The organism is Selenomonas sp. oral taxon 149 str. 67H29BP (genome assembly GCF_000146365.1).
Taxonomy (GTDB): domain Bacteria; phylum Bacillota; class Negativicutes; order Selenomonadales; family Selenomonadaceae; genus Centipeda; species Centipeda felix.
On sequence record NZ_GL397087.1, the window covers coordinates 1,397,645 to 1,438,464 of the forward strand.

At 60.1% G+C, this 40,820-nt stretch carries 41 protein-coding genes and 2 tRNA genes; 7 read left to right on the forward strand and 36 right to left on the reverse strand.

Features of this window, described 5'->3' with window-relative positions; all coding sequences use genetic code 11:
- Positions 1-518: 518 nt before the first annotated feature.
- From nirJ2 to mtaB, 5 genes are all read right to left on the reverse strand, one after another.
- On the reverse strand, positions 519-1,655 hold the full coding sequence (nirJ2, locus tag HMPREF9166_RS06655) for a putative heme d1 biosynthesis radical SAM protein NirJ2 (protein ID WP_009753225.1): 1,137 nt from the start codon (positions 1,653-1,655) through the stop codon (positions 519-521).
- 8 nt (positions 1,656-1,663) lie between these two features.
- Positions 1,664-2,854 (reverse strand): putative heme d1 biosynthesis radical SAM protein NirJ1, encoded by a 1,191-nt coding sequence (nirJ1, locus tag HMPREF9166_RS06660; RefSeq protein ID WP_009753226.1) that lies wholly within the window; start codon positions 2,852-2,854, stop codon positions 1,664-1,666.
- A 64-nt stretch (positions 2,855-2,918) separates the two neighbouring features.
- Positions 2,919-3,545 (reverse strand): TetR/AcrR family transcriptional regulator, encoded by a 627-nt coding sequence (locus HMPREF9166_RS06665; RefSeq protein WP_009753227.1) that lies wholly within the window; start codon positions 3,543-3,545, stop codon positions 2,919-2,921.
- A gap of 169 nt (positions 3,546-3,714) precedes the next feature.
- A tRNA-Arg gene (locus HMPREF9166_RS06670) sits at positions 3,715-3,792 on the reverse strand.
- Positions 3,793-3,930: 138 nt separating this feature from the next.
- Positions 3,931-5,220, reverse strand: a complete 1,290-nt coding sequence (gene mtaB / locus HMPREF9166_RS06675; protein ID WP_009753229.1) for a tRNA (N(6)-L-threonylcarbamoyladenosine(37)-C(2))-methylthiotransferase MtaB — start codon at positions 5,218-5,220, stop codon at positions 3,931-3,933.
- A 518-nt stretch (positions 5,221-5,738) separates the two neighbouring features.
- Here mtaB and HMPREF9166_RS06685 point away from each other — a divergent pair.
- Genes HMPREF9166_RS06685 through HMPREF9166_RS13290 form a run of 4 tightly spaced genes read left to right on the forward strand, consistent with a single transcriptional unit; the run spans position 5,739 to position 7,441 of the window.
- Positions 5,739-6,566, forward strand: a complete 828-nt coding sequence (locus tag HMPREF9166_RS06685; protein WP_009753231.1) for a hypothetical protein — start codon at positions 5,739-5,741, stop codon at positions 6,564-6,566.
- Positions 6,566-6,757, forward strand: a complete 192-nt coding sequence (locus HMPREF9166_RS06690; RefSeq protein WP_009753232.1) for a YjfB family protein — start codon at positions 6,566-6,568, stop codon at positions 6,755-6,757. Before HMPREF9166_RS06685 ends, HMPREF9166_RS06690 begins: the two co-directional genes overlap by 1 nt.
- Positions 6,758-6,813: 56 nt before the next feature.
- On the forward strand, positions 6,814-7,041 hold the full coding sequence (locus HMPREF9166_RS06695) for a hypothetical protein (protein WP_009753233.1): 228 nt from the start codon (positions 6,814-6,816) through the stop codon (positions 7,039-7,041).
- Positions 7,025-7,441: a PIN domain-containing protein gene (locus HMPREF9166_RS13290; protein ID WP_009753234.1), complete on the forward strand. Its 417-nt coding sequence runs from the start codon at positions 7,025-7,027 to the stop codon at positions 7,439-7,441. The genes HMPREF9166_RS06695 and HMPREF9166_RS13290 overlap by 17 nt, the downstream gene beginning before the upstream one ends.
- Before the next feature lie 105 nt (positions 7,442-7,546).
- On the opposite strand, the gene HMPREF9166_RS06705 is transcribed toward HMPREF9166_RS13290, so the two are convergent.
- The 22 genes from HMPREF9166_RS06705 to HMPREF9166_RS06815 all read right to left on the reverse strand — a co-directional run bounded on the left by HMPREF9166_RS06705 (position 7,547) and on the right by HMPREF9166_RS06815 (position 28,224).
- On the reverse strand, positions 7,547-7,972 hold the full coding sequence (locus HMPREF9166_RS06705) for a type II toxin-antitoxin system HicB family antitoxin (protein ID WP_009753235.1): 426 nt from the start codon (positions 7,970-7,972) through the stop codon (positions 7,547-7,549).
- Between the two features lie 13 nt (positions 7,973-7,985).
- Positions 7,986-8,180 carry a type II toxin-antitoxin system HicA family toxin gene (locus HMPREF9166_RS06710; protein ID WP_039981156.1) on the reverse strand — a complete coding sequence of 65 codons (195 nt, stop codon included), beginning with the start codon at positions 8,178-8,180 and terminating at the stop codon, positions 7,986-7,988.
- A gap of 131 nt (positions 8,181-8,311) precedes the next feature.
- Positions 8,312-9,571: an S-layer homology domain-containing protein gene (locus HMPREF9166_RS06715; protein WP_039981158.1), complete on the reverse strand. Its 1,260-nt coding sequence runs from the start codon at positions 9,569-9,571 to the stop codon at positions 8,312-8,314.
- Between the two features lie 360 nt (positions 9,572-9,931).
- Positions 9,932-10,723: an ABC transporter ATP-binding protein gene (locus HMPREF9166_RS06720; RefSeq protein ID WP_009753238.1), complete on the reverse strand. Its 792-nt coding sequence runs from the start codon at positions 10,721-10,723 to the stop codon at positions 9,932-9,934.
- Positions 10,720-11,691 carry an iron ABC transporter permease gene (locus HMPREF9166_RS06725; RefSeq protein WP_009753239.1) on the reverse strand — a complete coding sequence of 324 codons (972 nt, stop codon included), beginning with the start codon at positions 11,689-11,691 and terminating at the stop codon, positions 10,720-10,722. The genes HMPREF9166_RS06720 and HMPREF9166_RS06725 overlap by 4 nt, the downstream gene beginning before the upstream one ends.
- Positions 11,688-12,620, reverse strand: a complete 933-nt coding sequence (locus HMPREF9166_RS06730) for an ABC transporter substrate-binding protein (protein ID WP_009753240.1) — start codon at positions 12,618-12,620, stop codon at positions 11,688-11,690. Before HMPREF9166_RS06730 ends, HMPREF9166_RS06725 begins: the two co-directional genes overlap by 4 nt.
- A gap of 1 nt (position 12,621) precedes the next feature.
- Positions 12,622-13,320 (reverse strand): precorrin-2 C(20)-methyltransferase, encoded by a 699-nt coding sequence (cobI, locus tag HMPREF9166_RS06735; RefSeq protein WP_009753241.1) that lies wholly within the window; start codon positions 13,318-13,320, stop codon positions 12,622-12,624.
- 342 nt (positions 13,321-13,662) lie between these two features.
- Positions 13,663-14,790 carry a sodium ion-translocating decarboxylase subunit beta gene (locus HMPREF9166_RS06740; RefSeq protein ID WP_009753242.1) on the reverse strand — a complete coding sequence of 376 codons (1,128 nt, stop codon included), beginning with the start codon at positions 14,788-14,790 and terminating at the stop codon, positions 13,663-13,665.
- A gap of 12 nt (positions 14,791-14,802) precedes the next feature.
- Complete coding sequence (locus HMPREF9166_RS06745) at positions 14,803-15,150, reverse strand: OadG family protein (protein WP_009753243.1); 348 nt, start codon at positions 15,148-15,150, stop codon at positions 14,803-14,805.
- A gap of 452 nt (positions 15,151-15,602) precedes the next feature.
- Entirely contained in the window at positions 15,603-15,890 is a 288-nt protein-coding gene (locus tag HMPREF9166_RS06750; RefSeq protein ID WP_009753244.1) for a glutaredoxin, read from the reverse strand.
- A 407-nt stretch (positions 15,891-16,297) separates the two neighbouring features.
- Positions 16,298-17,476: a radical SAM family heme chaperone HemW gene (hemW, locus tag HMPREF9166_RS06760; RefSeq protein ID WP_009753246.1), complete on the reverse strand. Its 1,179-nt coding sequence runs from the start codon at positions 17,474-17,476 to the stop codon at positions 16,298-16,300.
- Positions 17,466-19,265 (reverse strand): translation elongation factor 4, encoded by a 1,800-nt coding sequence (gene lepA, locus HMPREF9166_RS06765; protein WP_009753247.1) that lies wholly within the window; start codon positions 19,263-19,265, stop codon positions 17,466-17,468. The genes hemW and lepA overlap by 11 nt, the downstream gene beginning before the upstream one ends.
- A 12-nt stretch (positions 19,266-19,277) precedes the next feature.
- The gene (locus HMPREF9166_RS06770) at positions 19,278-20,087 is read right to left on the reverse strand and encodes a Nif3-like dinuclear metal center hexameric protein (protein ID WP_009753248.1); all 810 of its coding nucleotides are present in this window, start codon (positions 20,085-20,087) and stop codon (positions 19,278-19,280) included.
- Positions 20,088-20,343: 256 nt separating this feature from the next.
- Entirely contained in the window at positions 20,344-21,054 is a 711-nt protein-coding gene (locus HMPREF9166_RS06775) for a class I SAM-dependent methyltransferase (RefSeq protein WP_009753250.1), read from the reverse strand.
- A gap of 96 nt (positions 21,055-21,150) precedes the next feature.
- Positions 21,151-21,226, reverse strand: a tRNA-Asn gene (locus HMPREF9166_RS06780).
- A 73-nt stretch (positions 21,227-21,299) separates the two neighbouring features.
- The gene (rpoD, locus tag HMPREF9166_RS06785; protein ID WP_009753251.1) at positions 21,300-22,412 is read right to left on the reverse strand and encodes an RNA polymerase sigma factor RpoD; all 1,113 of its coding nucleotides are present in this window, start codon (positions 22,410-22,412) and stop codon (positions 21,300-21,302) included.
- Positions 22,413-22,452: 40 nt separating this feature from the next.
- Positions 22,453-23,598, reverse strand: a complete 1,146-nt coding sequence (gene rpoD / locus HMPREF9166_RS06790) for an RNA polymerase sigma factor RpoD (RefSeq protein ID WP_009753252.1) — start codon at positions 23,596-23,598, stop codon at positions 22,453-22,455.
- A gap of 94 nt (positions 23,599-23,692) precedes the next feature.
- Positions 23,693-25,474, reverse strand: a complete 1,782-nt coding sequence (gene dnaG / locus HMPREF9166_RS06795) for a DNA primase (protein WP_009753253.1) — start codon at positions 25,472-25,474, stop codon at positions 23,693-23,695.
- A 10-nt stretch (positions 25,475-25,484) separates the two neighbouring features.
- A complete protein-coding gene (locus tag HMPREF9166_RS06800; RefSeq protein ID WP_009753254.1) occupies positions 25,485-26,492 on the reverse strand; it encodes a deoxyguanosinetriphosphate triphosphohydrolase in 1,008 nt (335 codons plus the stop codon).
- A gap of 11 nt (positions 26,493-26,503) precedes the next feature.
- The gene (locus HMPREF9166_RS06805; RefSeq protein WP_009753255.1) at positions 26,504-26,887 is read right to left on the reverse strand and encodes a universal stress protein; all 384 of its coding nucleotides are present in this window, start codon (positions 26,885-26,887) and stop codon (positions 26,504-26,506) included.
- Between the two features lie 91 nt (positions 26,888-26,978).
- On the reverse strand, positions 26,979-27,656 hold the full coding sequence (gene radC, locus HMPREF9166_RS06810) for a DNA repair protein RadC (protein WP_009753256.1): 678 nt from the start codon (positions 27,654-27,656) through the stop codon (positions 26,979-26,981).
- Entirely contained in the window at positions 27,643-28,224 is a 582-nt protein-coding gene (locus tag HMPREF9166_RS06815; protein WP_009753257.1) for a nucleoside triphosphate pyrophosphatase, read from the reverse strand. Before HMPREF9166_RS06815 ends, radC begins: the two co-directional genes overlap by 14 nt.
- Positions 28,225-28,437: 213 nt before the next feature.
- Between HMPREF9166_RS06815 and HMPREF9166_RS12980 the strand changes: the two genes are divergently transcribed.
- A complete protein-coding gene (locus HMPREF9166_RS12980) occupies positions 28,438-28,578 on the forward strand; it encodes a secretion protein HlyD (RefSeq protein ID WP_071586082.1) in 141 nt (46 codons plus the stop codon).
- Here the strand turns inward: HMPREF9166_RS12980 and HMPREF9166_RS06820 are convergent.
- Positions 28,566-29,843: an SLC13 family permease gene (locus HMPREF9166_RS06820; RefSeq protein ID WP_009753259.1), complete on the reverse strand. Its 1,278-nt coding sequence runs from the start codon at positions 29,841-29,843 to the stop codon at positions 28,566-28,568. The two genes, HMPREF9166_RS12980 and HMPREF9166_RS06820, sit on opposite strands and share 13 nt — an antisense overlap.
- A 256-nt stretch (positions 29,844-30,099) precedes the next feature.
- Positions 30,100-30,864 (reverse strand): family 1 glycosylhydrolase, encoded by a 765-nt coding sequence (locus tag HMPREF9166_RS06825; protein WP_009753261.1) that lies wholly within the window; start codon positions 30,862-30,864, stop codon positions 30,100-30,102.
- Here HMPREF9166_RS06825 and HMPREF9166_RS12985 point away from each other — a divergent pair.
- A complete protein-coding gene (locus HMPREF9166_RS12985; protein ID WP_071586083.1) occupies positions 30,805-30,954 on the forward strand; it encodes a secretion protein HlyD in 150 nt (49 codons plus the stop codon). The two genes, HMPREF9166_RS06825 and HMPREF9166_RS12985, sit on opposite strands and share 60 nt — an antisense overlap.
- A gap of 166 nt (positions 30,955-31,120) precedes the next feature.
- Here the strand turns inward: HMPREF9166_RS12985 and HMPREF9166_RS06830 are convergent, their stop codons facing one another.
- The 7 genes from HMPREF9166_RS06830 to HMPREF9166_RS06860 all read right to left on the reverse strand — a co-directional run bounded on the left by HMPREF9166_RS06830 (position 31,121) and on the right by HMPREF9166_RS06860 (position 40,477).
- On the reverse strand, positions 31,121-32,485 hold the full coding sequence (locus HMPREF9166_RS06830; RefSeq protein WP_009753262.1) for a DUF389 domain-containing protein: 1,365 nt from the start codon (positions 32,483-32,485) through the stop codon (positions 31,121-31,123).
- A 173-nt stretch (positions 32,486-32,658) separates the two neighbouring features.
- The gene (locus HMPREF9166_RS06835) at positions 32,659-32,937 is read right to left on the reverse strand and encodes a hypothetical protein (protein ID WP_254655016.1); all 279 of its coding nucleotides are present in this window, start codon (positions 32,935-32,937) and stop codon (positions 32,659-32,661) included.
- A 134-nt stretch (positions 32,938-33,071) separates the two neighbouring features.
- Positions 33,072-33,737, reverse strand: coding sequence for a respiratory nitrate reductase subunit gamma (narI, locus tag HMPREF9166_RS06840; RefSeq protein ID WP_006690404.1), 666 nt, complete (start codon positions 33,735-33,737; stop codon positions 33,072-33,074).
- Positions 33,734-34,267: a nitrate reductase molybdenum cofactor assembly chaperone gene (gene narJ / locus HMPREF9166_RS06845; protein ID WP_039981165.1), complete on the reverse strand. Its 534-nt coding sequence runs from the start codon at positions 34,265-34,267 to the stop codon at positions 33,734-33,736. Before narJ ends, narI begins: the two co-directional genes overlap by 4 nt.
- Before the next feature lie 2 nt (positions 34,268-34,269).
- Positions 34,270-35,688: a nitrate reductase subunit beta gene (narH, locus tag HMPREF9166_RS06850; protein WP_009753263.1), complete on the reverse strand. Its 1,419-nt coding sequence runs from the start codon at positions 35,686-35,688 to the stop codon at positions 34,270-34,272.
- Positions 35,678-39,373 (reverse strand): nitrate reductase subunit alpha, encoded by a 3,696-nt coding sequence (locus tag HMPREF9166_RS06855; RefSeq protein WP_009753264.1) that lies wholly within the window; start codon positions 39,371-39,373, stop codon positions 35,678-35,680. Before HMPREF9166_RS06855 ends, narH begins: the two co-directional genes overlap by 11 nt.
- A gap of 441 nt (positions 39,374-39,814) precedes the next feature.
- Entirely contained in the window at positions 39,815-40,477 is a 663-nt protein-coding gene (locus HMPREF9166_RS06860) for a hypothetical protein (protein ID WP_009753265.1), read from the reverse strand.
- A gap of 66 nt (positions 40,478-40,543) precedes the next feature.
- Between HMPREF9166_RS06860 and HMPREF9166_RS12995 the strand changes: the two genes are divergently transcribed.
- Complete coding sequence (locus HMPREF9166_RS12995; RefSeq protein WP_071586098.1) at positions 40,544-40,669, forward strand: secretion protein HlyD; 126 nt, start codon at positions 40,544-40,546, stop codon at positions 40,667-40,669.
- Positions 40,670-40,820: the final 151 nt, after the last annotated feature.

A 40,820-nucleotide genomic window follows, 5' to 3' on the forward strand; every position in this document is an offset into this window, starting at 1 on the left:
CGTTAGCGGGGGAAGCTAATATGCCGTTATCCTAAGCCTTCCCCGTTATCACGGGGAAGGGGGACCGCGCAAGCGGTGGAAGGGGCACAAAACGGATATGGATTTAGCCGCACCGTTTCTCAGGCAGGGCGGTTATTTCTTTTTTACAGCGAGGATGTAACCCGCAGCGAATAAATCTTGCACGTTACGTGGCTCTCTGATATAATAGAGACATAGAGAAGAGACCCTGACAAGGCGTCTACTTCTTCACGCAGAGGATATAACCGCCACGCTAGGGCTAGTAGGGGCGGTTATTTCTTTTTTATCGCAACAATGTAGCCAGTGACGAGAATCAACGCAAAGATGAACTCGTAGTAACCCATGTGCACCACCTCCTTTCCCGTAGGATAATGGAAGTGGAGAAATAGACGCCCTGCCTGTTAAGGTCTCTATTCTTATTATACAAACATCTGTTCAAATCCGCAACTAAAATCTCACACAAAAGCCCCCGACGATCGTCGGGGGTTTTTCACATCTCTTTATGCCTCACCACGGCGTCCGTGGTAGAGACACCACGGCTCCTCCGCCATGAAGTCACCGCCGTGGTAGTACGCGGCACGCGCACGGCAGCCGCCGCACGCCTTCTTATAGCTGCATGAGCCGCAGCCGCCGCCGTAGTCGAGCGTGCGCAGCTCCTTGAACACCTCGTTCTTCGCCCAGATCTCATCGAACGGCGTCTCGCGCACATCGCCGAGCTCACGGTTGAGATAGGCACACGGCTGCACCTTGCCGCGCGGACTGATGATGCAGTACGTCAGCCCCGCGAGACACCCGCGCGAAAAGCGCGTATCCACTCCGAGCTGGTCGGCAATGCGCAGGAACTGCGGCGCACAGGTCGGCTTCAGCTCGATGTCCACCGTCTCCTGCTTCTTCATGATGCGCGTGAGCACATCCTCATACGCCTCTGCGCGCAGCGACTCCTCCTCGATCGTCTCCGCGCGCCCCGTCGGCACGAGGAAGAAGAAGTGATGCGCCTTTGCTCCGATCTCCACGGCGAAATCCGTCATTGCCTCAAGCTCGTGCGCATTCCAGTCCATCACCGTCGTGTGGATCTGAAACGGCAGACCGACGGCACGGCAGTTCTCCATCCCGCGCACCGCGCCGTCCCAGCCGCCCGGGAACGAGCGGAATGTATCGTGCTTCTTTTTGTCGAGCGAGTCGAGCGAGATGCCCATCCCGCATGCGCCCGCCTCCTTCAGCGCCTTTGCCGTCGGCAGGTCGATCAGCGTGCCGTTCGTGCCAAACACGGGGATCAGACCCAGCCCGCGCGCATAGGCGACTAGCTCAAGAATATCGGGGCGCGACAGCGGCTCACCGCCCGAAAAGATCATGATGCGGAAGCCCGCCTTTGCGATCTCGCGCAGGAGCTTCTTGCCCTCCTCGGTCGAGAGTTCCTCGTCCGCGCGGCAGCCCGCGTCACGATAGCAGTGCGCACAGTACATATTGCAGGCGTTCGTCACGTTCCACGAGATGATCTTCACCCCGCCGCCAGCGACGCCCTTCGGGTGCCCGCCGGGGTGACCGCCCTGTCCCATGCCATGCGGATGTCCACCGGGATGCCCCATCCCATGCGGATGTCCTGCCGGGGCACTCTGTGCGGCGTGCGCCGCTTCCATCGGCGCGCTCACAGTGCCGCCCCCGTGACGCCGATCTCCTCATCCGTCAGATAGCAAGACGGATCGGACGCCCAGAAATCCCCCGTCCGTGCCTCGGCACGCGTGCGGAAATTTCCGTTGCACCAGTCGAGATACTGACAGCGCGCACAGCGTCCCTTCAGGAGCGGCTTACGATCCTTCAGCCCCGCCATGATCGGATTCGTCACATCCTGCCAGATATCGCCGAACTTGCGCTCGCGCACATTGCCGAACGTATGATGCTGCGTAAACTGATCGGGGTGCACATAGCCCATCGGATCCACCTCACCGAACGCGATCCCGGAGCGGTTGCCGCCGTTCGCGCCGATCAGCTTCTTGATCTGCTCCGCGCCCGCGTCGTTGCCCTCGGCGAGTGCCTTCAGATACATATAGACCCCGTCGCAATGATTGTCCACCGTCAGGATTTCCTTCTTGAGACCGCGCGCCTCAAAGTCCTTCGTCCGCGCGATAATCGTATCCATCGCCCGCCGCGACTCCTCGGGCGTCACATCCTCATCCATCATCTGCCCGCCACGCCCCGAGTAGACGAGGTGATAGAAGCAGACGCGGTTGATCCCCTTTTCCTCAATGAAATCGAAGATCTTATCGAGCTCCATGATGTTGTGGTGATTGATCGTAAAGCGCAGCCCCACGCGCTGACCGACGGCGACGCAGTTCTCGATGCCCTCCATCGCCCGCTGGTACGCGCCGTCCACCCCACGGAACATATCGTTCACATCCGCCAGACCGTCGAGCGAGATGCCGACATAGCCCACGCCGAGATCCTTGATGCGCTGTGCCACATCGCGCGTGATGAGCGTCCCGTTCGTCGAGAGCGTCGGACGCACGCCGCGCTCTGCCGCGTGCTCCGCGAGCTCGAAAAAGTCAGGACGGATCAGCGGCTCGCCGCCCGAGAAGAGCAGCACGGGTACGCGGAACTCCGCGAGATCGTCGATGAAGCGCTTTGCCTCCTCCGTCGTCAGCTCCCCGTCGTACTTCTGCCCGTCCGACTCCATATAGCAGTGGCGGCAGCGCAGATTGCACGTACGCGTCGAGTTCCAGACCACCACGGGGCCCATGCCCTCTGCTGCACCGCTCTTCATCCGATGCGCATTGTGCGAGTAGCGCAGCGCATCACCATAGTACTCATCCATAAAAAGTAGTTTCGTTACACTGATCATTGGTACTCCTAAATACACAGATTGGAACACGGCTCGCGCCGTCACTCCGTAGGGAAAACAACACTCAGCCCTCTGACTGCCCGTCCCGCCTGCGGATGCCGTCGAGGAGGAGGCGCGTCTTGAGCGCGATATTCTCCTGAAAACTCAGCTCCAGCTGGCTGAACGCCGCCGCCTGATACAGCGAGTGGAACATCTCCGCGATCAGATCGACAGGAACGTCGCTGCGGATCTCGCCCGCCTTCTGTCCCTCGCGGATAATCTCGGTAAAGACCCGCTTTACCTGCGGCGCCATGCGGCTCGGATGCGGCTTATCCTCCGCCCCCTCCTGCGGAGGGGCCCCCTGCGGCTTATGATGTGACACCGAGAGAAAGAGCGGCATCACAAAGCGGTTCTCATCGAGGAACTTTGCCGTCACGCGCGCACCGACCTCAAGCAGCTCCAGCGAACTGCGCTCCGCCGACCGCGCTTCGGCAAGCGCCATGCGTATCGTCTCCCCCAGCCGTCCGAGCAGAGAGAACAGCAGCTCCTCCTTCGAGGCGAAATAGTTGTAGAACGTGCCGATGCCGAGATCCGCCGCCGTCATGATGTCCGCAACCGACGTCTCCTTGTAGCCCTTCTTCGAGAACTCGCTGATCGCGGCTTCGAGAATCATCTTGCGCGACTGCAGCTTCTTTCGTTCACGGCGTCCCATCTTCTCTTCCAAACGAATCGCACCCTCTCTCGTTAGTAATACTATTATAACGAAAAAAAAGCCATTTGAAAAGCAAAATATGAACCTCGTTCATATTTTCATTCTCAATGACAAAAATATCATCCATGTACAAAAAAACGCCGATCTTCATCGGCGTCTGCGTTCAAAATGGTGACCCAGGAGGGATTCGAACCCCCGACCCTTTGATTCGTAGTCAAATACTCTAATCCAGCTGAGCTACTGAGTCACGTGTCTTGCGACGGTGATTATAATAACATCTTTGAGGCAGACTGTCAAGGGGGATTTTCCGGAAGTTGCAGGATTGCCATAGACATGCTGCACAAGCAAATAAAAGGGAGCACCGCATTGTGCTCTGTGCAGTCTCCTAGACGCGCTCACCCCACACGCCGTCGCGGCAGAGACGCACGAGACGCATGGGGACGAGCTCGCCGCGCGGGACGGCGGCATCTGTATAGACGCGGATGTATGTCCCTGTCAGTCCGTCCGCCACACCGTCCTGCTCCGTCTCAAAGAGGACCTCATCCACCGTGCCGAGCGCCGCACGATGATACGCCTCCGCCATCTCCTCAGCGAGTGCCTGCATCCGCGCTGCACGCTCCCTGCGCACCGGCGGGGCGATCTGATCCGTGCGCCGTGCCGCCGGCGTACCGCGCCGCGCCGAGTACGGGAAGACGTGCATCCGCGCAAATCCCATCGCGCGCACAAAGTCAAGACCTGCCGTGAAGTCCTCCTCCGTCTCCCCCGGAAATCCGACAATGATGTCCGTCGAGATCGCCGCGCCCGGCACGGCGCGGCGCACATCGGCGAGGAGCTGCGCAAACGCCGCCGTATCGTAGCGGCGGTTCATCGCACGCAGGACGTTGTCGCTCCCCGCCTGCAGCGGCAGGTGCAGATGCGGCGCAAAGCGCGGCTCTGTCCGTACGAGCGAGAGGAGATCCTCCGACAGCTCCACCGACTCCAGCGAGCCCAGCCGCAGCCGCCGCACCTCCTTCGTGCGCAGCGCTGTGCGGCACGCATCGGCGAGCGTTGGGCGCTGCGGGAGGTCGATGCCGTACGCGCCGAGATGGATCCCCGTCAGCACCACCTCGCGAAAGCCCGCCGCCGCGAGTTTCTCCATCTCGCGCGCCACCGCCGCGAGCGGACGCGACTTCACCGGACCGCGCGCATAGGGGATGATGCAGAACGAGCAGAAATTCTGACAGCCATCCTCGATCTTGAGAAAGGCACGTGTGCGGTGCGGTACGCCGTGCAGGGGGATATCCTCAAAGGCACGTGCCTGCATCACATCCGTGATCTCCTCCACCACACCGTCCGCGCGCAGTGCCTCCTCCACATAGTCCACAATGCGCGCGCGCTCCTCCGTCCCGATCACGACACGCACCCCTTCGAGGCCGCGCACCTCCTCGGGCGATACCTGTGCGTAGCAGCCCGCCACAGCGATGCACGCCGTCGGATTCATGCGCGCGGCACGGCGGATAATCTGGCGGGACTTGCGGTCACTCAGATGCGTCACCGAGCACGTATTGATGACGTAGACATCCGCCCGCTCCTCGAACGGCACGATCTCGTAGCCGCGCGCACGGAACAGCCCCTCCATCGTCTCCGTCTCGAACTGGTTCACCTTACAGCCGAGTGTCATAAATGCTGCGCGCACCGCACACCTCCTGTTTTCATGGGGCCGTTGCACGAAGTCGCAAACTTCGTGCAGCAGCCCCTTCTTTGTGCCCCTTCCACCGCTTACGCGGTCCCCCTTCCCCGTGATAACGGGGAAGGCTTAGGATACCTGTATATTAGCTTCCCCGTTTGCGGGGGAGGCTTGGAGGCGCGGCAGCTCAGCCTCCTCCGCCGAAGCGGGGGAGGTGGCACACGCAGTGTGCCGGAGGGGGCGCCTCTGTCTCGTGTGACGTTTCGACAATAAAAAAGAAATAACCGCCCTGCTTTTGGCACGGGAGCGGTTTATTTCCGTCTGCTGGTGAGGGAGAGCATCCCCCATGAGAGGTTCTCCTTCTCTATACTTTTATCTTAACAGATTTCGCCCGCCTTTGCAAGGCACACGCGCAGCACGCCCGCCGTGATAAATTTTTGCCCTCACCTAATGACATTTACGAAAAAAACGATATAATAGGTGTAGAAAAAAATCCCTACCATACACACCACGGAAGGAGGAAATTCATGGCAACGATTACACAGATGACCAGCGCGGCGAGCAGCATCTACCGCTCGCTCTACGCCGGCAACTCTCGCACGGATGCGACGCGTGCCATCTTCGGCGGCCCCATGCAGCGGCAGGGCAACAGCAGTCTCTACTCCGCACAGTACCGCGGGCAGGACTCGAGCGCAGAGGAGCTCAGCTCCATCCTCGCCATTGCGAATCAGGCGGCAAAGCTGCGCAAGACCTATGCGGAGACCAGCTCCAAGTTCTATGCTGAGTACGACGGCAACATGAAGGATCTGCGCAAGGCGGCACGTGCCGTCGAGAACACGGACTTCAAGTTCAGCCGCAGCGACATCACGACGAATGCCGACGGCTCACGCTCCTACAGCGACCGTCTGAAGAGCGCGATCTCGGACGTGAAGGACCTCGTCAGCAAGTACAACGAGACGAGTGACTTCCTGCGCGAGAACAAGGAGCTCGGCAAGGGCGTGCAGGCACTCTCAAGCGAGTTCTCCGACACCACCTATATGGCGGGTTCGTATGCGAAGATGGGCATCTCCGTCGACGGCGCAACAGGCAAGCTGCGCGTCAACGAGAACCTACTCGCCGACGCACTCATCGACTCCCCCGCACGCTCCGAGGCGATTCTCGGCCGAGGCGGACTCGCGGGACGCGCCGACCGTCACGCAGAGGCGGCACAGTTTTCGCGCCGCAGCGTCATCCCGACCATGGAGCAGGCGATCGGCGGGCAGCTCAGCTACGCGTCAAACATCCTGAATGGACGCTCCCTGCCCACCATGTCGCGTTACTCGAACATGCTGAATCTCTTCAGCATCTATGTCTAATGAGAGGAAAATGGAGTATGGATATTGCACAGCTTTCCGTCAGCATGGCGGCACAGCAGACTGCACAGAGCGTCGGCATCGCCGCCGCAAAGATGGCGATGGACTCGAGCAGTGAGGCACTCGACCTGATCGAGCAGAGCACCGCGAGCCTCGACCCGAGCCTCGGCGGCAGCATCGACGTATCCGTGTAACAGAGTAGGGGCTGTGCAGTAGCACAGCCCCTTTTTTATAAGGAAGGAGTGTCACTATGTTTGTCACCACCGTTGACTTTCACGCCAATATGGATAAATACTTGGCTCTCATTCCACATGAGGATATTTTCCTCACCGTCGAGGGAAAACCCGTCGCGCACATGGTCGCCCCAAAAATGAGTGCAGTGGACCATCTATATGGTCTGCTAAAAAACGCTCCTGCGGAAACAATGGCAACGGACATCCGCGAAGAAAGGCTGCAACGTCATGAACATCCTATGTGATACAAACATCATTCTCGACGTTCTGCTCGCCCGAGCACCATTCGCAGCATCATCCGCAGACGTTCTCCGTCTCTGCGAAAGCAGACAAATCAAGGGATATACGACAGCCTCGTGCATCACAGACATATTCTACTTTGTACGGAAGAACCTGCACGATACAGAGCTTGCCTATCAAGCGATAGAACACATTCTGGATATTCTTTCTGTCTGTGACGTTACGTATGCACACATCCAGAAGGCTCTGCACAATCGGACGCCTGATTTTGAGGACGGACTTGTCGCCGTTTGTGCGGAATCCCTCCACTGCGATTTTATCATCACACGAGATGCAAGTGGTTTTACTTCGTTACGTGTGCCAGCGCTCACGCCACAATCTTTTCTAAAAAAATTGCCTCAATAAAAAACACCCCTTTTTTACTTTGATGCATATTTTTTCGTCCGCTTATTGTTGGCAAATCGGACAAAATCTACGTCAATCCGGCAGCTCCCATGTTTCACTGATTCCTCAAATATGCACACGCGAGGACGGATTCTCTCCTACGCCGAGATAGGATTTCAGCGCACGCTGGAGGAGCTGAGAGTAGTTCACCTTCTCTCGCCGCGCCAGTGTATCAAGCCAACGTGGAATGGTCACCGTCTTATTGGTCGCCCTGTTATCCATCCGCTCACGGAAGGGAGGCATCCACGCCTCAATCATAGCGATGGTTTCTCCTGCACGAAGCGGAATCTTCCCGACGGGCGATGAGGCAGGGATTGTCTCACCATCCTCCTCCATCCCGTAAAGATGCAGCTGCAGTGCCTCCTTCGCACGCGAAAATGCCTGTTCCATTGTATCTGCGCACGAAAAACAGCCCGGCAAATCAGGAAAAAATATCGAAATACCGTCCGCTTCTGTATGGAAAACGGAAGGGAACACATACGTATCATTCATGGGAATTCCCTCCTTAGAGTGCGAGCCCTGACTGTTCGGCAATCGACTTTACAAGATACTGGGGAAGATCCTTGACAGGGTGCGGCACGGTCACACGCCCCTTCTTCGTCAGATGTTTGAATTGGTGGTGATCCCCGACACAATGCACCTCATACCATCCATCAGATTTCAAAAGCTTAATGATCTCTCGGGATGAATAACTGCGCATTGTCTCCCCCTCCTTTGGCGTATTATAACACGTGGAATCACCCATGGGCAAGAAAAACACAACACAAAAATCCCCCTCTCGCAGGAGGGGGATTTTATTAGGCGGTGTTCTGCCGCTGACCGAAGAATCGATCAGAAGAAGAACTCAACCGTGCCGTAGAGCTTCTGAACCTTGTCGTTGCTGCCGCCGTCGATCTTCTTGCCGTTGAAGTACTTACCCGTCAGAACAACGTTCTTGAGCGGTGTGTAGTCCGCACCGACCTCAATGCCCTTCGTGCCGAACTGTGCACCATCCGTTGTTGCAGCAACCGATGCACCGCCGAGGTAACGATAGGAGAGGTATGCGCCCCACGAGCCCTTATCCATCATGTCTGCACCCTTGTAGGCGTAGGTCACCTGATAGGACTTCTTGTACTTATTGTCTACATCCAGCTTGTTCGCATGTGCATAGGCACCCGAGAGGAAGCTGTTCTTGTCGAAGTGATAGCCGAGGTCTACGCCCCAAACGTTAAGCGTATCCTTGCCGTTCGACGTGTAGGAACCGATGTCCTTCGATTTGAAGTGGTAGTAGCCCGCACCTGCGACAAAGTTGTTCTTCTCATAGTTGAGCTTCGCACCATAGTAGTTCGCACGCTCGCTGAGGTTATCCTTATTAAGGAATGCCCCCTTGTAGCGGCCAGCCTCGAGCGTTGCCTTCAGATCACTGCCGAACGTGACCTGTGCGCCAGAGAAGTTGTCATCGAGGACGATGGATCCCGGTGCCTGATAGCCCTCTGAGGAGAGGAGCGCCATCTTGCCGAGACGAACCTGGAAGTTCGTGTAGTCACCCTGCACGTAGGCACGCTTCAGCGTAACCTTGCCATCCTTGCCCGTGTCATCTGCAACGTTGAGGTCGGCGTCGAGACGTGCGATCGCATGCCAGTGATCGTTGATCTCAGCCTTCGGCTCGAGACGGAACTTCACCTCATTCGTGGTGTCCTTTGCCTGTCCCTCGGGACGGAGGCTCTCATACTTATACTGGAGCTTGCCGTTCCACTTTACCATGTCAGCGTTGCGCTCGAGGTTCGAGACGCGGACGCCGAGGTTGTTGAGCTCATCAGCGAACTCTGCTGCGAGACGGTCAACGAGCGCACGATCCGATGCGGACATATCGCCCTTTGCCATTGCCTTTGCCACCATCTGCGCCATCTCGTAGCGCGTGATGTTGCGGTCGCCGCGGAACGTGCCGTCGCCGTAGCCCTCGACAACGCCGTCAGCAGCGAGCTGCGTCACAGCGTCGTATGCCCAGTGGTCACGGGGCACATCGGAGAACGGGTTCGCAGCTGCGAACGTGGTGGATGCTGCGCCGACAACGAGTGCCGTCGCGAGTGCGGATACGAGTGTCTTCTTCATGAGAAACTCCTCCTTCAATAAATGAGAAATACTCGATTTCCATTCGGAGGAATACGCGGGTGAAAGTATCCATGTTTCCTTTGCCCTCTGTATCCTCTCGTTTGGAACGTCTTTATATTACCATGCAGAAAAGCAAAATGCAAGTCCTATTGTGAATTAATTTTATACTAGGTGATGAAATTCAGATTGGATTCAGATTCTGTGCGTGGCTGCTGACTTCCTATGGCAGAGACATCCCCGCGTGCGTGGCGCCCCCTCCGGCACACTGCGTGTGCCACCTCCCCTGCTTCGGCAGGGGAGGCTGGCGTTGGCGTTACGGGGTCAAGGCATTCAATGATTGTTGATGCATCTCGACCACTCTCACTCCCCCACGAGGGCGAGGGGGACGGGGATGCGGGTGCCGCCCGACGCGCGCAGGAGCTCGACGCGGACGCCGAATACGTCGGCGATGCGCTCCTCGGTGAGCACCTCGGCGGGCGTGCCCGTGGCGGCGACAGCACCGTCGTGCACGAGGATGATGTCGTCGGCGTACTGCATGGCGTGCGCCATGTCGTGCAGTACCATGAGGATGGTCATGTCATGCTCCGTGCTGAGGCGGCGCGTGATCTCCATGACGCGCAGCTGATGCGCGATGTCGAGGTAGGTGGTCGGCTCGTCGAGGAGGAGGAGGCGCGGCTTCTGACTGAGCGCCATCGCGAGGAAGACGCGCTGCCGCTCGCCGCCCGAGAGGGTGTGTACGTCGCGCGCGGCGAATGCGCCGACGTTCGCCATCTCCATCGCCCACGCGACCGCGTCACGGTCTGCCGCCCCCGTGCGCAGGGAGAACCGCCCCGCGTGGGCAAATCGGCCGTAGGCGACGAGCTCGCGCACGGTGAGCCCCGCGGCCGCCGCGCGCTCCTGCGGCAGGATGGCGCGCACGCGTGCCAGCTCCCGCGCCGTATAGCTGCGCAGCTCGCGTCCTGCCAGCTCGATCGTCCCCGTATAGTGTGGGTTCAGTCCCGCGAGGGCGCGCAGGAGGGTGGTCTTGCCCGCGCCGTTCGGGCCGATGATCGCCGTGCGCCGCCCCGCCGGGATCTCGATGTCCACACCGTGCAGGATCTCCTGTCCGGCGGCGGAGACGGTGAGCCCCGCCGCCCGCAGTACGGCGCTCATAGCTGCCTCCGCAGGAGATAGAGGAAGAACGGTGCGCCGATGACCGCCATGAGGATGCCGACGGGCAGTTCAAGCGGGGCAAAGAGCAGCCGCGCCGCTGTATCGCTGAGGGTGAGGACGGCGACGCCGAGGAGTGCCGCCGCGGGCAGGAGCACGCGATGATCCGCGCCGACCATGAGGCGTGCGGCGTGCGGGACGATGAGCCCGACGAAGCCGAGGAGCCCCACAACGGAGACGGCGCTCGCGGCAAGCAGGGCGGCGAGCGCCGTGAGCATGACGCGCGTGCGCTCGACGGCGAGCCCCACGCCGCGCGCCATGTCGTCGCCGAGCAGGAGGATGTTGAGCCGCCCCGCCGCAAGCAGGGCGCAGAGCCCCGCACCGACGGTGTACGGCAGGAGCATCTCGACGTGCGGCCAGCTCCGCGCAGAGAGTCCGCCGACCATCCACATGAGCGCGCTGTGGACGCGGTCGCTGTAGAGAATCATCATGGCGGAGATGCCAGCGCCGAGGAATGCCGAGACGGCGACGCCCGCGAGGATGACGCGCGTCGGTCGGATGCCGTCACGCCACGCGAGGAGATAGATAAGGAGGGCGGCAAACATCGCCCCGCCGAACGCCGCCGGCGTGATGAGCCATGCCGCTCCAGGCAGGACGAGCATGATAAAGATGCCCGCCAGTCCTGCGCCGGAGGAGATGCCGATGATGTGCGGGTCGGCGAGCGGGTTGCGCAGGATCGCCTGCAGGATCGCCCCCGCGAGGGCGAGGTTTACGCCGACGAGGGCAGCAACGATGGTGCGCGGCAGACGGATGTTCCAGAAGATCTGGGCGTGCGCCGTGTCACGCACGCCGCCGAGGGCGGCGGCAATCTCCGCGCAGGGAATGTCCACCGACCCCTTTGCCGTCGATACGATACAGCCGATGACGGCGAGTGCGGCAAAGAACACGAGGACGAGGATGCGTTTTCTCATGGATAGACGAGCCCCGCCATGTACTTCGCCGCCGCGGGGTAGTCAAGCCCGGGGCTGAAGAGGAACATCTCCTGCGGGAGGTAGTAGACTCTGCCCTCACGGATGGCCGTGACGGTCTGCCATGCGGGGTTATCCGCGAACATTGCCTCCATGGACGCGCGGATCTCCGCCTCGTCGCCCATGCTTGTAACAAAGAGGATGTCGGGGTTCTGTGCGACGAGGGTCTCCATGCTGTAGGGGGCGGCGTCGGGGTTCTTGTCGAGGGCAGGCATGCCTGCCGCCGTGTTCTCCCAGCCGAGCATGTTTGCAATGCAGCCCGCGATGCTGCCGTCGAGCTGGACGGAAAGTCCCTGCCCTGTGCTGTGGATGATGGCGACGCGCTTTTTCTCCTGCGGGATGGAGCGGCGGACGGCGTCGAGGTCGCTGTCCATCTTCCGGACGAGCTCCTCCCCCTTTTCCTTCTCCCCCGTGAGCGCGGCGAGGATGCCGATCTCGCGCTTTACGTCATCGTAGCTCTTGCCGTCGAGGACGAGGGTCTTGATGCCGTTCGCATCGAGCGTGTCGATGAGCTTTTCGTTCATGCCGCGATTGAGGAGGACGAGGTCGGGCGAGAGAGAGATCAGCTTCTCTGTGTCGATCTGGTAGGTTTTTCCGATGGAGGGCGCCGCCTTTGCTGCGTCCGGGATCTTCATCTTGGAGTCGGGGCGTCCGACGACCTCGCCGCCGACGGCGTAGAGCGGCGCGATAAAGGAGGCAGAGGTGACGGCAATGCGCGCAGGCTTTTGGTCAAAGCTGACCGTGCGTCCGTTGTCATCCGTCACAGTGGCGTAGCTGCCGCCCGCTCCGCTGTCAGCGGAAGGGGCGGGCGCACCGCACGCGCTGAGGACGAGGGTGGCGGCGATGAGGAAAATTGTTCCCAATGCTCTCATGTCAGTTCCTCCGTGCAAGAATAGTGGAAAGGTAGTTCAGCGGTTCGCCGCGCTGCGCACCGATGTCGCGGATGATCTTCTCATCGTCGAGTCCTGCACGGCTGACAAGGACAGCATCCTCCGCCATGTGGTTTTCTGCGAGAAGGTCAATGATCTCGGGGGCGTTGCGGTAGACCTTCATGACGACAGCGCTCTGCACGGCGGAGAGAATCTTCTCGATGTCTGCGCGGTCCGCCGTGCCGGGAATGATGGCGAGGATGTCATCGCCCTCCACGACGGGGCGATTGAGACGGCTGCCGATCGCGGCAAAGGCGGGTACGCCCGGGATGGTGACGATCTCGACGTCCTCCTGCTCCATGAGACGGAAAACGTAGATGTAGGTGCTGTAAAACATGGGGTCGCCGAGGGTGAGGAAGGCGACGTTCTTCCCCGCGTCGAGGAGAGCGAGGATCTCTGCTTTGTTTTCCTCCCATGCTTCGGGATTTTTCGCGAAGTCCTTGACCATGGGGAAGACCTGATAGACGATCTCGACGCCCTCTTTAAGGTAGGGACGGGCGATCTTGAGGGCGACGCTGCCGTCCTTCTTCTCGGTCTTGGGGGCAATGAGGACATCTGCTGCCTCAATTGCCTTGATTGCCTTGACGGTGAGCAGTTCGGGGTCGCCTGGACCGACGCCGATGCCGTAGAATGTGCCGCGCATAAATTTCCTCCCATGATAAAAGCCCGCGCCTTTCTTTTGTCTTGGGCGGTACTTTTCTTTTCCCACTTGTTCTTATCGGTTCTTCGGTGGAAGTGTGCGAAGAATACAAAAATCCTTCCCCCATAGTACAGAGGAAGGATGATTTTGTCAAATATAGAGTGTTCGCCAACAGCCCCGTCTTTGTGCCCCTTCCACCGCTTGCGCGGTCCCCCTTCCCCGTGATAACGGGGAAGGCTTAGGATATGGGCTTGCTTCTCGGACAGGTCAGTAAGCGGCGAGCGCAGCGAGCCGATAGGGGGATATGCAACAGCCCCTTGGACTTTCAGCCAACAGGCGCACGCATTACATCAGCATCGCGAGCATCGCACCTGCCGCAACCGCCGTGCCGATAACGCCTGCGACGTTCGGCCCCATGGCATGCATGAGGAGGTAGTTGCCCGGCTTTGCCTTGATGCCGACGATCTGGCTGACGCGCGCCGCCATCGGAACAGCGGAGACGCCCGCAGAGCCGATGAGGGGGTTGACCTTCCAGCCCGTCGCACGGCACATGATCTTGCCGAGGACAACGCCTGCCGCCGTACCAAAGATGAAGGCGACAAAACCAAGGAAGATGATGAGGATGGTCTCAGCAACGAGGAAGTTCTCTGCACTCATCGTGAGACCCGTGCCAAGCGCGAGGAAGATCGTGACCGTATTGATGAGCGCGTTCTGCGCCGTATCGGAGAGACGATCCGTCACGCCGCTCTCACGGAAGAGGTTGCCGAGCATGAGCATGCCAAGCAGTGCCGTGATGGAGGGGAGCAGCAGACTGATGAAGATGGTCGAGACAATCGGGAAGGCGATGCGCTCGAACTTCGTGACCTCACGTGCCTGCTCCATGACGACCTCACGCTCTTTCTTCGAGGTGAGGAGCTTCATGACGGGCGGCTGGATGAGCGGCACAAGCGCCATGTAGGTGTATGCCGCGACCGCAATTGCGCCGAGGAGGTGGGGTGCCATCTTCGTTGCGAGGTAGATCGAGGTCGGGCCGTCCGCACCGCCGATGATGCCGATGGAGCCTGCCTCCTGTGCCGTGAAGCCAAACCACATCGCACCGAGGAGAGCAACAAAGACGCCGAACTGTGCCGCAGCGCCCATGAGAAGGCTCGAGGGACGTGCAATCAGCGGGCCGAAGTCCGTCATCGCACCGACGCCGAGGAAGATGAGCGGCGGGAAGATCTCGTATTTGATACCCATGCCGATCGCGGACATGACGCCAGGCTCCTCAAAGCCGTTGAACGGAATGTTCGCAAGGATACAGCCAAAGGCGATCGGGCTGAGGAGCAGCGGCTCAAAGTCACGGGCAAACGCAAGGTAGAGGAGCACCAGTCCAACGAAGATCATGATGAGGTTGCCGGATGTGAATCCTGAGAATCCACTGCCCTGTACAATCGCCTGCAGGGAGACGGAAAATGCATTGATAAAGTCCATGATGATCCCTCCTTAGCGCATCCCGCGCTCGCGGGCATAACGGCTCCACGAGGGCTGTTCCGCCGGACGCACGGCCTTGATCTGTGCAGGGCTGCAGCCGCAGGCGGCGACGGCGGCGGCGATGACTGCGATGGTCTCCGCGCTGACGCCCTCATCCGCGGCGGCAGGTGCGGCAGCCATAACGGGTGCAGCAGGTACGGCAGCTGTCTGCGGCGGCGCTGCCGGCACTTCCTTTTTCTTGGTTGGATCAATCAGATGGACAAGCTCAATGAGCCCCCACACCGCCGTCAGCACAGCAAAGACAATGACCATGTTGATGACCATAATGACGAAGGGGTTGTCCGTGACCGGTTGATGCATACAATCACCTCATCCTTTTCAGCTGCGCATTTCTCCATAGGAATGCGCTAAATCTAATTCGCTGTTTATTATGCGTCATTTCAAACAATTTTACAAGTTTTATTTCGTTTTGAGAGCAAATTCTCACGTATTTGTGCCGCAATTCACGAGCCGATGTGGCTGCCGCCCCCATCAGCTCGCTGTGCTCGCCACTTCTCCCGCAAGCGAGCTACTATGCCGTGATCCTCCAAAGCCTTCCCCGTTATCACGGGGAGCGGTCAACGTCAGCCAATCACACATCGCTGTCGCTCGTGTTCTTGGGACGTTTTCCCATACGACCTGTTACCCAATCAGCTTCGTCCTGTGGACTTGCTTCTTGGACAGGTCAGCAAGGGGGAGCGTGCAAGCGGTGGAAGGGGCACAAAGGCAAAGCTGTTACACAAGATTGTCAGCCTCGTGTAAACCGCGTCCCCTTACTCAGCGCTTGCCGCATCAAACGCGTTCTTTACCTCAGCATAGATGGCCTCGTAGCTCTGGCCCGGCTGCGCCTCGTAGAGTTTCGTGCCGTCCATAAAGATGCTCGGGACGTAGTAGTACTGCCCGGCGTAGGGCTGGGTGCGCGCGGGCTCGCGGTTCTCGTCGATGAAGGTGAGCGGAACATCCGCGTACGCGCCGCCCTCTGCGCGCAGTGCGTCGATGGCGCGATGTGCATTCGCACAGTAGGGGCAGCCCTGCATTTCGATCATGGTCAGTGTTTTCATGGAAATTTCTCCTTTATTGATAATTGATTTACAGTACGCCAGCTTCCCCCTCCGAGGCGGGGGAAGTGCCGAACGCAGTGGGGCGATGGGGGCGCTTGTGACTTGCGTGGTTATCGCTCGATGCACAGGTATCGCCATCGTCTCCATGGCGCCCCTTCCGGCTCGTGAGGCTCGCCACCTCCCCCGTCGTGACGGGGGAGGTTTGGAGAGGGCAATATTTAGCTTCCCTATCATACCACAGCTTTAAGGAAGCACTGATAAATCCAGCACCGCCATCTTGGCGCATCTTTTTTGCCCGCTTTTTGCCCGCGATCCTCCACATAGCCTCCGCTATGCGTCCGGTTTGCCTCCTCAACCGGACGAAAAATCTACGCCAATCTGACGGACTTCATTTTATCAGCGATTCCTTACTCCTCAAGCAAAAATGCGGCAAAGACCTCGTTGCCGCGTTTCATGCCTGCCGCCGTCAGCGCAGCGCCCGCCGCCGTGCGGCGGAGGAGGCCGAGCGCAGCGTAGTGCGCGATCACCGCGCCATAGACCTCCTCCAAGTCTCGCCCCCAGCGGCGATGAAAGTCCGCCGCGTCGATGCCCGCCGTCGTGCGCAGGGCGAGGAAGGCATACTCCTCCATCGCACGCTCTCGTGTGCGCGCGCCGTCCTCGGGCGTGCGGACGCTCGTGCCCGCGCGCATGGCGCGGATGTAGGCGGGGATGTCCGCCTCGTTCGCCCAGCGCTCACCGTCCACATAGCCGTGCGCCGCCGCGCCGAGGCCTAGGTAGGGGGTCATGTGCCAATAGCCGCGGTTGTGACGGCTCTCAAAGCCCGGCTGCGCGAAGTTCGCGATCTCATAGCGGGCGTAGCCGCGCGCGGGCAGCTCCGCCATGAGGAAGTCATACATCTCCTCGGCCGCGTCCTCCGTGGGGAGGTCGAGCCGCCCTGCTGCCTGCATCGCCGCGAACGGCGTTCCCTCCTCGACGGTCAGCCCGTAAACGGAAAGGTGCTCCGGCGCGAGGGCGGCGGCTGCCGCGACGCTGCGCCGCAGGTGGTCAAGGGTCTGCCCCGGCAGGCCGTACATGAGGTCAATGCTGATATTCTCAAAGCCCGCTGCGCGTGCCGCGTGAAAGGCCTGCGCCGCCTCCGCAGCGGTGTGGATGCGCCCGATGCCATAGAGGAGCGTGTCGTCAAAGCTCTGTACGCCAAGGCTGAGACGGTTCGCCCCCGCCGCGCGGAGTGCGCCGAGGTACGCTGTGTCCACGGTGCCGGGATTCGCCTCGACGGTCCATTCCACAGGCGTTCCCGCCGCCGTGCGGAGCGTCTCCAGCACTCCCATGAGGAGCGGCGCGGGCAGTGCCGTCGGCGTGCCGCCGCCCACGTAGATGGTCGCTGCCGCACCCCGCCGGGCACGAAGCGGCGGCACTTCGCGCAGGAGCTCTGCCGTCAGCGCCGCCGCATAGTCCTCCATCTCCGCCGCACGCGGCGCGGACGGAACGGAGACGAAGTCGCAGTATGCACATTTTTTCACGCAATAGGGGATGTGGACGTAGATGCCCCACGGCTCTCCCTCTGCCCCGCGTACGTCAGTCGTCAATTTTCAGCACCGCCATGAATGCCTCCTGCGGGAGCTCGACACTGCCGACGGCCTTCATGCGCTTTTTGCCTTCCTTCTGCTTTTCGAGGAGTTTGCGCTTGCGCGTGATGTCGCCGCCGTAGCATTTTGCGAGGACATCCTTGCGGCGGGCGCGCACATTCTCGCGCGCGATGATTTTGCTCCCGATGGCCGCCTGGATGGGGATCTCGAACATCTGCTGGGGGATGATTTCCTTCAGCTTGGCCGCGAGCTGGCGGCCGCGTGCGGCGGCACGGTCACGGTGAACGATGGTTGAGAGGGCGTCCACGGGGTCGCCGTTGAGGAGGATGTCGAGCTTGACAAGATTGCTGGTCTGGTAGTCGATCAGCTCGTAGTCGAGGGAGGCGTAGCCGCGCGTGGCGGATTTCAGACGGTCGAAGTAGTCGTAGAGGATCTCGTTCAGCGGGATGTGGTAGATGACGGTGACACGCGTCGCGTCGAGGTAGTCCATGGTCTGGAACACGCCGCGTTTTTCCTGTGAGATCTCCATGACGGCGCCGACGTAGTCCTTTGGCACGATGACGGTCGCCTTGACACACGGCTCCTCGATGTGCTCGATCTCGGTCGCGGGCGGGAGGTCGGCGGGGTTGCTGACCTCCCGCATGGTGCCGTCCGTGCGGTAGACGTGGTAGACGACGGAGGGCGCGGTCATGATGAGGCCGAGGTTGTACTCGCGCTCGAGGCGCTCCTGGATAACGTCCATGTGGAGGAGCCCGAGGAAGCCGCAGCGGAAGCCAAAGCCGAGGGCGATGGAGGTCTCGGGCTCAAAGACGAGGGCGGCGTCGTTGAGCTGGAGTTTTTCGAGTGCCTCGCGGAGGTTGTCATAGTCCTTGCTGTCCTCGGGGTAGAGGCCGCAGAAGACCATGGGCGTAACGCCGCGATAGCCCGGCAGCGCCTCGGCGGTGGGGCGCTCGGCACCCGTGACGGTGTCGCCGACGCGCACGTCGCGTACGTCCTTGAGTGCCCCCGCGATGAAGCCGACCTCACCCGTGCGGAGTTCCCCCGTATCGACAGGACGCGGGCGGAAGCAGCCGACGTCCGTGACCTCGAAGGTCTTGCCCGTCGCCATGAGTTTCAGCTTCATACCCTTTTGGATCACGCCCTCCTTGACGCGCACGTGAGCGATCACGCCCTTGTACGCGTCGAAGTAGGAGTCAAAGATGAGCGCACGCAGCGGTGCGTCCGCGTCGCCCTCGGGCGGCGGGATGTAGGCGACGACAGCGTCGAGGATTTCCTTGATGCCGATGCCGGTCTTGGCCGAGGCGAGGACGGCGGCACTCGTGTCGAGGCCGATGCTGTCCTCGATTTCCTCCTTGACGCGCTCGGGCTCGGCACTTGGCAGGTCGATTTTGTTGATGACGGGCACGATCTCGAGGTCGTGCTCGAGCGCGAGGTAGACGTTCGCCAGGGTCTGTGCCTCCACGCCCTGCGCCGCGTCCACAACGAGGAGTGCGCCTTCGCACGCGGCAAGGCTGCGCGAGACCTCGTAGTTAAAGTCGACGTGTCCCGGCGTGTCGATGAGGTTCAGCTCGTACAGTTCCCCGTCCTCGCCGCGATAGTCGAGGCGCACGGTCTGTGCCTTGATGGTGATGCCGCGCTCGCGCTCGAGATCCATGCTGTCGAGCACCTGCGCCTCCATCTCGCGCTCACTGAGTGTCCCCGTGTACTCGATGAGGCGGTCGGCAATGGTGGATTTTCCATGGTCGATGTGGGCGATGATGGAAAAATTGCGGATATGCTTCTGCTCCATAGATTCCCTTTCCTATATAATGACGTCGAATACGTCGCGCTGTGTCTCGGTCACGTGGATCTCCACCGTCCCGTGCTCCGCCGCGAGCTCCGCGCGCAGGAGGTCGGCGAGGACGGGGAGAACGGGGCGCTCCGTGCCGAAATGCCCCGCGTCGATGAGGTGCATGCCCTGCTCGGCGGCGCGCTGTGCCTCGTGGTACTTGACATCCCCCGTGAGGTAGACATCTGCGCCGCGCCGCACGGCTGTGTCGATAAACTCCGCGCCCGCACCGCCGACAACGGCCACGCGCCGTACGGGGCGATCGGCGACACGTACGAGGCGCACGTGGGAGACGCCGAGCCGCTCGCACACGCTATGGGCAAAGTCGTCGATGGCGACGGGGGCGGGGAGCGTGCCGATGCGTCCGAGGCTCTCCGCGCTGCCGTCCGCCTGCGCGACCATGATGAAGCTGCTGAGCTTTTCCAGTCCCAGACGCTCTGCGAGGACGTCGTTCACGCCGCCGCGTGTGATGTCGAGGTTCGTATGCGCTGCCGCGACGGCGATGCCGTGCGTAAGGAGCGCGGCGAGCCGCCGTCCGAGCGGGAGGTCGGTGCGCAGCTGCTTCATGCCGCGAAAGATTGCGGGGTGATGCGCGACGATCATGTCCGCTCTGCGTTCGATGGCCTCGGCAACGACAGTGTCGTCCACGTCGAGCGCGACGAGGATGCGCTCCACCTTCTGTGAAAAGCTGCCGACAAGCAGGCCTGTGTTGTCCCAGTCCTCCGCCAGATGATGCGGAGCGATGCGTTCGAGGGCGTTCATGACGACCTGACAGCTGAGCATAGGTGACCTCCTTAGATGCGTGAGGGAAGCACTGATAAATTCGGTACAACCATCTTGACGCATCTTTTTTGCCCGCACTTCGGCGGAAAATCCTCCACAGAGCACCACTCTGCGTCCGGTTTTCCACCTCGTTCGGACGAAAAAATCTGCGCCAATCTGGCAGACCTCATTTTATCAGTGATTCCTTAGGTTTTCGATGGGGGGCGACGGGGGAGGCTTAGGAAGCGCTAGGTTTCTCCCCCCATTTCGACGGGGCTTAGGGTGTTCGTCGATCCGCATGGATGAGCGCCTGCATTGTCCGCAGTGCCGCCAAGAGTGACACCGTTTCGCGGTACTCCGCACTCCGGCGGGCCTCCGCGCTCCCCTCCATGCCCTCTGCTGCACGGGCGAGCCGCGCCGCCTTGCGCGCGATGTGCTCGCCGAGGAGCGGGTCGCGCTGCTGGACGGGCTGCGTGCCGATGTGGAGCAGCGCCTCATCGGGCATCGCCGTGTGTCCGTGCACGGCGCGGATGATCTCATAGAGATGTCCCCCCGCACGGGCGAGCGTCTCCTTCTCGATCGTCCAGTCATGCGCATAGAGCCAGCGGCGCAGCTTCTCCGCACCGTTCATCGGCTGGAGGACGAGCGTCCCGACATCTCCGAGGATGTTCTGCGCCCCCGCAAGGATATCGGCGATGAGCGCGCCGCCCATGCCCGCGATAACAATGCTCTCCGCCTCGCCCGGGAGGAGGACGGAGAGCCCGTCTCCCTGCCGCACGTCAACCTGCTGTGTGAGCCGCTGTGTGCCGACCGTCCGCCGCGCCGCCTCGCATGCGCCCGCGCTGAGGTCACCGACGACCGCACGCGGCGCGTGCCCGTGCAGGACAAGCGTCGCTGCGAGGTAGGCATGGTCTGCGCCGATGTCCGCCAGTGTCGTTCCGTGCGGAACAAGCGCCGCAATCGCCGCCAGCCGCGCATCGAGCTGCATAGCCCCCCTCCTTGTCGTTTCACTACGCGGGGCACATCCCCGCAAACAAATATAAGAAAGGAGTGTAACCTCTCCGTTACACTCCAAAAATTCAAATGGCTCCTCGAACTGGACTCGAACCAGTGACATTCTGATTAACAGTCAGACGCTCTACCGACTGAGCTATCGAGGAATGTGTCAGACAAGCGTATTATAAAGGCTGTATGCCCCGCTGTCAAGAAAAATGTTGGCTGCAGTTTCGCCAACTACTCAAGGAAGTCCCGCAACACCTTACTGCGGCTCGGGTGGCGGAGTTTGCGCAGCGCCTTTGCCTCGATCTGGCGGATGCGCTCGCGCGTCACGCCGAAGCTCTGCCCGACCTCCTCCAGTGTGCGCGAGCGCCCGTCCTCAAGGCCGAAGCGCAGGCGCAGGACATTCTTCTCGCGGTCGGTCAGTGTCTCCAAGACCTCCTCAAGCTGCTCCCGCAGGAGCATGAACGATGCCGCCTCCGCTGGTGCGGGTGCCGCCTCGTCCTCGATGAAGTCGCCGAGGTGGGAGTCCTCCTCCTCGCCGATCGGCGTCTCCAACGACACGGGTTCCTGTGCGATCTTCATGATCTCGTGGACGCGCGCGACGCTGATGCCCATCTCCTTTGCGATCTCCTCGGGGCGCGGGTCACGGCCGAGCTCCTGCAGGAGCTGGCGCGAGATGCGCACGAGCTTGTTGATCGTCTCAACCATGTGCACGGGGATGCGGATGGTACGCGCCTGGTCGGCGATGGCACGCGTAATCGCCTGCCGGATCCACCACGTCGCATAGGTGCTGAATTTATAGCCCTTGCTGTAGTCGAACTTCTCGACCGCTTTCAGGAGCCCGAGATTCCCCTCTTGGATGAGATCGAGAAAGAGCATGCCGCGTCCGACGTAGCGCTTCGCGATGCTGACGACGAGGCGCAGATTCGCCTCCTCCAGACGATGCCGCGCTTCCTCGTCGCCCGCCTCCATGCGCTGAGCGAGGGCGACCTCCTCCTCGGCCGTGAGGAGGGGGACGTGTCCGATTTCCTTCAAATACATACGGACGGGGTCGTCCAGTGAGATACCCTCGGGCACGGAGAGGTCGATCTCGACCTCTTCCTCCTTGTCGGGGCCATCATCGTCTGCCGCATCCCCCGCCGCCGCCACATCATCGACAATCTCCACGCCCTCATCGCTGAAGCGTTGGTACATATCGTCCATCTCGTCGGGGGACATATCCTGTTTTTGCAGCGCGTCGATGAGCTCACCAAAAAGCAGCGACCCACCGTTCTTCTTACCCTTGGCAAGCAGTCGCTCAATGATGTCGGTGCTCGGCGCTTTCTTTTGCTCCGTCCCCTCTGGCATAGGGCTGTCCTCCTGTCGATGTTGGGTAGGCTCTCCCACCTTACGCGTCAAAATTTCCCTGTAGTTTGCGCAGGCGCACGGGATGTCTGAGTTTCCGCAGAGCCTTTGCCTCGATCTGGCGGATGCGCTCACGCGTCACGCCAAAGTTCTGTCCAACCTCCTCGAGGGTGCGGGAGCGTCCGTCCACAAGGCCGAACCGCAGACGCAGCACCTCCGCCTCACGCGGGGCGAGCGTCGTCAGCACCTCCGAGATCTGTTCCTTGAGCAGCAGCATGGACGCCGCATCTGCGGGGTCGGGTGCCGCCTCGTCCTCGATAAAATCGGAAAGATGTGTGTCCTCCTCCTCGCCGATCGGCGTCTCAAGGGACACGGGTTCCTGCGAGATCTTCATGATCTCACGCACGCGCGCCACACTCAGTCCCATACGGTGCGCGATCTCCTCCGGCGTCGGGTCGCGGCCGAGCTCCTGCAGGAGCTGACGCGAGACGCGGATATACTTATTGATCGTCTCGACCATGTGCACGGGGATGCGGATCGTGCGCGCCTGGTCGGCGATGGCACGCGTGATCGCCTGCCGGATCCACCACGTCGCATAGGTGCTGAATTTATAGCCCTTGCTGTAGTCGAACTTCTCGACCGCCTTCAGGAGCCCGAGATTCCCCTCTTGGATGAGATCGAGGAACATCATGCCGCGCCCAACGTACCGCTTCGCGATACTGACGACGAGGCGCAGATTCGCCTCCTCCAGACGGTGGCGTGCCGTCTCATCGCCCGCCTCCATGCGGCGTGCGAGATCGACCTCCTCCTCTGCGGTCAGCAGGGGAACGCGCCCGATTTCCTTGAGGTACATGCGAACGGGGTCGTCGAGCGCAACACCCTCGGGTACGGAGAGGTCGATATCGACATCGGCGTCCGTCTCGTCCTTATCCTCCAAATCATCGGCGAAATCCGCTGCGTCATCCTCTGCACCGACATCGGCATCGTCGATGATCTCGATGCCCTCATCCATGCAGCGCTGATACAGCGCATCCATTGCGTCGGGGGTCACGCTGTCCTGCGCGAGCGCATCCATCAGCTCACTGCAGGTGAGTGTCCCGCCGTTTGCTCTGCCTTTTTTCAGCAGATCCATGATCTCTACAGGCGTAGCCGTCTGCTCCGTTTCTTTTCGTAATGCCGCGATCTGCACTCTGCCCCCTCCTTTCAGTTCGTATTTTTTCTAAATAGTTACTATTACTTATTATATCGTTCACCGCAGGTCGTTGTTAAAGGAATCTGCATATTTATTCCTGTGTGCCGATGTGGGCAAGCTCATCCTGAATGCGTTTCACTTCGTTTAATTCGTCAACGTAGCCCGCTTTTCCTTCCTGCATCATCGTTTCTGCACGATGTGTATGCTGTGCGAGGGCAGCGGTCAAATGCGCCCGTCGAAACACCGCGAGCGCACCCGCGCGTGCCTCCGACGTGGGCGGCTCCTCGACCAGCGCACGCGTGATCTCCGCGCTCTCCTCCGCCGGCTGCGCCGCGATAAAATCCGCATCAATCACGCCCCCCGCCGCGATCTGCGCAGCAACGGCGCAAAAAATCGTACCGAAGAATTCATCGGGAAACGCATCGAGCGGCACGGCCGCCGTGATCTGCGCGAGGAAATCGGGATCCTGCCGCACGGCCGCGATGAGCTGTCGCCCTGCGCGCTGCAGGGCACGATCCGCACGTCGTACGGGCGTGCCCGCAGTGGGTGCGGCAGGTTTCTCTGCAGCACCACCGCGCCGCAGCCAGCGGCGCAGAGCGTCGGCAACGACCCCCTCGTCGAGAAAGAGCTCCGCCGCCGTGCGGCGCACGTATGCAGCGCGCTCCACAGGATCCAGCTCCGCGAGGACAGGCAGCATCGCGCGCAGCGCCGTACGCTGTCCCTCGATGCCGTCCGCCATCTGCGCGCGGATATGGCGCAGGTGGAAGGCGGGCGCGGGCACGGCCGTCTCGACGAGGGCGCGGAACGCATCCGCACCGTGCGTGCGCACGTACTCATCGGGATCCTTGCCGTCGGGCAGGAGGAGGACGCGCAGCTCCGCCGCGCGCCCATGCACCGCCGCGAGCGCGCGCAGGGTCGCCTCCTGTCCCGCGCGGTCGCTGTCGTAGCAGAAGACGATGCGCGGTGCGCGGCGCAGGAGCAGGGCGGCGTGGTCGCTCGTAAACGACGTGCCGAGCGTCGCGACGACGTTGTCAACGCCCGCCTCCCACGCAGCAATCGCGTCCATGTAGCCCTCGACGACGATGGTATAGCCCGCGCGGGCAATCGCACTGTGCGCACGATCCATGCCAAAGAGAAGCTTTCGCTTGTTAAAGACAGGCGTCTCCGCCGTATTGAGATATTTCGGCTGGGCATCGCCGAGCGCACGTCCGCCGAAGCCGACAACGCGCCCGCGCTCATCCGCGATGGGGATGATGACACGTCCGCGAAAGCGATCGTAGATCCCGTCCCCACGCTCACGCCGCACGGCAAGCCCCGCATCGACGAGGACGTGCTCCGCGACGCCGCGCTTTTGGAACGCATCGGAGAGCTTTGACCACGCATCCGGGGCAAAGCCGATGCCGTAGCGTTCGATGGCCGCGTCCGTGATGCCGCGCCCCGCGAGGTATGCCTTGCCCGCCGCGCCGTAGCGCGTCATGGTGAGGCAGTTGTGAAAGAAGTCACGTGCGAGCGCGTTTACGCGGCGCAGGTCGTCGAGGGCGCGCAGGCGCGCCTCCTCCTGTGCGTCGCGCTTGCGTGCGGGGCGCTCGATGCCGAGCTGCTCCGCCTGCCGCAGGATCGCCTCAAACGGGGTGATGTGCTCGATGAGCGAGAGAAATTTGAACGCATCGCCGCCCGCATGGCAGCCGAAGCAGTAAAAAAAGCCCTCCGACGGCACAACGGAAAACGATGCGGTCTTTTCGCTGTGGAACGGGCAGCAGCCCCAGTAGCGGTTGCCCTTGCGCTTCAGAGATACATAGCTCTGCACGACGGCGAGGATGTCCGTTCCTGCGCGCACCTGCTGCACGAACGCCTCCATCCTCGGGTCACGCATAGGTTTCTCCTTATATTGGTTTGATGGTCATCTGATCGACGGGCGGGATGTAGATCTCGCGGAACAGCGCGACGGCGTAGCTGTCCGTCAGCCCTGCCACGTAGTCCACGACGCACTGCTCGCGCCCCCACCGCTCCGCCCGCGCGATAAACTCGCGCGGCAGCGTGTCAAAGTACACGGTGAAGTGATCCATCAGCGCACGCAGGACATAGCCCGCCTGTGCGCGCTCGTGCGCGAGCGTCTTGGAATGATAGATGTGCTCGAACATAAAGCTGCGGAACGCATCCATCACATGCTGCACCTCCGGAGAGAGCGCCGCGTCGCCGCGTGCCTCCGAGGTGACGATCATATCCGACACCATGTTTGTGATCATTGCCGACGTATCCGTACCGAACGCGTCGCGCACCTCCGCCGGCAGATCGTCCGCCGTGAGGAGTCCCGCGCGCAGGCTGTCGTCATAGTCGTGGCAGAGGTAGGCGATACGGTCGGCGATGCGGACAATGCGTCCCTCAAACGTCGACGGCATCCCCTTTCCCGTGTGGTTCAGGATGCCGTCGCGCACCGCGCCCGTAAGGTTCAGCCCGTGCCCGCCGCGCTCTAGGATCTCCACCATGCGCAGGCTCTGCTCGTTGTGGGCAAAATGCCCGAGGATCTCCTCCATCACCGCCTCGCCCGCATGTCCGAACGGCGTATGTCCGACATCGTGCCCGAGGGCGATCGCCTCCGTCAGATCCTCGTTGAGCCGCAGACTCCGCGCGATCGTGCGCGAGATTTGCGCCACCTCAAGGCTGTGCGTCATGCGCGTGCGGTAGTGGTCGCCCGCCACGATGTAGACCTGCGTCTTGTGCTTTAGCCGGCGAAAGGACTTGGAATGCAGAATGCGGTCACGGTCGCGTTGGAACTTTGTGCGAAAGGGGCACTCCGCCATCGGATGACTGCGCGATGCATCCACGCTGCGCGCCGCCAGCGGCGACAGCAGAGCCGCCTCCTGCTCCTCCAAACGCTCACGTACCGTCATGGCTGCACCTCCTATTTGACGACCATGACGGGGATCTTCGACTCCTCCACCACCTTCTGGCTGACGCTGCCGATAAATACGCCCTTGAGGAGGCCGAGACCACGGCTGCCCATGATGATGATATCCGCCTTCTCCTCATCGGCCAGCTCCAGAATGCACTTGGCGACGTGCCCGCTCTTGACGTGCTTGCGTGCCGTCAGGCTCTCGGGCAGCTTCTCCCAGATACGGTCAAAGATGATATGGCTCGGGATATCCTTGTTGATGTTGCTCGCGACGTAGACAAAATCCAGCTCCGCACCGCATTTTTCCGCGATCGAGAGCGCCTCGTCCACAGCCTTGCAGCCGTTGACCGAACCATCCACAGGGACGAGAATCTTCTTGATGTCACTCATCATAATCCCTCCTAATTTGCTGCATATTGTTAGTTACGTTATCTGTATATTTCGATGATAAAACGGCAAATCCTTTTTCTGTGAAAAAAAAGTATTACAGCAGCCCCTCCTCGGCAAAGCTGAAGAAACCGTCCCGCGCGACGACGACATGATCCGTCACAGGGATGCCGAGCAGTTTCCCCGCCTCGTACAGACTGCGTGTGAGGCGGTGATCCTCCGCGCTCGGCGTGGGGTCGCCGCTCGGGTGGTTGTGTGCGACGATCACATGCGCCGCGCCGCAGCGGATCGCGGGCTCGAATACCTCGCGCGGGTGCACCAGCGCATTCGTGAGCGTCCCCGTCGACACATCGGCGAGCATCAGCAGCTCGTTCTTTGCCGAGAGCGGCAGGACGAAGAAGTGCTCGCGTCGCTCCGCATGGCAGCGCGCCGAAAGGAGCGTCATCACATCCGCCGCCTCGTTCAGGTGCGGCATCCCGTGCGTCCCCGCGTAGGCGCGTCGGCCGAGCTCTAGGGCGGCGAGTACCGTCGCCGCCTTTGCCCCGCCGATGCCCGGGATGCGTGCAAACTCGGCGGCTGGCATGCGCAGGATCGCCGCGAGCCCCTCCTCCCGAAACTGCGCGACGATGCCGCGTGCGAGATCGAGGACATGCTCTCCCGTCCGCCCCGTCCGCAGGAGAACGGCCAGCAGCTCCGCGTCGCTGAGCACTGCTGCCCCATGCGCCAGAAGTCGCTCGCGCGGCAGCTCCCCGTGCGGGAGGTCAGAGAGAGGCATCGTCCGCTGCCTCCATGACGACGCCCGCCGTGCGCGCGAGTGCCGCCACGGCGTAGAGAGGCAGCCCGACGACATTCGAGAACGAGCCGTGGATCTCCTCGATGTAGACGGCCGCGCGCCCCTGAATCGCATACGCCCCCGCCTTGCCCATCGGTTCGCCCGTCGCCACGTATGCGGCGATCTCCGCCGGCGACATCGGCGCAAAACGCACCGTCGTCTCCGTCGCGTCCGTGACCACGCGTCCATCCACGACCCACGCGATCCCCGTCAGTACCGTGTGCTGACGCCCCTCCAGCAGGGAGAGGATGTGGCGCGCCTCCTCGGCGTCGCGCGGCTTGCCGAACGACTTGCCGCCGAGGACAATCGCCGTATCCGCCCCGAGGACGGCGTGGTCGGGGTACTCCGCCGCCACCTTGCGCGCCTTCATCAGCGCATTGTAGATCACATCGTCGCGCGGGTGCTCCCCGTCCTTGCGCTCCGCGACAGCGGGCGTAATCGAGACGAACTGCGCCCCGATCTGGCGCAGGAGCGCGCGGCGGCGCGGTGATGCTGATGCAAGAATAAACATAGCTCCCTCCTGCCTGATGATACTCCCTGCTCTCCATGCAGAGCACAGAAAGCAAATATTTCTCGGTCAAAAAGAGAGACACCGAAACTGTGTCGGTGTCTCCCACAATTTTCCTGTATTTAATTGATTCGCGCAAACGCTCTATTTTCCTGCAAAGAATAATTTTCTTTTATAGGAATCGCTGATAAAATGAGGTCTGCCATATTGACGTAGATTTTTTGTCCGATTGAGGCAGCAAACCGGACGCATAGCAAAGACTATGTGGAGGATTTGCTAACGAAAAGCGGGCGAAAAAGATGCGTTAAGATGGTAGTGCCGAATTTATCAGTGCTTCCTATATTTCAGAGCAGATAGCGCACGTAGACGTAGACCGTCGAGAGGACGATCGTGAGCAGCATGAGCGGGAAGCCGATCTTGAAGTAACGGACGAAGCTGATGTGTACGCCGCGCTCCGCCGCCATCCCCGCCACGATGAGGTTCGCCGATGCGCCGACGAGCGTCCCGTTGCCGCCGAGGCACGCGCCGAGTGCGAGCGACCACCAGAGCGGCTCGAGGTTCGCGATGCCCATCGCGCCCATGTTCTGAATGAGCGGAATCATCGTCGCGACGAACGGAATGTTGTCCAGCACGGACGAGATGATCGCACTCATCCAGAGGATGAGGAGCGACGTTGCCGTCAGGTCGCCGCCCGTCGCATTGACCGCCGTCTCCGCGAGCTGGGCGATGATGCCGACCTCGATCAGACCGCCGACCGCGATAAAGAGTCCGATGAAGAAGAAGATCGTCGGCCACTCGACCGCGTGCATCGCCTTTTCCACGAGGTGCTCGCTGCCGCCCGCGAGGAGGAGCAGCAGGAAGCCGCCCGTGAGGGCAATGAGCGAGGACTCAATATGCGTAAAGGAGTGCGTGAAAAATCCGAGGATCGTCAGTCCCAGCACGAACAGTGCACGCTTCAGCAGGGCGTGATCCGTGATCGCCGCCTTCTCGTCCATCTGCATCAGCTCTGCCTGCAGCTCCGGCGTCGTCACGAGCTGCTTGCGGTAGATCGTCGCCATGATAAGAAGCACAACCACCATACAGACAATGGCGATCGGTGCGAGATGTTCGATGAACATGACGAAGGTCAGTTCCTTGACCGCACTGCCGATCATGATGTTCGGCGGGTCGCCGATGAGCGTCGCTGTTCCGCCGATGTTCGAGGCGATGATCTGCGTCAGAAGATACGGCATCGGATCGAGTTTCAGAATCTTTGTGATGCTGAACGTCACCGGCACCATGAGCAGCACAGTCGTCACGTTGTCGAGGAAGGCGGAGAATACCGCTGTGATCACGCAGAGGTAGACGAGGATGCGGCGCGGCTCCGCCTGTGCGGATTTCGCCGCCTTGATGGCGACGTAGTCAAAGAGCCCCGTCTCCTTCGTCACGCCGACCAGCACCATCATCCCGACGAGCAGCCCGAGCGTCTCAAAGTCCACATGGTGCAGCGCGACCTCCTGCGAGAGGATGCCGAGCAGCATCATGAGCACTGCGCCGATCATCGCGGCGACCGTGCGGTGGATCTTCTCCGACACGATCACCATATACATCACGACAAAAATGATTGCGGCCAAGGTTTCCATAGATGCGCCTCCTTTGTCTTGAGAATCGCTGATCCGTTCGGTACCTCATTGGATCAGCGATTCCCTGGGGGTGTTCTGCTGACGCGCGGCACAGCCGCCGCACGCACGACTTTGTTCATCTTATCACAAGCCTGTGATTAGTGACAAGTTTTTTCCGTGTACAATTTTTTGTCGTGTTTACGCGTGTTGTGTGGTGTTTTTTTACGAAGCGGGGGTAAACTGTGCGTGTGCCGCACGGGCAAGGGAGCTCTGCGCCTCATTTTACTGTACGCTGCAAACAACCGCCATGGGTCGCGATCACGTTCCTATACCAGTGGAACGATTTCTTGCGGTACCGCGCGAGCGTTCCCGTCCCGTCGTCATTTCGGTCGACGTAGATGAAGCCGTAACGCTTGCTCATCTGCGCGGTCGACGCGCTCACGAGGTCGATGCAGCCCCACGTCGTATAGCCCATGACGGGCACGCCGTCGGCGATGGCCTCCTCCACCTGCACGAGATGGTCGCTTAGATAGTCGATGCGGTAGTCGTCCTCCACCGTCATGCCGCCCGCGCCGTCCGCGACGAGCACGTCCTTTGCGCCCAGCCCGTTCTCCACGATGAAGAGCGGCTTCTGCCAGCGGTCATAGAAGCGGTTCAGCACGGAGTTGATCTCGTTGAACGTCAGCCAGTATTTTACCTTCTCCCGATAGCGCGTAAAGATCGTGCGCACGTACCGCTCGTAGAAGCCGATGAGGTCATGACTCATCCAGCCGTTGTATGTTTTGGCAAGGTGGAACGGCGTCTCGTAGTGCGAGATCGTGACGAGCGGCTCGATGCCGTATCGCAGGAAAATACTTCCCTCACCGTGCTGCTTTATCCATGCGACGAACAAATCGACGCATACAAAAAGATGCGGCATAAACGCATACATGACACCGGACTCGCTCTTGGCAATTGCTTTGATTAAGGAATCGCTGATAAAATGAAGTCCGTCGGATTGGTGCAGATTTTTTGTCCTGTCAAGGAGACAAACCGGACGCATAGCGAGAGCTATGTGGAGGATTTGCTAACGAAAAGCGGGCGAAAAAGATGCGTCAAGACGGCGGTGCTGAATTTATCAGTGCTTCCTTAAGGAATCGCTGATAAAATGAGGTCTGCCAGATTGGCGTAGATTTTTGTCCGATTGAGGCAGCAAACCGGACGCATAGCGAGAGCTATGTGGAGGATTTGCTAACGAAAAGCGGGCGAAAAAGATGCGTCAAGATGGTTGTGCCGAATTTATCAGTGCTTCCTTAAAGCTATAGCCCCTTTTCCCCCGCTGCAGACATGGTCTCAGGAAGGAAGTGTACCTCTACACGGTGTTTTGCTTTGTCCGAAATCCATTCGGTCAGGCGATGGCGCGACGCTTCGTCCATATCGGCGTTAAGATAGATAAACGCAATCTGGTTTTCCTTCAGAGCTGTCGATGTATCCCCTCCTGTTCCGGCAGGTTCGCGTACACTCCCGACGGCGATGCGGGAGATCTCCGGGAAAACGATGCGCGCCTCACGATTCCAGTCCAATATGTGCATTCCTTGCTTCTCCCCTTCCTCGCGGGCAGATTTGAGTGCGGTCACGGTCTGCTGCTCCTGAACAGAGGGAATAGCACTTTTTCCTGTCTCACTGAGTCTCTGATCGATCATCGCCTCCATTTCTTCACGGTCTTCCGAAGAAAAGATTTCTAGGTGAAACGGTTTGAGCTGTGTCTTTTGATGCAATTTCTCCGTCAATTCCTCAAGATCATCCTTCGATATTCTAGCGATTGTAAAAACTGTCAGCGTTTTCTTCTCGTTATCCAAGGTATAGGAGATGGCAATGTGCGGAGGTGTTTTGAAATTCTCCTCAAAAAATATTTTCGCCTGCTCGTTCTCCAGATTTTCCTGCACGCTCTGATACGCCGCGAAACAGCTGGGCAGCGTGACAAGGATGGCTAAGGCCATCAGATATCTTTTTTGTCTTGAAAATTCTACGGAGTCCCGCTCAATCTTCGATGGGATGTCAATGAGTTTCAGGACAACAAATGCAGTCAGACAGATAAAGAAGCTATTGATGAAGAACAGATAGAGTGCCCCAACAGCGTACGCCGCTACTCCCGCAGCAATCCCATATCCTGCGGTGCAGAGCGGAGGCATCAGAGCCGTTGCAATCGCAACCCCCGGAATAACATTTCCGCCCTCCTTGCGTGTTATCCCGATGATGCCTGCCAGCCCGCCAAAGGCAGCGATTAAAACATCCCAGATGGTCGGCGATGTCCGTGCAAGCAGCTCCGAAGAGGGGGCATCGATCGGCGTGAGGGAAAAATAAAGCGTCGATGCAGCAACTGAAATGAGCACTTGGGCGAATAGATTACCTGCACCGGAACGTATATATGCGCTGTCATAACGGGCAAGCCCATAGCCAATCCCAAGGATCGCCCCCATCAGCGGCGAGATCAGCATCGCTCCGATAACGACCGCCGTACTATTCATATTGAGACCGATGGAGGCAATAAAGATCGCCAGTATCAAAACGCTGAGATTCGTCCCCCGTAATCGGATACCAGCGTTGACCCGCTCCGTAATTTCCTGTGTCGAAGCAATATCACCACGTAAGTCAAAGAAAAATTTTAGCTTATTCCAAATCAAAATTTATCTCCTTCGCTTTCTGTCAGCTGCAAGTAAAATGGTTGCTGCACGGCCTGTTTTGTTCCCTGCAGCAGCTCCATTGCTGCGCGCTATGCTCTTGTCATACGCAAAAAGATGCGGCGTGCTGCCGCATCAAATCATCGGTATTTCCTCAAGCATCCGCCGCGCATCTCTTACGCGATCACGATTCCGTTGTCCTGTGCCAGCTTGCGGATAATCAGCTCCGGGAGTTCTGCCGCCTCGGCGATGACCGCAGGGGCGATGCCCGCGCGCAGGAGATTCATCGAGACGCGGATGACCGCTTTTTTGCTGCCGCGCAGTTCACCCTCAGCGAATCCCTCCGCCTTGCCCGCCTCCGCACCATGCTTCCACACGGTCTCCAGATCCGCCTCCATGGCCGTGCACAGTGCCTGCGTCCGCCGCTCTGCCGTCATGCGGATCAGTTCTTCCATTTTTGTCTCTCCCATTACACGTCAGCCTTTCCTTTCATTTTTTCTCTTATTATATCGGCTTCTATGAGATTGGTCAAACAGAAAACGCCCCCGCATCGCAGGATGCGGAGGCATTCGGTATATCGTATATCCCGTTATTTTTTCCGATAGATGATCGGGCTGCGCCAGAGATACTCGAACGGTGCACTGAGGCAGTGGACGAGACGCGAGAACGGGAAGAGAATCGCGACCGACATCCACGCGAGCATGTGCAGGCGGAACATGAGCGGCACGTTTTCCATGTAGGAGATGTCGGGGCTGAGCATAAGGACGGAACGGAACCACGGCGCGATGGTCTCGCGGTAGTCAAAACCGCCCTCCAAGGCGTTGAGACCTGTTGCCGCACAGCCCGTGAAGATGGCAAGGAAGAGGAAGAAATAGAGGAAACGATCCATCGACGACGTGTTCACCGCCATGCGGTCGGTGCCGAAACGGCGGCCGAGCAGGAGGATGAAGCCGAGGAAGAAGAGAATCCCCGCGGGCGTACCGCCGCCGAGGGCGATCATGTGATAGAGGTGCTCGTTGATGCCCACCGCCTCCGTCGCTGCCTTCGGGATGAGCACGCCGATGATGTGTCCGCCGAGTGCCATGACAAGGCCGAGGTGGAACATGGGGCCTGCGAGCGGGAGGTTCCCCTTCGTGAGGAACTGGCTGGACTTCGTCGTCCAGTTCCGCTCAAAGACGGTGTAGCGCACGATCGTCCCCACGATGAGGAACGTGAACGCAATGTAGGGGAGCGCGCCCCAGACAAACTGTTTCATGATGCCGTCCTCCCTTCCAGATGCGCCGCCCCTGTGAGGACGACATCGAGCAGAAACGCGTAGGGCAGCTTCGCCTCGATCAGACGGTCACGCAGGAGCTCCAGCTTCGGGCGCACCGCGCCGAGGATGTGTGCGGCACGCTCCTCGGGTACGGCTGCCGCGAGCTCAAGGATCGCGGGCAGGTAGTCGGGCAGCTCATGGTCGAGGTCATAGCCCGCATCAAGGAAGAGCTGCTTGTACGCGAGCATCTCCTCGGACTGCTTGCCGAAATCGGTGCGGTTGTGCGTCGTGAGGTAGAGGTTCGTGTTCTGGGAGAAGTCGAAGGCACGCACGTATGCGTCCTCATACTCCTTCGGGTCGCTTTCCTCCACGTAGTCAAAGAACTCCTCAAGCACCTCGCGCGACTGCGGGCGCTCGACGGTATGCGCCTCGGCGGCGCACTCCTTCACATCCCCCCACCATTCCTTTGAGGGGTACTCAAAGAGATAGGAGGTGAGGAGCAGCTCCTTTTGAATGCTGTTTGTCTCCATCATCAGCACCCCCCGGGACAGGCATAGCCTGCCGTCCCCTGCAGTTCGCGCAGTTTATCCTGCGATACGTCCTGCACGCCTGCGGGGATGTTGAACCGATCGCGGCGCTTCGCGATGCCGAGCAGACGGTACATCGCCTCGTAGGTCTCCGCATCGTGCGTGAGTCCCTCGGGCAGCGGCTCGCCCGTCTGCTTCGTGCGCATGTAGGTGCGCAGCTCGAGCAGCACGCCGAGGACGCGCTCGATCGCCGCCGTGTCGCCCGCCGTGAGGAGCTGGGCGAGATAGGCGACGGGGATGCGCATCTCTGCTGCGCCGGGGAAGAATACCTTCTCCTCGGCGCGCCGTGCGATCGGACTGAGGGGCGGGACGTACCAGATGTTCGGCAGCGTGCGGTACTCCGGATGGAGCGGGAACGCGAGCTGCCACTCGGCGATCAGCTTATACGAGGGCGAGTTCTGTGCCGCGCGGATCCAGCGGTCAGGGATGCCTGCCTCGTGCGCTGCCTTCACCGTCGCGGGATCGTTCGGATCGCAGAGCGCATCGAGGTACGCCTTGTAGATGTCCTTCGGATCGGGGGTCGATGCCGCCGCCTTCACCTTGTCCGCATCGTAGAGCAGTACGCCGAGATAGCGCATGCGTCCGACGCAGCCGTCGCTGCAGACGGTCGGCAGCCCGTTCTCAAGGCGCGGGAAGCAGAATACGCACTTCTCCGCCTTGTTCGTCTCCCAGTTGTAGTAGATCTTCTTGTACGGGCACGCGGGGACGCAGTGACGCCAGCCGCGGCAGCCGTCCTGCGAGATCAGCACCACGCCGTCCTCGTCGCGCTTGTAGATCGCGCCCGAGGGGCACGCCGCGACGCAGGCAGGGTTGAGGCAGTGGTTGCAGAGACGCGGCAGATGCTTCATGAAGATGTCGTGGAACTCAAGCGTGATCTCCTGTCCAATCTTGCCGAGGTTGTAGTCCTTGCGTGCGGACTGTCCGTCGGCGAGGTCGTCCTCCCAGTTCGGGCCCCATTTGATCTCCATGCGCTTCTGCGTGATGAGCGAGCGCGGACGCGCCACGGGCTGGTGGTTGCGCCGCTTCGTGTGGATCAGCGTCTCATAGTCGTATGTCCACGGCTCATAGTAGTCGTCCATCTCGGGCTGCTGCGGATGGTAAAAGAGCTTCGCGAGGCGCGAGATCTTGCCGCCGGTCTTGAGGCTCAGCTCGCCGTCCTTCAGCTCCCAGCCGCCCTTCCATTTTTCCTGATTCTCCCACTGCTTCGGATAGCCGATGCCGGGTTTTGTCTCGACGTTGTTGAAATACATATACTCCGCGCCGCGCCGGTTCGTCCAGACGTTCTTGCACAGGATGGAGCACGTATGACAGCCAATGCACTTGTCGAGATTCATGACCATCGCGATCTGTGCTTTAATCTTCAAGCCAATCTACCTCCTCCATGCGCCGCACGACGACATACGAGTCGCGCTGGTTGCCCGTCGGGCCGTAGTAATTAAATCCATAGCTGAGCTGCCCGTAGCCGCCGATGAGGTGGGTGGGCTTCATGTGAATGTGCGTCGGGGTGTTGTGCGTTCCCGCGCGCGTCCCGGAGAGCTTCGAGCCCGGCACGTTGATGTGGCGGTCCTGCGCGTGGTGCATAAAGACTGCGCCCTGCGGAATACGCGGCGAGACGACGACGCGCGAGGCGACAACACCGTTGCGGTTGTAGAGCTCGATCCAGTCGTTGTCCTTCACGCCGATCTCCGCCGCGTCCTTCTCACTCATCCAGACGCTCTGGCCGCCGCGGAACATCGTGAGCATCTGCTGCGCATCGAAGTACATGCTGTGCGTACTCCACTTGTTGTGCGGCGTGAGATACTTCAGCGTGATCTCCTTCTGCGGACCGTTCAGCGACCTATTCATCGGGCGGAAATCGAGGATCGGGCGGTAGACCGCCTGTGCCTCGCCGAACTCGCGCATGACCTCATGATCCATGTAGAAATGCTGGCGTCCCGTCAGCGTGCGGAACGGAATCAGTTCCTCCACATTGTTCGTAAAGGGCGTGTAGCGGCGGTTCTGATTGCTGCCCGTAAAGGTCGGCGCCGTGATCGTCTCACGCGGCTGCGCAATGACCTGATCGTAGGTAAAGCGCTCCTCCTCGCGATCCTTCGCGAGCTTCGTGAGGTTCGAAAGTCCCGTACGCTTTTCGACCGCCGCCCATGCACGGACGGCCGTCCTGCCGCAGGTCGTCGGCGACATGCCGAGCACCGCGTCGATCGCCTGCCGTGCCTCGTAGATCGAGGGGCAGCCGTAGGACACATAGTCCTTGTTGTCGATGATGCCGTTGCGCCGGCGGATCTCCTCGTAGTCCTCTGCCGAGTCCCACGTATTGCCGTGGCTCGCCGTCTTGCCGCCCGCATTCGGCCCGAGTGCAATCCACTTCTCATAGAGTTTCGTGTAGTCGATCGTATTCGCGGCGATGTTCGGCATCGTCTTGCCGGGGATCGGCTCACACTCGCCCTTTTTCCAGTCGCGCACGACGCCATCGGGCTGTGCGAGCTCTGCCTCGCTGTCGTGCCCGAGCGGGGTCGCGGCGATGTTCGTGTACGGGGTGAGTCCCGCATCCTTCGCGACGGCGGAGACCGCCTGTGCGAGCGTGCGGTAGATATCCCAGTCCGTCCGCGACTCCCAGAGCGGATCGACCGCCGGCTGGAACGGATGGACGAAGGGATGCATATCCGTCGAGGAGATGTCGGTCTTCTCGTACCACGTCGCCGTCGGCAGGACGACGTCGGAGTAGAGCGCGTTGCCCGCCATGCGGAAATCGAGCGCGACGAGCAGGTCGAGCTTGCCGTCGAGCGCGCCGCCCGGCTTTTCGAGCTCCTCCTTCTCACGCCACTTGACCTCCTGCGGACGGACGGCGGCATCCTCTTCCTGGAAGATGCTGTTCTCTGTGCCGAGGAGATACTTGAGGAAGTAGTCGTTGCCCTTCGCGGACGAGCCGAGGAGGTTGCAGCGCCAGACAAAAAGGTTGCGCGGGAAGTTCTGGGGTGCATCGGGGTCCGCCCACGCAAAGTCGAGGCTGCCGTCCTTCAGACTCTTCACGACATACTGCTTGATGCCGTCCGCGCCCTCGTAGCCCGCCGACTTCGCGTCTGCGGCGATCTGGTTCGAGCCGCGGTTGAACGTCGGATAGGCGGGTGCCCAGCCGAGACGCGCCGCGAGCAGGGCGTAGTCTGCCGGATGCGTATAGCGCGCCGTCTCGTTTGCCGCCGCGAGCGCGTCCGTCTGGATCTCGTCGCTGCGCCACTGATCGGTCGCAAAATAGTAGAACGACGTAGAGTTCAGCATCTTCGGCGGAGCCTGCCAGTCGGAGCCCGACATGATGCGCGCCCAGCCCTCGTTCGGGCGGAGCTTCTCCTGCCCGACGTAGTGCGCCCAGCCGCCGCCGTTGCGTCCCTCGCAGCCCGTGAAGAGCAGGAGGTTGATGATCGTGCGGTAGACGATGTCGGCGTGGAACCAGTGGTTGATGCCGCCGCCCATGATGATCATCGTGCGCCCGTTCGTCTTGATCGCATTGTCCGCGATCTCGCGCGCCGTCTTGATGACGAGGTCGGGTGCGATGCCTGTGTACTTCTCCTGCCATGCGGGCGTATAGGGCGTATCGTCCTCGTAGGAGCCCGCACTCTCGCCGCCGATGCCGCGGTCAATCGCATAGTTCGCGAGCGTCAGATCGTAGACCGTCGTGACGAGCACCTCGCCGTCTGCGGTCTTGACGCTGCGTACGGGGAGCGCGCGCGTCAGCGTGCGCTTTTCGCGGTCGTTGCCGAAGTACGGCAGCTCGACCTCCACCGTCCCCGTCTTGTCGTCCCAGACGGAGAGACGCGGGCAGATCTCCGCGCCTGTGTCGCGGTTCTCCTCGCGGATGTTCCATTTCTCCTGATCGCTCCAGCGCTCGGCGAGTGTGCCGTTCGGGATAACGATCTCGCCCGTCACATCGTCCACCACATAGTAGCGGAACTCCGCGTGCTTCTCGTCGCGTCCCATGTCGCGCGAGGAGAGCATTCGCCCCGGGATATACGTGCCGTCCGCGCGCTTTTCGATGCGCACGAGGAACGGGAAGTCCGTGTATTTCCGCGTGTACTCGACGAAGAACGGGACGGTCTTGTCAACATAGTATTCCTTCAGGATGACGTGTCCCATCGCCATCGCGAGGGCAGAGTCACTGCCGACCTTCAGCGAAATCCACGTGTCCGCGAACATCGACGACTCGGCGTAGTCGGGCGCGATGGAGACGACCTTCGTCCCCTTGTAGCGCACCTCCGCCATAAAATGTGCGTCCGGCGTACGCGTCAGCGGCACATTCGAGCCCCATGTGATGAGGTAGCCCGCGTTGTACCAGTCGCTTGACTCGGGTACGTCCGTCTGCTCGCCCCAGATCTGCGGGCTCGCAGGCGGGAGGTCGGCGTACCAGTCGTAGAACGAGAGTCCTACGCCGCCCATCAGCTGCATGAAACGGATGCCCGCTGCATAGCTCAGCATCGACATCGCCGGGATAACAGAGAAGCCGAAGATTCGGTCGGAGCCGTAGGTATACGCCGTATAGAGCACGGAGGCGGCGATCAGCTCGCTGACCTCTTCCCAGTTGGAGCGCACAAAGCCGCCCATGCCGCGTGCCTCTTTGTACTTTTTCTGCTTCACGGGATCCGAGGCGATGCTCTTCCACGCCTCGTATGCATTCGCGTGCGACGCACGCGCCTCACGCCAGAGAGCCGCGAGCTCCCCGCGCAGATACGGGAACTTCACGCGGTGCGGACTGTAGAGATACCAGGAGAACGTCGACCCACGCGGACAGCCGCGCGGCTCGAAGTCCGGCATGTCCGGCGCCGTCTCCGGGTAGTCCGTCGCCTGATTCTCCCACGCTACGATCCCGTTCTTGACGTGGACGTTCCAGCTGCACGAGCCCGTGCAGTTGACGCCATGCGTCGTGCGTACGGTCTTGTCAAATGACCAGCGATCACGGTACATGTTCTCCCATGTACGTCCGCCCTCGCGCGTCTCCTGATGACCATCCGCAGAAGTCGACGTAGGAATCAGATACTTGAATTTTTGAAAGATACTGCTCACGCCTTCACCCCTCCGCTGTTCTGTTTAGGAATCGCTGATAAAACAGACCCTAAGATGGCGGTTCTGAATTTATCAGTGCTTCCTTTACACAGAAAAAACACATTACATAGGTTCTTTTATGTTACTATAATCCTTGTCTCTAGAATGTGAGTTATATCACAGTTTTAGGCAAATTCTACAATCGAATAATATTCTCAATTCATATATGATGAATCTTGCGTGAGATTCTCATTATTGCTTCATGGCCATGCTAATTGCGTGAACATTTTGCTCATAAAAAAAGAGCACCGCACGAAGCCATTCGCCTCATGCGGTACTCCCGTGAATCGTTTGACTAATGGAATCGCTGATAAAGCAGCCCCTCAGTTTAGCATGGATTTCCGCCGACGTGCGGGAAAAAAGATGCGTCAAGACGATTGTGCTGAATTTATCAGTGCTTCCCTAATGTATTGCCGAACGCTTTGCGGCTTCCCTGCGTTCAAAAATCTTGTCCAGTACCGCCGCTTCCTGTTCACGCCATGGGCGATTTGGATCATCCACATGCATTTGCTTAAGATCCTTAATCACTTCATCGCGCAAAAGATCAAACAGTGTACTCGATTGCACATCTCCCGCTGTTCGCTGCGACTGACGGCGCAGGAACGGATGAAAGGGAGAGAAGCCGAACATATCGGAGATGAGATTGTTCACCTGATAGCGTTCCTCGCGTGAAAGCCCCTTCATCGCGTTGACAAACGCGCGTTTTTCCTCAAACGAAGCATCCCGCGGCGGGTAGTAGAAAAGCGAACCGTCAGGATTCTTCTGACAGACAACAAGGCGTCCGCCGATACGCGGCTTCGCCATGGTGGAATAATCACGCAGATCATCGTTATAGAGCGCCGCAATGAGTGCCTCATCATCTGGTTCCGGATAATGCTCCGGATCAACAGACCACTTGCAAATATTCTCCACTGAGTTCCGCTTTGCGTCGGAATCGGATGTCGACAACGCCTCGCCGAGCATCGCGGCAAAAACTTCTCCATCAGCTGCCTTTTTCGACGGTTTGGCGGCAGATGAGTGGACGCGCGCCGCATCATCTGTTCCATGTACACTCAAATATGCCATATCAAGCCTTCCTTTCTTTTCTTCTAAGGAATCGCTGATAAAATGAAGTCTGCCAGATTGGCGTAGATTTTTCGTCCGAACAAGGAGGCAAACCGGACGCATAGCAAGGGCTATGTGGAGGATTTGCCGACACAGTGCGGGCAAAAAAGATGCGTCAAGATGGTAGTGCTGAATTTATCAGTGCTTCCTTAACAATATTATCGTAAAAATCGACCCCCCCTTAATCCAAAATCAATTTTTATTGATGATATCCATCATCCGCCATGACGCATTGACAACAAATGTCCTTCTTATTGTATGAATCCTTCAACTATACTATAATATAAGGAAACACTGATAAAAT

Excerpts from the sequence above, each read along its gene's own strand:
- HMPREF9166_RS06745 (WP_009753243.1), bottom strand. The coding sequence starts at position 15,150 with ATGCATCAACCGGTCACGGACAACCCCTTCGTCATTATGGTCATCAAC.
- HMPREF9166_RS06800 (WP_009753254.1), bottom strand. The coding sequence starts at position 26,492 with ATGACGGTACGTGAGCGTTTGGAGGAGCAGGAGGCGGCTCTGCTGTCG.
- cobI (WP_009753241.1), bottom strand. The coding sequence starts at position 13,320 with ATGCGCGGCACATTCTACGGCATCGGCGTCGGTCCAGGCGACCCCGAA.
- nirJ1 (WP_009753226.1), bottom strand. The coding sequence starts at position 2,854 with ATGATCAGTGTAACGAAACTACTTTTTATGGATGAGTACTATGGTGAT.
- HMPREF9166_RS06770 (WP_009753248.1), bottom strand. The coding sequence starts at position 20,087 with ATGCTCAGCTGTCAGGTCGTCATGAACGCCCTCGAACGCATCGCTCCG.
- HMPREF9166_RS06775 (WP_009753250.1), bottom strand. The coding sequence starts at position 21,054 with ATGCAGCTCGATGCGCGGCTGGCGGCGATTGCGGCGCTTGTTCCGCAC.
- narJ (WP_039981165.1), bottom strand. The coding sequence starts at position 34,267 with ATGGAGACAAACAGCATTCAAAAGGAGCTGCTCCTCACCTCCTATCTC.
- HMPREF9166_RS06740 (WP_009753242.1), bottom strand. The coding sequence starts at position 14,790 with ATGGACTTTATCAATGCATTTTCCGTCTCCCTGCAGGCGATTGTACAG.
- HMPREF9166_RS06715 (WP_039981158.1), bottom strand. The coding sequence starts at position 9,571 with ATGAAGAAGACACTCGTATCCGCACTCGCGACGGCACTCGTTGTCGGC.
- HMPREF9166_RS06805 (WP_009753255.1), bottom strand. The coding sequence starts at position 26,887 with ATGATGAGTGACATCAAGAAGATTCTCGTCCCTGTGGATGGTTCGGTC.
- radC (WP_009753256.1), bottom strand. The coding sequence starts at position 27,656 with ATGCCTCTCTCTGACCTCCCGCACGGGGAGCTGCCGCGCGAGCGACTT.
- dnaG (WP_009753253.1), bottom strand. The coding sequence starts at position 25,474 with ATGCGTGACCCGAGGATGGAGGCGTTCGTGCAGCAGGTGCGCGCAGGA.
- HMPREF9166_RS06720 (WP_009753238.1), bottom strand. The coding sequence starts at position 10,723 with ATGAGCGCCGTACTGCGGGCGGCGGGGCTCACCGTCTCCGCCGCCGGA.
- HMPREF9166_RS06710 (WP_039981156.1), bottom strand. The coding sequence starts at position 8,180 with ATGCGCAGTTATTCATCCCGAGAGATCATTAAGCTTTTGAAATCTGAT.
- HMPREF9166_RS06705 (WP_009753235.1), bottom strand. The coding sequence starts at position 7,972 with ATGAATGATACGTATGTGTTCCCTTCCGTTTTCCATACAGAAGCGGAC.
- HMPREF9166_RS06665 (WP_009753227.1), bottom strand. The coding sequence starts at position 3,545 with ATGGGACGCCGTGAACGAAAGAAGCTGCAGTCGCGCAAGATGATTCTC.
- lepA (WP_009753247.1), bottom strand. The coding sequence starts at position 19,265 with ATGGAGCAGAAGCATATCCGCAATTTTTCCATCATCGCCCACATCGAC.
- HMPREF9166_RS06815 (WP_009753257.1), bottom strand. The coding sequence starts at position 28,224 with ATGTTTATTCTTGCATCAGCATCACCGCGCCGCCGCGCGCTCCTGCGC.
- HMPREF9166_RS13290 (WP_009753234.1), top strand. The coding sequence starts at position 7,025 with ATGAACATCCTATGTGATACAAACATCATTCTCGACGTTCTGCTCGCC.
- HMPREF9166_RS06860 (WP_009753265.1), bottom strand. The coding sequence starts at position 40,477 with ATGGCATATTTGAGTGTACATGGAACAGATGATGCGGCGCGCGTCCAC.
- HMPREF9166_RS06820 (WP_009753259.1), bottom strand. The coding sequence starts at position 29,843 with ATGGAAACCTTGGCCGCAATCATTTTTGTCGTGATGTATATGGTGATC.
- HMPREF9166_RS06750 (WP_009753244.1), bottom strand. The coding sequence starts at position 15,890 with ATGAAAACACTGACCATGATCGAAATGCAGGGCTGCCCCTACTGTGCG.
- HMPREF9166_RS06835 (WP_254655016.1), bottom strand. The coding sequence starts at position 32,937 with ATGGAAGAACTGATCCGCATGACGGCAGAGCGGCGGACGCAGGCACTG.
- HMPREF9166_RS06725 (WP_009753239.1), bottom strand. The coding sequence starts at position 11,691 with ATGAGAAAACGCATCCTCGTCCTCGTGTTCTTTGCCGCACTCGCCGTC.
- HMPREF9166_RS06730 (WP_009753240.1), bottom strand. The coding sequence starts at position 12,620 with ATGAGAGCATTGGGAACAATTTTCCTCATCGCCGCCACCCTCGTCCTC.
- narI (WP_006690404.1), bottom strand. The coding sequence starts at position 33,737 with ATGAAACAGTTTGTCTGGGGCGCGCTCCCCTACATTGCGTTCACGTTC.
- nirJ2 (WP_009753225.1), bottom strand. The coding sequence starts at position 1,655 with ATGGAAGCGGCGCACGCCGCACAGAGTGCCCCGGCAGGACATCCGCAT.
- HMPREF9166_RS06695 (WP_009753233.1), top strand. The coding sequence starts at position 6,814 with ATGTTTGTCACCACCGTTGACTTTCACGCCAATATGGATAAATACTTG.
- HMPREF9166_RS06690 (WP_009753232.1), top strand. The coding sequence starts at position 6,566 with ATGAGAGGAAAATGGAGTATGGATATTGCACAGCTTTCCGTCAGCATG.
- HMPREF9166_RS06685 (WP_009753231.1), top strand. The coding sequence starts at position 5,739 with ATGGCAACGATTACACAGATGACCAGCGCGGCGAGCAGCATCTACCGC.
- HMPREF9166_RS06825 (WP_009753261.1), bottom strand. The coding sequence starts at position 30,864 with ATGCGTCCGGTTTGTCTCCTTGACAGGACAAAAAATCTGCACCAATCC.
- HMPREF9166_RS12985 (WP_071586083.1), top strand. The coding sequence starts at position 30,805 with ATGAAGTCCGTCGGATTGGTGCAGATTTTTTGTCCTGTCAAGGAGACA.
- rpoD (WP_009753251.1), bottom strand. The coding sequence starts at position 22,412 with ATGCCAGAGGGGACGGAGCAAAAGAAAGCGCCGAGCACCGACATCATT.